The organism is Pseudomonas putida (genome assembly GCF_028682175.1).
Lineage (GTDB): Bacteria > Pseudomonadota > Gammaproteobacteria > Pseudomonadales > Pseudomonadaceae > Aquipseudomonas > Aquipseudomonas putida_AD.
The window spans coordinates 1-42,178 of sequence record NZ_JANHKS010000046.1; the positions used below are offsets into that span (position 1 = coordinate 1).

A 42,178-nucleotide genomic window follows, 5' to 3' on the forward strand; every position below is an offset into this window, starting at 1 on the left:
GGGCGATCTTGAGGACGCCCCCGCCGGCAAGCCGTGCTGCTACGGGGATGAGGTATGCATCAGATACCCACGTTGAGCTGCGGGCGATTGGAGAAATGATTGCGCGGGGTCAACTGCTTGAGGTCGCCGTCGGTCATGGCCGTGAGGATCTTCACGGCGCTGTGGCCCTGCTCGATGGCGATGCCGAACTGCACGCTCTCGATCAGGCGGCGCAGGCGTTTGGGTGAGTTGCGCTGCTCGGTGCTGATCAGGCGCTTGGCGACCACGCCCGACTCGTTGGACAGCGTCAGCATGATGGTGCCGTCCAGATCCTGGATGCTCAGGTTGACCCGATAGTCTGGGTGAAATGCATCGGTGATCTGTTGAAAAGGGTTATCCATGAGCGGTTACCTGATGATCGGTCTGCGTTAGTTGACTTGGGGTCGGTGCGTTTAGTTCTCGACGCTGGATCAACGGTTGGAGAAAACGCACCCGGGTCCCAAGACATTCAACTGCCGTCGAGCCAGAGAAAATGGGGCTTGCAGAGGGTGGAGGCTCGATAATCAGGAACTTGCAGGGTTCGGGCCATTCAGGACGAACGGCATTATCAGCCGCTCGATTAAACCTTTCAGCGATAACGATGTGAACGGGTTCACCGTTATTCATTAATACTTAAGTACTGGCCAATTGCTTCGTAAGTTGCAGGCAAGCACCACTTGTGCGCGGGCTGCCTGCTTTGAGTGCATATAAAAAGGGCGGGCCTGTTTTCACAGCCCCGCCCCCTCCATTGATCGATTTATGAAGCCGCTGGCTAGCCGTGCAGGGCTTCGTCTTTTTCCAGAAATTCTTCCTGCAACAGGGCGTCAGGGTTCTCCAGATCGTCTTTGTTGCGCGCGCTGTCGATGGACGTTACACCGCCACGTTTGCTGCGCAGTTTGCCAAACAGGTGCCCCAGTGCGTGTTCGAGTTTGACGGCGGCGCCGTCCACGGCCTGATCGAGGGAATCGGCCTTATGGGTGACGGATACGGGTTGGTGGCCTTTGGGCCGGGCTTCCATCTGGCAGCGGATGTCATGCGGGCCAGGTTTGTCGCCGTTCTCGTCGCGGATGTGGACTTCGATGCGGGTGAGGTCTTCTTCGTAGCGGTCGAGCGTGCTTTCAACGGTGGTTCGTACCCACTCCTCCAGTCGGATGCTGCTTTCGATGTGGTTATCGCTATTGACCTGGATTTGCATAGTTCTTCCCTTACTTTGGCTTGCTCGGGAGAGTCTCGACGAGGATGAATTTCGTCTGCCCTCACTCACAGTGTTGGCGCCGAACGAAGAACAATTCAACCCCCAAAACGAAAGAAATATTTCATTGCAGAAATAACTTTGCAGGAATTCGAAGCGTGCCGTATCGCGCGAATTACGCTCTGGCAGCTGTATCACCGCAGACCTGTAGGAGTGAGCTTGCTCGCGATGACGTGCGTTCAGACGCTTGGGTGGCGGCTTGAAAAAAAGCATCGCGAGCAAGCTCACTCCTACAGGTTATACGTCTGTTTCTGAGGTCAAAACGCTACGGACGTCTGCACGTACAACGTCCGTGGTTCGCCTACGTATTTGCCCTTGTTGTTGTCGTCGAACGAGCGGGTGAAGTATTCGTGGTTGAAGATATTTTTCACCCCGACCGCGACGCTCAGGTCAGACATCTGCGGGCCGAAATCGTAGGCTGCGCGGCTGCTGAACAGCATGTAGCCGGGGATGCGGCCGGTGCTGCCGTCCGCGCTTTCGGTGGAGGTGTTGGCGTTGTCGGCGAACTGGCTGCTCTGGTACGAACTGTCCATGTTCAGCTTCCACGGGCCGTCGGTGTAACTTACGCCCAGAGTGCCTTTGTGTTTCGACGAGAACGGCACGCGATTGCCCTTGTTCGGCCCATCTTCGCGGATGGTCGCGTCCACATAGGCATAGGTGGCGTAAACGTCGAAACCGGACAGCATCGGGCTCAAGCCATCGAGGGCGTAGTTGAGGCTGGTCTCGATGCCTTGGTGGCGAGTTTCACCGCGCGCAATGACGGTGTCATTGGTCTGGTTGCTCTCGTACTGGTTATCGAAGTTGATGAGAAATGCGCCGATCTCCGCCCGCAGGTTGCCATTGTCGTAGCGGGTGCCCAGCTCCCAGGTCCGCGCCTTTTCCGGTTTGACTTCGCCTCCAGCCACCCGGTTAGGCATCTGGCTGTACTGTACCGAGCCAAACGAACCCTCGGTGTTGGCGTACAGATTCCAGCTCTCGGTCATGTGATACAGCACGTTCAGCGCGGGCAGGGCGGTGTTGTAATCGCCCTGATATTTGACGTGGGTCAGGTTGTTGGATTGGGCCGAATCGATCATCTCGTAACGAATGCCGGGGGTGAACGTCCACTTGCCGATATCGATGCGATCGTCGATGAAAAACGCATGAGCTTCTGTGGATCCTCGGGTATCGCGATCATTGCGGCTGTCGGTGCTAGGCAGCAGGTTGAGCGCGGTGTTTTCGCGATAACGCAGCTCATGACCGGCTTCGTTGATGTAGCGATAACCCACACCGATTTCGTGCTGCGTGCTACCCAATCCGAAGCCCTGGGCGAATCGGGTTTCAAGGCCGCGCACCCAGTATTCCCGTGGCGACAGCGAAATGAACGAGCCCTGGTCCAGATAGCCGCTGCGCAGGGTCTTGGTGAAGAAGCTGTTGACGGTGAATTCCCGCGCATCTTCCTGATAGCGATAGCCGATGTTGAACATGGTGCGGCGCCCCCAGAATTTGTCCTTGAGGCGCGTGGACTGATACGGATCGGCGTCGTAGTCGGCCACGCTCAGGCCGCCCGGCATGTCGGCTTCGCCTTCGTAATACTGGGCTTCGGCGTTCAGGCTGTTGGCTTCATCGATCTGGTATTTACCCTTCAGGATCAGGTCGTCGATCTGGGTGTCGCTGTGCTCGCGCCAGTCGCCGCCGCGTACGCCGGAGTACAGAATCGCGCCGCCCAGGCCATTGTCGGCGGTGCCGCCCGCCAAGAGGTTGCCGGTGGTCTTGAAGCCATCGTGGCTGGAAGACGGGCTGGTTTCGGTCTGGATGCCGCCTTTGACGGTCGGGGCGTCGGGGATGGCGCGGGTCACGAAGTTGACGATGCCGCCCACGTTCTGCGGGCCGTAGCGCACCGCGCCGCCGCCGCGCACCACGTCTACGGCGTCCATGTTGCCCATGCTGATCGGCGCGAAGGACAGTTGCGGCTGGCCGTAGGGTGCGAACGGCACGGGAATCCCGTCCATCAATACGGTCGAGCGTGCTGCCAGGCGAGGGTTCAGGCCACGTATGCCGAAGTTGAGCGCCATGTCGTGGCTGCCGGTGCCGTTGTTTTCCGGAGCGTTGACGCCGGGGATGCGGTTGAGCACTTCCCGGGCCGACGTCGCGCCAGCACGTTCGAACTCTTCGCGGCGAATCACATCCCGCGCGCCCGGGTGTTCGAAGACATTGATCTGCTGCGCTTCACCCAGCCAGTCGCCGACGACGCTCGAGGCGCCCAGTTCAATCTGGCCACTGGGCTGTTCGGTGTTGGCCGCCTGCAAGGTAAAGCCTCCCTGGCCGTCACCCTTGGCTTGCAGGCCGGTGCCTTCGAGCAGGGCGGCCAATGCCTGTTCGGTGGTGTAGTTGCCTTCCAGGCCGCGAGTCTTCAGGCCGCTGGTGACGTTCGAGCCGTAGGAAATCAGCACCCCGGCTTCCCGGCCAAACTGGTTCAGCGCGGTTTCCAGGGCCGTGGGTGCGATGTGGTACGCCTTGGCGGGAGTCTCTTCGGCGAAGGCCATGGAGCCTGCCGTGATCGAAAGGCTGGCGCCGAACAGCACATGGCGCAGGGTGCGCGTCAGGGGCGAGAGAGTGGTCGGTCGGGATGACATGCAGGAGTCCTTTGGCGAGACGAATAAAGGGGGCTTTTCCTGTCTGTCACGCGAGGGTTGGAAATCAGCTCACCGGGTTTGAAATATTTTTCCACGCTGATCGCCACCGTCCTGTAGGAGTGAGCTTGCTCGCGATGGCGGTGGATCAGTCACAATGCAGGTGAATGCTATGACGCAATCGCGAGCAAGCTCACTCCTACATGGTATGGGTTACGCCCGGCTTTGGACGTTCACCCAATACCGCGTAAATCGCTGCACCTTCACCGGCAGCGCCACTTCGAGCATGTCGAGAATCCGTTCGCTGTCGTTGAGCGGGTAGCTGCCCGAGATCAGCAGGTCGGCCACTTTCTCGTCGCATTTCAGGTGCCCGCGACGGTAGCGGGAGAGCTCGCCCAGAAAGTCCGCCAGGCGCATGTGCGAGGCCACCAGCATGCCGTCGGCCCAGGCGCCGCTGCTGCTGTCCACCGGGCGCACCGGGTCCCAGTGCCGGCGGTTGAACACCACCTGTTGCGAAGCCTTGACCAGCAGCATCGATTCGGTCCGTTCAAACGGGCTCAGTTCGACGCTGCCTGCGAACACGGCCAGTTGCGTGCGTCCGGCCAGCTGCCGCAGATTCAACCGCGTACCGCTGGCTGCAGCGCGCAGGCTGCCTTCGGCGGTGAGCAGGTGCAGCGGTCTTGGGTCGTTGGCGACGGTCAGCATGATTTCGCCTTCGAGCAATTTGATGAGTCGCTGACCGTTGTCGAAACGCACGTCCAGCGCGGTGCCGGTGTTCAACTGCAACTGGCTGCCATCGGCCAGTGCCAGTTTGCGGCGCTCACCGATGCTGCTGCGGTAGTCGGCCAGCATTGGCGGCAGATCGATCCTGTCGCGCATGCTCCAGGCAGCCACCGAACCTGCGCCCAGCAACAGCAGCAACTTGAGCGCCTGGCGTCGGCTGCTGGAGGCTGGCGCGTTGATCGCTGCGTGAGCCAAAGGCGAGGAGAGGCCGTGCAGGCGCTGATTGACCCGCTGGATATGCGCCCACGCGCGCTGGTGATCGCTGTGTCCGTTCAGCCACGCCTGCCAGGCCTGCTGGCGGCCGGCGTCCAGATGGCCGCTCTGCATCTCGATCAGCCAGTTGACCGCCTGCTCGGCGACTTGCGGGGAGATTTCCGGGCGGTTCATCGAGTCGCCGCCCAGCCCCTGGGCACGCGCGTTCACAGGGCGAAGTAGCAGCGCATGGCTGCCTTGGTCAGATGGCGTTTCACAGTGGCCACCGAGATGCCCAGCCGTGCGGCGATTTCGCCGTGGGTCAGGCCATCGACCTGAGCCAGCAGGAAGGCGCGCTTGACCAGCACCGGCAGGCCGTCGAGCAACTGATCAAGCTCTACCAGCGTTTCCAGAATGATCGCCCGTTCTTCCTCGGACGGCGCCAGCGCTTCGGGCAATTCGGCCAGCGCCTGATAGTAGGCGCGCTCCAGTTCCTGGCGGCGATAGTGATTGCACAGCACGCGCTTGGCGATGGTGGTCAGAAAGGCGCGAGGCTCGACCAATTGCAGCGTTTCCCGGGCCAGCAATACCTTGACGAACGTGTCCTGGGCCAGGTCCGCCGCGTTGTGCGGGCAGCCCAATCGCCGCCGCAACCAGCCCGTAAGCCAGGTGTGATGGGCGTTATAAAGACCTTCAACGGTTGGGTTCAGGGCAGAAGGGGCGGTGGACATGGACAGCGGCGATCCGGGATTGGGCCAGTAAAGGCGGCGATTCTGTCAGACTCTTTTGCATATGAGAATATTTATCATTAATATTGCGTTCTTTTGTACGCCGCCCTGGAGCGGTGTATTTTCGTGCGGTCGATTTCAGGAAGATCACGTCGATGACCCTTCACATTCAATGCCCTTCAGGCATCTGCGCTTTCATCGGAGTTGACGGCTGATGGACGCTGCGATGGCCCCTGCGCCCGTGCCTGAAAAGCGCCCACGCGCGCCGAAGAAAAGCGCCGCAGGCGAAGTCTCCATGCGCTGGCGGCTGGCAGTGGCCTCCCGAGTGCTGGCGGCGGTCATCGGAGGCTACGTGTTGGCGTCGCTTGCCAGTGTGTGCCTGGCGTATTTCCTGCCGCTGCTGTTCCAGTCTTCCCGGGCCGAGGCGGCGGTGCTGTCCATGACCCTTTCCTTCCTGTTCTATCTGCCGGCTGTGCTCTGGTGTTTCGCCTGTCGGACCGCCTTGCGCGCCTGGCTTGGGCTGCTGGTGCCGAGCGCGGTTTTGGGGGCTGTCTACGCCTGCGCACGGTGGCTTGTGTGAAAGAGGGTTTTCGTCAGGCGATGGCCTGGTTGCACACCTGGGCGGGGCTGGTGTTTGGCTGGTTGCTGTTCGCCATTTTCCTGACCGGCACGCTTTCGTACTTCAAGGAAGAGATCACCCAGTGGGCCCAGCCGGAAATCGTCCCCCACGAAGTCTCCGATGCAGTTGCTGCCGAGCGTGCCCAGCAATGGCTGCAAGCCAACGCCCCGGATGCCAAACGCTGGTTCATCCGCCTGCCTGACGAGCGCAATCCGGACATCGCCCTGACGTTCAACCCGGCCAAAGGCGGCTTCGAACAGAAATCCCTGGACTCTGTCAGCGGCCAGCCGGTGCAGGCCCGCGAAAGCATGGGTGGCGAGTTCTTCTATCGCTTCCATTTCCAGTTGCAGATGCCCCATCCATGGGGGCGCTGGCTGGCGTCGGTGGCGGCGATGGTGATGTTCGTTGCGCTGATCAGCGGGATCATCACCCACAAGAAAATCTTCAAGGAGTTCTTCACTTTCCGCCCGCGCAAGGGCCAGCGCACCTGGCTGGACGGGCATAACGCGGTGGCCGTGCTGATCCTGCCGTTCCACCTGATGATTACCTACAGCAGCCTGGTCATCTTCATGACCATGGTCATGCCGGCCAGTATCCTGACCACCTACGGCAGCAACACCAGCGCATTCTTCGACGACCTGTTTCCGGCGTTCAAGTCAGCCCCGCCGGTCTCTGAAGCCGCGCCGCTGGCGTCCATCGTGCCCATGCTCGAAGTGGCCACGCAGAAATGGGACGGCAGCCGGGTAGGGCTGATTACCGTGAACAATCCCGGCAAGGCCAACGCAACCGTGGCTCTGGGCCGCAATGGCGCCGATCACATTCCTCACGAGCCGGGCACGGCGCTGATGCTCAACGGCGTCACCGGCGAGCTGACCCAAGAGAGCAGCATGACCGCTGCGTCTCTGCTGCTGGCCGGCGGCATGTACGGGTTGCACATGGGCCACTTCGCCGGGCCGTTGCTGCGCTGGCTGTATTTCCTCGCCGGGATCGGAGGCACGGCGATGATTGCGACCGGGCTGGTGATCTGGCTCGGTAAACGTCGGCTCAAGCACGCCAAGTCTGGCGTTTTGCCGTTCGAGTTGAAGCTGGTGGAGATGCTCAACGTGGCGAGCATGTCCGGCCTGATGCTGGCGGTGGTGAGCTTCTTCTGGGCCAACCGTCTGTTGCCGGTGAGCTTCGCCGCACGCAGTGACTGGGAAGTGAAGACGTTTTTCTGCGTCTGGGGTCTGGCGTTGCTGCACGCCTTTGGCCGGGTGTTTTTCCGGGACGGACGCACGGCCTGGCGTGAGCAACTGACCCTGGCGGCGGCCTTGTACTGCCTGTTGCCGGTGCTGGATATGGTTACGGCGGGCAGTTATCTTTGGGCGTCGCTCAAGCAGGGGCAGTGGACGCTGGCAGCGCTGGACCTGACTGCGTTGGCCACCGGAGTGTTCCTGGCGTGGGGAGCCTTGGGGTTTCGCGGTGAGGGGCAGGGCTTGATCGCGAGCAAGCTCACTCCTACAGGTTCGAGTCGTAAGCAGGATTCTCGCCAGACACTGACCGGTGGGAGCGAGCTTGCTCGCGAAGGCGTCAGCGAAGGCACCGCCGTGCAGGAGGCCCGCTGATGCTTCTGGCCACCTTGCTCTGCTACGTCGGTTTCACTGCGCTGTGCCTGTCCATGAACCGCCACGCCGAGGATCTGCTTGGCGCTTCGCTTTCAGTTGCACGGAGCCGGGCGGCGAGATGGCTGGGCTGGGGCGTGCTGGCCTTGTCATTGTGGGTCGCTCTGGTTTCGCTAAGCGTGGGGCAGGCGTTGGTGCAATGGTTTGCCGCGCTCATGGGCAGCGCGTTTGTTCTGGTTTTCGTGATGTCTTATTGGCCAAGGCTGGCCGTGTCGTTGGCGGCAATCGGTGCAGTGCTCTGCCCGGTGGCTGCCTGCTTTCAACTTCTGGCCTGAGCCCTTTCAATGATCGACCTCACCCCGCCGCCTGGTGCGGCTCCCACTGATGCCGATCAGGACGCCCCCCAGGCGGCTCGCGCCCATTTTCTGAAAGTCTTCCTGTCCCAGCGCCCGCAGATGGAGGCGCTGGTAAGCCGGCGGGTCGGCTGTCGAGCCACCGCCGCCGATCTGGTGCAAGACCTGTTCGTGCGTTTCTGGCGCCGACCGCTGGTGCAGGTCGAGGAACTCAACACCTATCTGTTGCGTTGCGCGGGCAACATCGCCATCGATCATTTGCGCACCGAAGGCACGCGGGCGCGGATCAACGAAGGGCTGATCCCCGACGAGCAGGAATTGCGCAGCGACGAGCCCCAGGCTGCGCTGGAGGCCAGCAACGACCTGCGCCACATCGAAGCGGCCCTGCGTGGCTTGCCGGACAAGACCCGGCAGATATTCCTGCTCAACCGCATCCATGGACGCAAATACGCCGAGATCGCCAAGGCCATGGGGCTTTCGCAAAGTGCCGTGGAAAAACATATGATGCGCGCCTTGCAAGCCTGCAAGGCGAGCCTGGATCAGGACGCTCGTCGATGAAAGCGCCCCTGGAATCCACCGCCATGATCACCCCCGAACAACAGGATGCGGCTTTGAGCTGGCTGAGCCTGTTGCACAACCAGCCAACGGCTGCGGACCAGGCGCGGTTCAGCCGATGGCTGCAAGCCGATCCCGCGCACGCCCAGGCCTATGCTCAGGCGCAGGTCGTCTGGGAGATGAGCGAGGAACCCGCCGCGACACTGGCCCGGGAAGACGACGCGGCATTGCAGGCGCTGCTGGCGGCCATGGATGCACCCCCGCGCCGTTCTCGGTCGTACTGGGGCGCATCGCTGGCAATGGCGGCGTGCCTGCTGCTAATGGTCAGCATGGGCCTGGGCTGGCAGCCGCAGCGCTGGGCCGACGATTTCGGCGCCGATTATGTGTCTGCGCCGGGGCAGGTGCGCACCGTGACGCTGGCCGATCAGTCGCAGGTGACCCTCGATGCCGACAGCGCCATCGCCGTGCATTTCACAGGCGGCGAGCGCCACGTGCAGTTGCGTCGGGGCGCGGCGTTCTTTCAAGTGACTCACACCGGCGAGCCGTTCGTGGTCGATGGCCGCCAGGGCGAAACCCGTGTGCTGGGCACGCAGTTCGAGGTGCGGCTTCAGCCTGCCGGTGCGCAGGTGACGGTGCTGTCCGGGCGGGTGGGCGTGAAAGCGGCCAGCGACCTGCCCCAGCAGATACTCACGGCAGGGCAGCGGGTTGCCTACGATCAGACGCACACCACCGACCCGCAAGCGGTGGACAGCGAAAACCAACTGGCCTGGCGCCAGGGTTGGCTCAACTACTACCGCACCCCGCTGGCCGACGTGCTCAACGACCTGAGCCGCTATTACCCCGGTCGCATCATCGTGCTCAACGATCAACTGGCGGCGAAGAAAGTCAGTGGCAGCTTCCCCAGCAACGACCCGGTGGCGGTGTTGACGGCGTTGAAGTCGGTCGTCGGGTTCGAGCAGTACGAAGCCCTGGGGCGAGTGATTGTGATCCGGTGATGGAGCTTTTGTAGGAGCGCGCTCGCCCGCGATTGCGGTGTGTCTGTGACATCTTCAGCGCATGACACAGCGCGATCGCGGGCAAGCGCGCTCCTACAGTGAATGCTTCGGGTCTTACGAGAGGCATATCTGATTGAAAATCTGGTTCGGCATTTCTCTGCTTACCGCCTGGAGCACCTGCATCCAGGCGGCGCAGCCTGCCTATGATTTTTCGATCCCGGCCAGGCCCTTGCCCCAGGCGCTGAGCGATTTCAGCCGCGTCACGGGGCAGGGCGTGATCTACACCCAGGACGCGCCCTACGGCGTCGATGCGCCCGCTATCAGCGGTTCCATGAGCGCCGAGCAGGCCCTCCAGCGGTTGCTCGGCGGAACCGGCCTGACCTTTCGCCGCGTTACGGCCGACACCTTCACCCTGGAGCCCATTGCCAGTGATGGCGCGCTTACCCTGGGCCTGACCCGGATCGACTCGCGCCGCAACGCAGCCGAAAGTTATCAGCTCCCGGTCAGCACCTCGGTGATGCGCTCATCCGCGTCACGGCTGGAAACCCCGCAGACTATCAGCGTGGTTCCTGCGCAGGTGTTGCGCGATCAGGCGCCGCGCAATCTTGACGATGCGCTGAGCAACGTCAGCGGCGTGACCCAGGGCAACACGCTGGGCAGCACCCAGGACACCTTGATGAAACGCGGCTTCGGCGACAACCGCGACGGCGCGATCATCCGCGACGGCATGCCGGTGGTGCAGGGTCGCAGCCTCAATGCCACTGCCGAGCGCATCGAAGTGCTCAAGGGCCCGGCGTCGCTGCTGTACGGCATTCAGGATCCTGGCGGCGTCATCAACGTGGTCAGCAAGCGCCCGCAATTGCAGGCCTACAATGCGCTGACCGCACGGGGCTCGACCTACGGCTCGGGCAAGAATGGCAGCGGCGGCACGCTGGACAGCACAGGTCCCTTGGGGCAGAGCGGGCTGGCCTACCGCATGATCGTCGATCATGAAGACGAAGATTACTGGCGCAACTACGGCGTGCATCGCGAGTCGCTGATAGCACCTTCGCTGGCCTGGTACGGCGAAGACACCCAGTTGCTGGCCGCATATGAGCATCGCGAATTCCTCTCGCCCTTCGACCGGGGCACGGCCATCGACCCACGCACCAACCGTCCGCTGGACATCCCCGCGACACGCCGTCTGGATGAGCCGTTCAACGACATGGAAGGGCGCTCGGAGCTCTACCGTTTCGAGGCCGATCATCAGTTCGACGACAACTGGCAAGGCCACCTGGGCTACAGCTACAACCGCGAAACCTACGATGCCAGCCAGGTGCGCATCACGGCGGTGAACCCGGCCAACGGCACCCTAACGCGCTCGATGGATGGCACCGGCGATGCCCTGAGCACTGATCGCTTCACCACCCTGACCCTCAACGGCAATGTCAGCTTCGCGGGCATGCAACATGATCTGCTGTTCGGGTTCGACGACGAGTACCGCAAAATCTATCGCGGGGAACTGATCCGGCAAAGGAGCCTCAACGCCTTCAGCTATCTGAACCCTGTCTACGGCCAGGAAGTGGAAGGCACTCAGGTCAGCGTGGCGGACAGCAACCAGGTGGACCTCCTGCGCAGCGACTCGCTGTTTTTTCAGGATTCCGTTCACCTCACCGATCACTGGATCCTGGTGGCTGGCGCCCGCTATCAGGTGTTCGATCAGCAGGCGGGAAAGGGCACGCCCTTTACCCGCAATACCGATCTGAATGGCCAGAAGTGGATTCCCCGCGCGGGGCTGGTGTACCGCTACACCGATGAGCTGTCGTTCTATGGCAGCTACACCGAGTCGTTCAAGCCCAACTCCAGCATCGCCGCGCTGGCCGGCGGCACGGTACTGGACTCCGCCACATTGCCCGAGCAATCCCGCGCCTGGGAGCTGGGCGCCAAGTGGGATTCGGACGACGGCATCAGCGCAAGCCTGGCGCTGTTCGACATCAAGAAGCGCAATGTGCTGGTGGCCAATTTCGATTCGCTGACCGCCAATACGGTGTACACAACCGCAGGCGAGGTCCGCTCCCGAGGCGTCGAACTGGACCTGAGCGGGCAGCTTTCGGAGCGCTGGAGCCTGATCGGCGGCTATGCCTTCACCGACGCGTGGGTGGTGAAGGATCCGACGCTGACTGGCAATCGCCTGCAGAACGTGCCCCGGCACAGCGGCTCGCTGTCGGCGGTGTATGACTTCGGTTCGATGCTGGGCGGCGACCGGTTGCGGGCAGGCGCCGGGGCGCATTACGTGGGCGAGCGCGCCGGTAACCCGGACAACGATTTCGACTTGCCTGGCTACACGGTCGCTGATGCCTTCGCCACCTATGAAACCCGGCTGGACGGGCAGAAGGTCAAGTTTCAGCTCAACGTGAAGAACCTGTTCGACCGCACCTATTACAGCTCGGCGGTGAGCCGGTTCTTCGTGTCGATGGGGGATTCGCGGCAGGTAATCCTGGCCACAACGCTCGAATTCTGAAACACGTTCCGTAGCAGCACGGCTTGCCGGCGGGGGCGTCTTCGAAATCGCTCCCGCCGGCAAGCCGTGCTGCTACGAGGGGATCGACTCAAAACACGCTTTTACTGAAACGCCGACCGATATTCCCCGGCTGTTGCGCCCATTGCCTGTTTGAACTTGTTGCTGAAGTGGCTGGCGCTGGCAAAGCCGCATTCCAGCGCAATCTCGCCAAAGGCCATTCGCGTCGTGCGCAGCAGTTCCCGGGCGCGGTTCATGCGGCGGGCCAGCAGGTACCGGTGTGGCGGCAGGCCGAAGCTTTCCCGGAACATGCGGGCGAAGTGGTATTCAGACAGCGCGCACATCGAGGCCAGTTGCCCGAGGCTCAAGGGCTCGGCCAGGTTCTGCTCGATGAACTCCACCAGTTGCCGACGCAGGTGCGGTGCCAGCCCGCCTTTCAGGCGCAGGCCATCGCGTAGCCCGACCTGGCCCAGAATCATGTGGTCGAGCAGTTCGTGGGCCAGGCTGCTGGTCTGCAGGCGCTCTCCCGGCTCGCTCCAGTTCATGCCGATCAGGCGATGAAAGCGCGCAGCCTGCTGCGGATCGTCGATGAAGGTGTTTTCCCGCAGCATCATCTCCCGTGGTTCGCGGTCCAGCAGGGTGACGCAGTTGAGGGCGAACTGTTCGGGGCTGATGTAGAGGTGGGCCAGGCGGATGTCGCCGTTGATCACCCATGAGGACTGATGCCCGGCCGGCAGCACGCAGAGTTTGTCCGGCGCGCCCTTGAGGCGCGGCTGGTCGCGACGGTAGGTGCCGGTGCCGCCCGCGATGTAGCAGGACAGGGTGTGGTGACTCGGCGCGTGATAATCCTGGGAATCGTGCCGGTTGTTCCACAGCGCCGCCACCACGCCATCGCCCAGGGCAGCACTCTGCTCCAACTGCGCGTGGGGCGAGCTGTTGAGCGACTGAAACACCTGGATCTGATCGAGTGACGACATGCCGGTTCTCGTAGCATCTGGCGATAAACATCCCGTAGCAGCACGGCTTGCCGGCGGGAGCGATCTCAAGGCCGCCCCCGCCGGCATCGGAACGCCGCCCGGCCGTGCTGCTACGAGGGGATAGCGTACCGCTTGGCCTTGCATCGTACCCCCTGGACGCGATCAAAAGCGCAAGATTTTGCAAATGCCCGCCTGCGACGCCCCTCAGACTCAAGCTTCATTGAGGAGCCCGTCATGAACATCTCGTTGTACCTGCTGACCGTCCTGATCTGGGGCACCACCTGGATCGCCCTGAAACTGCAACTGGGTGAGGTGGCGATTGCGGTATCCATCGTTTACCGCTTCGGTCTGGCGGCGTTGATTCTGTTCGCCATGCTGCTGGTCAGCGGCAAGCTGCAGAAGGTCAATCGTCGCGGACAATTGATCTGCCTGGCCCAGGGCTTGTGCCTGTTCTGCGTCAATTTCATGTGCTTTCTGCACGCCAGCCAATGGATTCCCAGCGGCCTGGTGGCCGTGGTGTTCTCGACCTCGACCTTGTGGAATGCGCTCAATGCACGGGTGTTCTTCAAGCAGAAGATCGCCCGCAACGTGCTGACCGGCGGCGCGCTTGGCTTGTTGGGACTGGGCTGTCTGTTCTGGCCTGAACTGTCGGGGCACAGCGCCAGCCGCGAAACCCTGATCGGACTGGGCCTGGCGCTGCTCGGCACCCTGTGTTTCTCGGCGGGCAATATGCTGTCCAGCCTGCAACAGAAAGCCGGCCTGCGCCCGCTGACCACCAACGCCTACGGAATGCTGTATGGCGCGGCGATGCTGAGCGTGTATTGCCTGGTCAGCGGCACGCCGTTCGCGTTCGAGTGGAATGCGCGCTACATCGGCTCGCTGTTGTATCTGGTGATTCCGGGCTCGGTGATTGGCTTCACGGCCTACCTGACGCTGGTCGGCCGCATGGGCCCAGAGCGCGCGGCCTATTGCACGGTATTGTTTCCGGTGGTGGCGCTCAACGTTTCGGCGTATGCCGAAGGCTACCAATGGACCCTGCCCGCGCTGATGGGGCTGGTGCTGGTGATGGTGGGCAACGTGCTGGTGTTCAGGAAGCCCAAGGCGGTGGTGCCGGTGGGAGCGAAGCTGGCTTAAAAAATGTGGGTGTTTGTGATACCGCTATCGCGAGCAAGCTCACTCCTACAGGGGAGTGCGATCCCTGTAGGAGTGAGCTTGCTCGCGATTCGATGTATCAGACGCTGAAGGACTTCAACCCTTCCACACCTGCTGATTCACCAGATCCTGTGGCTTCTCGCCCAGCAACGCCGCACGCAGGTTGGCGTAGGCGCGGTCGGCCATGGCCTGGCGGGTTTCGTGGGTGGCCGAGCCGATGTGCGGCAGGGTCACGGCGTTGCTCAACTGGAACAGCGGCGATTCGGCCAGAGGCTCCTTCTCGTACACATCCAGCCCTGCACCGCGAATGGTGCCGTTCTGCAAGGCTTCGATCAGCGCAGGCTCGTCGACGATCGGGCCGCGGGCGATGTTCACCAGGATCGCGCTCTTCTTCATCAGGCCCAGTTCGCGGGTGCTGATCAGGTGCTTGGTCTTCTCGCTCAGTGGCACCACCAGGCAGACGAAATCCGCTTCGGCCAGCAGTTGATCCAGAGTGCGGAATTGCGCGCCCAGCTCCTGCTCGACCGCCGTCTTGCGGCTGTTGCCGCTGTAGATGATCGGCATGTTGAAGCCCAGGCGACCGCGTCGGGCCACGGCCGCGCCGATGTTGCCCATGCCCACGATACCCAGGGTCTTGCCGTAGACATCGGTGCCGAAATGCGGCGCTTCGATGCTGCGTTTCCAGTTGCCGGCCTTGGTGTAGGCATCCAGCTCGGCGACGCGACGGGCGCTGCTCATGATCAGCGAGAAGCCAAGGTCCGCGGTGCTTTCGGTCAGCACGTCAGGGGTGTTGGTCAGCATGATGCCGCGTTCGGTGAGGTAGCTGACGTCGTAGTTGTCGTAACCCACCGAGATGCTTGAAACCACTTCCAGCTGCTTTGCGCTTTCCAGTTGCTCGCGACCCAGCTTGCGGCCCGCACCGATCATGCCGTGGCTGTGGGGCAGCGCTTCGTTGAACTGTTCGTTCAAATCACCCTTTTTCGGGTCCGGGATGATCACGTTGAAGTCTTGCTGCAGGCGCTCGGCCATTTCCGGGGACACGCGGCTGAAGGCAAGGACGGTCTTTTTCATCGGATAGCTTCTCTCGGGCGGTTCAGATGGGAAGTGCGTAGCACGCTAACATTCTTGCGACGGGATTGGCAGGGCTGCGGCGGTTGACTGTAGGAGCGCGCTTGCCCGCGACCGCATGGTGTCAGACATCGACGGTGCGTCTGATACGCCGCCGTCGCGGGCAAGCGCGCTCCTACAAAAGCGGGCGTTATCCGTTACACCATCTCCGGCAATACATGGGTCTGCAAATCCGCCTCGTGGGCTGCCATGATTTCTGGCAGCGAGCCGCGCAGGTACTCGACCCAGGTCTTGATCTTGGCATCCAGGTACTGGCGCGACGGATAGATCGCGTACAGGTTCAGCTCGTGGGAGCGGTAGTGCGGCAGCACGCGAACCAGCGAGCCATTGCGCAAGCCTTCGATGGCCGAGTAGATCGGCAGGATCCCGATGCCCATGCCGCTGCTGATGGCCGCTTTCATCGCATCGGCCGAGTTCACCAGGAACGGCGAGCTGGCGATGGTCACGGTTTCCTGGCCTTCGGGGCCGTCGAACGCCCATTTCTCCAGCGGGAACACGGGGCTCACCAGGCGCAGGCACGCGTGGTTGAGCAGGTCCGCCGGCTTGTGGGCCATGCCGAATGCCTTGATGTAGGCGGGGGAGGCGCACACGATGCTGTAGGTGATGCCCAGGCGCTGCGACACGAACCCTGAGTCCGGCAGCTCGCTGGCCAGCACGATGGACACGTCGTAGCCTTCTTCGAGCAGGTCCGGCACGCGGTTGGTCATGGTCAGGTCGAACGACACGTCCGGGTGGTTGCGCCGGTAGCGGGCGATGGCGTCGATCACGTAATGCTGGCCGACGCCAGTCATCGAATGCACCTTCAGTTGCCCGGCGGGGCGCGCATGAGCGTCGCTGGCTTCGGCTTCCGCTTCCTCGACATAGCCGAGAATCTGCTCGCAGCGCAGCAGGTAGCGCTTGCCGGCTTCAGTCAGGGCGATGCGTCGGGTGGTGCGGTTCAGGAGTCGGGTTTGCAGGTGCGCTTCGAGATTGGAAACGGCACGGGAAACGTTGGCGGTGGTGGTGTCCAGTTGAGCCGCGGCAGCCGTGAAGCTGCCCGCCTGTGCCACGCAACTGAAAGCGCGCATGTTTTGCAGAGTGTCCATGGGCCGTTCTCTGGTGAGATGGCAAATTGTGACATGAAGTTACTGATCCATGTCAGCTATACCAATGGATTATCTTCCGTTCGGTAACAAAGATTCACAGAAGTCCCGGCTTATCGCCGTATCAGGCGCATCCTAGAATCGCGGCTCGAATCATTCCTCCTCCATTCGGGTAATTGCAGCTGTGCCGCGTCGCATCCTCAGAGGGCTCAAGCCCCTCAGTGTCTGGGCTTTAACGTTACTCATCAGCGGCTGCATTGGAACCGGCGGAATCGCCCCCCAAGACACCTCGATGTCGCCCGATTCGCTGGCGACGGACGAGGCGATCAAGGAGGCCGCCAAGGACGCCCACTGGCCAGATGGCCAATGGTGGCGCGCCTATGGCGACGATCAGCTCAACCACTGGATCGACCTCGCAGCCCTGGGCAGCCCCAGCCTGGCGATGGCCGCTGCCCGCGTGCGGCAGGCCAAGGCCATGGCCGGGATCGCCGAGTCGGCAGAATCCCTGCAGATCAACGGCGACAGCACGCTCAAGCGGCATAACTGGCCTACCGACCAGTTCTACGGCCCGGGCGAGCTGTCCAACACCAGCACCTGGGACAACAACGCCTCCATCGGCCTGAGCTATTCCCTGGACCTGTGGGGCCGGGAAAGCAACAACACCGAGCAGGCGCTGGACCTGGCGCACATGAGCGCGGCCCAGGAGCGCCAGGCGCAACTGGAATTGCAGGACAACATCGTACGTGCCTACATCCAGCTGTCGTTGAACTACGCCCAGCGCGACATCGTCGAGGCGACCCTGGCCCAGCAGCAACAGATTCTGGAACTGGCGCAGCGTCGCCTCAAAGGCGGCATCGGCACCCATTTCGAAGTCAGCCAGGCGGAAACGCCGCTGCCGGAAACCCATCGCCAGATCGACTCCCTGGATGAAGCCATCGCCCTGAGCCGCAACCAGATCGCTGCGCTCGCAGGGAAAGGGCCGGGTGAAGGCGCCTCGATCCAGCGTCCGGGCCTGTCGTTGAAGACAGCACTCAAGCTGCCATCGGCGTTGCCGGCGCAACTGCTCGGCCAGCGTCCGGACGTGGTCGCCAGCCGCTGGCGCGTGGCCGCTCAGGCCCGGGGCATTGATGTTGCGCACGCCGGTTTCTACCCCAACGTCGATTTGATGGGCAGCCTGGGCTACATGGCCACTGGCGGCGGGATGCTGGAATTTCTGACCGGCAAGAAATTCAACTACAGCGTCGGCCCGGCCATCAGCCTGCCGATCTTCGACGGCGGCCGTCTGCGCTCTGAACTGGGTGTGGCCTCGGCCGGTTACGACGCGGCGGTAGCGCAGTACAACGAAACCCTGGTGAACGCGCTCAAGAGCATTTCCGATCAGTTGATTCGTCGTGAGTCGATGAACAAGCAGCAGGTGTTCGCCGACCAGTCGGTGGCCGCAGCGCAGAAAACCTATGACATCGCCATGGTTGCGTACCAGCGCGGGCTGACGGATTACCTCAATGTGCTGAACGCGCAGACCCTGCTGTTTCATCAGGAGCAGGTGCAGCAGCAGGTCCAGGCCGCACGCCTGACCGTGCACGCCGAGCTGGTGGTGGCGTTGGGTGGTGGGTTGATGGCGGGCAATGATTCGCCGGCCGCAGACAAGATCGCCGCGCCGAAAACCCCGGCGTTGTTGAAGGTTTTCGACAAAAAATGAACAGCGCACTCAGCTGGTTCAGATCCCTGGAGTGGCGCCGTGAACTCAACGGTTGGGCGCGCAGTGACGGGGTGACGTGGGTCTACATCGCCAAGGTGTTGCTCGCGGCATTCCTGACCTACTGGGTCGCGATGCGCCTGGAGCTGCCGCAACCGCGCACGGCGATGATTACCGTGTTCATCGTCATGCAGCCGCAGAGCGGGCATGTGTTCGCCAAGAGTTTCTATCGCCTGTTGGGCACCCTGGCGGGCTCCGTGGTGATGGTCACCCTGATGGCGTTGTTCGCCCAGAACAGCGAACTGTTCCTGGGCAGCCTGGCGATCTGGGTCGGCTTCTGCTGCGCGGGGGCTGCGCGCTATCGCAACTTTCGCGCCTACGGTTTCGTGCTCGCCGGTTACACCGCGGCGATGACTGGCCTGCCAGCCCTGGCCCATCCGGAAACCGCGTTCATGGCGGCCATGTGGCGGGTGCTGGAGATTTCCCTGGGGATCGTCTGCTCGACCCTGGTCACTGCCGCGATCCTGCCGCAAAGCTCGGGCGCCGCCATGCGTAATGCGCTGTATCAGCGCTTCGGCGTTTTTGCGCGATTCGTGGTCAGCGGGCTGCGCGGCGAGACTGACCCGGCAGCGACCGAGGCCAGCAACGTGCGTTTCATTGCCGATGCCGTGGGGCTGGAAGGCCTGCGCGCGGTCACGGTTTTCGAAGACCCGCACATGCGTCGGCGCAACGGCCGCCTGAACCGCCTGAACAGCGAATTCATGAGCATCACCACGCGCTTCAACGCATTGCATCAGTTGCTTGAGCGTCTGCGACGTCGCGGCGAGACACCAGCGATACAGGCCATCGAACCCGGCCTGCGAACCCTTGCCGAATTGCTCGAACACTTCGCCGGACGCGCCCTGACCGACGCCGATGCCGCGTCGCTCGCCGCGCGCCTGAGCGTCTACAAGAGCGAGCTGCCGAGCCAGGTTCGCAGCCTGCGCGCGGAGTTCGTCAAGACCGACCCGACTGACGACGAGTTGCTGGATTTCCACACCGCCTTCGAGCTGCTCTACCGCTTCGTCGACGACATGCACGATTACGCGCAAACCCACGCCTCGCTGGCCGATCACAGCCACGAGCGTGAGAAGTGGGTCGAGCCGTTCGTCAACACCACCAACTGGATGCTGTCGCTCGCCTCGGGCCTGCGCGCCACGGTGATTCTGGGCGTGATGTCGGCGTATTGGGTCGCCACTGCCTGGCCCAGTGGCGCGACCATGACCTTGGTGTCGGCGGCGACCATCGCCCTGTCGGCCACCACGCCGAACCCGCGCCGGATGGCGTTTCAGATGGGTTGCGGCACGGCCCTGGGCGCACTGATCGGCTTCTTCGAAACCTTTTTCGTGTTCCCGCAGATCGACGGTTTTCCGCTGTTATGCATGGTGCTGGCGCCGGTGTTCGCCTTCGGCGCGTTCCTGACCACGAGGCCGCAGTGGGTGGGTGTCGGGCTGGGGCTGCTGATCTTTTTCAGCATCGGTTCGGCGCCGGACAACCTGACGGTCTACAACCCCTACGCATTCATCAACGACTACATCGCCATGGTCATCGGCATGCTGCTGTGTGCGGCGGCGGGGGCGATCATCATGCCGCCCAACAGCCGCTGGTTCTGGCGCAGGCTGGAGGGTGATCTGCGCCAGCAGGTGAGCTTCGCCATCAGCGCGCCGCTCAAGGGCATCCGTTCGAACTTCGAGAGCCGCACCCGCGACCTCATGCATCAGGCCTACGGGCTGGCCGCTGGTAAACCCGAGGTGCAGCGCAACCTGCTGCGCTGGATGTTCGTGGTGCAGGAGATCGGCCACGCGATCATCGAACTGCGCCGCGAGCAGGACGCCTTGCCGGTGCACCCAAGCTACGCCGAATCCCAGGCCTGGCGCCAGGCGATCCGCGCCATGGGCCGTTCGCTGGTGCGGCTGTTCATAGCTCCCGATCGCCACAACCTGGCGCGCAGCCTGTACGCGGTGGACCACGCGATCATCTGCGTGCAGAACACCGACGAGCCGTTCGCCCCGCACTTCGATACCTCGGCACTGCGGCGGGTCAAGAGCTACCTGCACTTCATCCGCACCTGCCTGCTCGACCCGCAATCGCCACTGGCCGCCTACGCGCCGGCCCAAGCCGCGCAAGGACTTTTCCATGCCTCGTGAAATCGCCTTCCACGGCGTTTACATGCCCACCGTGACCGTCATGTTCCTGGTGGCCATGGTGCTCGCCTGGGCCCTGGACCGCTTCATGTCCGGGCTCGATCTGTACCGTTTCTTCTGGCATCCGGCGCTGCTGCGTCTGAGCCTGTTCAGCTGCATTTTCGGCGCGATGGCGCTCACTGTTTACCATTGAGGTGCATGGTTCAAAGATGAAAAAGCTTTTCAGCCTGATCGCCACATTGTTGATCCTGGCCCTGGCCATCTGGATCGGCCGGTTGCTGTGGATTCACTACATGGACACCCCCTGGACCCGTGACGGGCGTGTGCGCGCGGACGTGATCAACGTGGCGGCCGATGTCAGCGGCGTGGTGGTCGAAGTGCCGGTCAAGGACAACCAGCCGGTGAAAAAGGGCGACCTGCTGATGCAGATCGACCCCGAGCATTACCAGTTGGCGGTCAAGCAGGCCGAAGCGATGGTGGCTTCACGCAAGGCCACCTGGGAGATGCGCAAGGTCAACGCGGCGCGCCGCAAGGACATGGACGCGCTGGTGATTTCCGCGGAAAACCGCGAAGACGCCTCCAACGTCGCCAACTCCGCCCAGGCAGACTACCAACTGGCGGTGGCGCAACTGGAAGCGGCGCAGTTGAACCTGCAACGCACCAAGGTGCTGGCGGCGGTGGATGGCTACGTCACCAACCTCAATGTGCATCGCGGTGACTACGCGCGCATCGGTGAGGCGAAGATGGCGGTGGTGGACCGCAACTCGTTCTGGGTCTACGGCTTCTTCGAGGAAACCAAGCTGCCCCACGTCAAGATCGGCGACCCGGCTGACATGCAGTTGATGAGCGGCGAAGTGATGAAAGGCCACGTCGAGAGCATCGCCCGGGCGATCTACGACCGCGACAACCCGGAAAGCCGCGAACTGATCGCCGACGTCAACCCGACCTTCAACTGGGTGCGCCTGGCCCAGCGCGTGCCGGTACGCATCCATCTGGATAACGTACCGGACAGCGTGGTGCTGGCGGCGGGGATTACCTGCACGGTGATCGTCAATCCGCAGTAATCATGTGTTGATGCTGCCGGTTGAACGCTAGCCTCCGGTTCTATTGAGCGCCTTCAAGGGGTGGAAGGGGTAAGGGCGCAGGTGCTTGAGCTGTGCGAGTACCTTGCTGGCCACCTGATGTTGTGACACCAGGGAATAACTCTTGCCCAGAAGCTTGCGGGCCAGCGGCCCGACTATTTCAACAAGGGCCGCCAGCAGGGCCGTATCGTAATGTTCTGCGGCTTCCTGGGGCGTGTCGGCTTGAGCGCCTCGTACCACTTGCAGCGCCGCTGAGGTCTGGCCCAGCAGAAAGGACACCAACATACGTGCCGCCACGTGTGTTCCGCCGGTCAAGGGGAGCGTGGCGGCGAGGGAGAGTGCCTGAAGCATGAACACGCCGACCGTCAGCAATTGGTCGGTCAACCGTTCGCTGTCGGTGGACACCAGCGTGTCGATATCCGAGAGCATCCGCTGGATCCGCAGCGCGTGGAGCGCCTCGAAGGGCTCGTTTGCCTTGTAGAACCACAGGGGCGGCAACTCCGCAAAGCTGCGGTTGCCCGGCACACTGACGAATCTGAGTTGGTCGTGGCCTGGCTTGATCTGCTGGTAAAGAGGCATGCGCTGCAGAACCAGACGACGCAGTTTCGGCGATGTGGTGACGAAGTGGTAATGACTGATGAACTCGGTGGGCAATGGCACGACTGCGTCGGCTTCGTCGGCACCGAGGAATATCATCAGGCTGTCGGCTGAGCGGTCATTCTGCCAGCGCAGTTGCAGGCATTGCGTCACGTCCACGCGGGTGTGGCGGGACTGGTAACGCACCAGCTCCAGAACCGTTGCGCTGCCGCCATATGCATTGGCCAGTTTCTTATGAGCTGCGCTGATGCCAGCCCGCCTGGCGAACCGTTCCAGTCGCTGGCGGACCTCTGCCCTGGCCTGCAGTGTGAGCAGGAACTTCGCGTTGGGCGTGCCGAGCCGGGTGCGCACGCTGGCCTGATAGCTCGTCTGCAGGTTTGCCGACTCAAGGGCCTTCGTCAGGTCCGGCGGGTAGTTTTTGGGCCAGTTGATCTCTACATCGGTGAATGCAGCAAGATCCTTTTGGTAAGCATCGGTGACGATCTCGTCGAGCGGGAAACTCTTGCGCTCCCGTCGCGATGTGACCGTGCCGCTTCCCGTCAGGCCCAGATTGGAATGACGCTGACGAAAGCTGACCGAGATTGGGGTGGTGGAGTTGATCTGTTCCTTGAGGCCCGGGGGGGCCGTGGAGCGATCAATCAGCTTGCGTATCGCATCGTGGATGTATTGCACAGGGTTCAGAAGCGCCGGGTCGTAGACGTCATCGATGAGGGCGATCATCTCATCGGTGAGTTGGTTCAGTTCCGCGTCGCTGAGTTCAGGCTCGAGTTGCCGGGTCGATGCCTCGGGTTCGGCGGCACGAGCGCTTTTATCGGCAGGTGGAGGAGGAGATTTCATGGTGTCTTCCTTGACAGTTGCCAGCCTCACGGAGAGGCCTTTTGGATAAGCCCGTTTTCAGGGCGACTGAAGGAAGTATCGGATCATGGCGGGCTATTTTCTGTAGCCCGTTTCTTCAAGTTCATGGGTATTCGGCGTCAGCCTAGATACCCTGATTCGCCGGGTGGGATTGCTTCTCAAAGAGGGCCTTGAAGCTTGAAACGCTTGCTCAGAATCCGTTCCAGCACGGCCTTGGGCAGCAGGCGTGCCATCAGCGGCAGTGCCCGGCTACCGTTGCCGGAGCGCAGCAGGCGCGGCGGGTTGGGCTTGCTCACTGCGGTGAGCACGTCCCGGGCGAAGTCGCTGGCGGGAGTGGGGTTGGTTTGCGAGGCGTTGGCGCGGGCGCGGATGCCTTCGCGCAGCGGCCACCAGGGTGAGCCTTCCTGAATGACCTGTTCGGCTTCATGGCTGGCGTTTTTCGCGAACTGGGTGTCGATGGCGCCGGGCTGCACTTCCATGACCTTGATGCCGAATGGCGCAAGCTCCATGCGCAGGGCGTCGCTCATGGCCCCCACGGCGGCTTTCGATGCGCAGTAGGCGCCGCCGAACGGCGTGACCAGCACCCCGGACACGCTGCCGATGTTGACCACCAGCCCCTTGTTTTTACGAAGCAGACCGAACAGCGCGCGGGTGACGCCGACGATGGAAAATACGTTGGTCTCGAACTGCCTGCGCATGGCCTCGACACCGCCGTCGAGCAGCGGGCCGATGCCGCCGTAGCCGGCGTTGTTGATCAGTACGTCCAGCCCTTTGTCATGGGCTTCCAGTTGCTCGGACAGGCGGGCGAGGGCAGCGCTGTCGTTGACGTCCACTTGCACGGCGGTGAAGCCGGCAGCGGCCAGCACCTGGACATCCGCCGGCTTGCGCGCTGTCGCCCAGACCTCATGGCCGGCAGCCTTGAAGGCGTCGGCCATGGCGCGGCCGATGCCGCTGGAGCAACCGGTAATCAATACGACGGGCATGGGATTCGTTCCTTGAACAATGAGAGGGCTCAGCCGGAGAAAGTGCCTTGCAGGCGCTCGGCACGAAACTCCAGGGTCTGCGCGCGATAGCCGTTGCGCAGCGGCGGCAGCGGGAGGCAATCCTGCCACTGGCTGCCGGGCAGCAGTTCACCCGGGCCACGGTAGCGTGGGGCGGTGTAGGTGTCGTCGGCCAGGTTCACGGTGTCGCCGGCTGCGTAGGCGGCGACTTTCCAGCGCAGTTCCTGCAGGGGGACGTCGTTGCCGTTATCGATCAGCACCAGCAAGGGGCGGCCGACCGGGCATTGTTGCGGCGCGTAGCTGATGCGCAACTGCAGTCGCTCCAGACGCTGGGCGTCGCGTTTGTCCTGCCAGACCACGATACCGGCCACGATGGCCAGGCCGACCGCTGCCGCCAGGGATACCGGCAACGCCTTGGCCGGGTAGCGCAGCAGCAGGACCAGCCAGGTGAGGATCAGTACGGCGCCGATGATCATGTGTTCGGTCTCGCGAATGCAGATAGAAGCATCCTACCGAAAGGTGGGCCGGGTATCGAGGGGCCGTGCTGCTACGGGAGGGTGGGGCAAAAAAAAGCCCCGGCCCACCTTCTGCGGATGGGGGATACGCAGGAGGCGGGCTGGGGCGTTGCAAAGGGTGTTACAAGAACATCAACGCGCGATGGTCTGGGTTCTCACACCTGCTTCGATGCCAGGGGTGGAACGGCCGTAAACGTCTTCGAAACGCTCGATGTCGTCTTCGCCCAGGTAGCTGCCGGACTGCACTTCGATGATTTCCAGCGGGATCTTGCCCGGGTTGCGCAGGCGGTGAACCGAGGCGATCGGGATGTAGGTCGACTGGTTTTCAGTCAGCAGGAACACGTTCTCGTCGCAGGTGACCTGCGCGGTGCCCGATACGACGATCCAGTGTTCGGCGCGGTGGTGGTGCATCTGCAGGGACAGGCTGGCGCCCGGCTTGACCGAGATGCGCTTGACCTGGAAGCGGCCGCCCATGTCCACCGAGTCGTACGAGCCCCACGGGCGGTAGACTTCCAGGTGGTTCTGGGTTTCGCTGCGGCCCTGCTCGTTGAGGGTGTTGACCATCTGCTTGACGCCCTGAACCTTGTCCTTGTGGGCGATCATCATGGCGTCCTTGGTCTCGACCACCACGATGTTGTCCAGGCCGATCACGGTGACCAGTTTGCCGTTGCCCTGAATCATGCAGTTGCGGCTGTCCTGGATGACCACGTCGCCTTTGGTGACGTTGCCGTTGTCGTCTTTGTCATGCACTTCCCACAGCGACGACCAGCAGCCGACATCGCTCCAGCCCGCATCGAGCGGCACCACGCAGGCGCGCTGGGTTTTTTCCATGACTGCGTAGTCGATGGAGTTGTCCGGGCAGCAGGCGAAACTGGCCTGGTCCAGCTCGATGTTGTCACCGTCGTGCTTGCTGCGCTCAAGGGTCAGCAGGCAGTTGTCGTAGATGTCCGGATCGTGCTTTTTCAGCTCTTCGAGGTAGCGGCTGGCGCGGAACAGGAACATGCCGCTGTTCCAGTAGTAACCGCCGGCCTCGACGAATTCCTGGGCGCGTTTTTCGTCGGGCTTCTCGACGAATTGTGCGACGCGGCTAACGCCTTCTGGCAGCAGGGCGTCGGCGGTGGACTTGATGTAGCCGTAGCCGGTTTCAGGCTTGGTGGCCGGGATGCCGAACAGCACCATTTCGCCACGCTCGGCGGCAACGGTGGCCAGGGCCAGTGCGCGTTGCAGGGATTTCTGGTCGTCGATGACGTGGTCGGCCGGCAGCACCAGCATCAACTCGTCACGGCCTTCGTTGGCCAGCATCATGGCGGTGATCGCCACGGCAGGTGCGGTGTTGCGACCGAACGGCTCCATGATGATCGCCTGGGTGTCCAGGCCCAGGCCGTCCAGTTGCTCGCCGACGATGAAGCGGTGGTCCTTGTTGCACACCACGACCGGGTGCTGCATGCCTTCGAATTGCAGACGCTCGAGGGTCTGCTGGAAGAGCGTGTGTTCACCGGTCAGTGCCAGGAACTGTTTCGGAAACTGTTTACGCGAAAGAGGCCAGAGTCGGGAACCGCTGCCACCTGACAAGATCACTGGAATCATTTTGTTTCTCCAAAATTTCGATAGCGTTTGTTTGGGCTATACGTCGGTTATGTCTGTCGTTTCGGGTTTTTCTAGTTGTGCTGATTCCTGTAGGAGTGAGCTTGCTCGCGATGGGGTAGTGTCAGTCGACATCTCAGCGTCAGAAGGGACGCCATCGCGAGCAAGCTCACTCCTACAGGGGGTTAACCGTTTCGGCTTACTGCGTCGAAGTCGGGCGCTTGACCCAGACTGGCGACAGGTTGCTGCCGTTGCCGGTGACGTACAGCACTGCTGCTTCACCGCGCTCCAGCGCCACTGGCTTCAGGTCGCTGACTTTCTTGTCGCCGTCGAACAGCGCGAAGCTGACCTTGACCGGGTTGATTTCACGCTCACCGGTGCCCTTGGCTTTGACCGAATCGACCACGGCGGTCTTGCCGTCGGCGGTTTTCAGGGTCAGGGGCTTGTCGCTCAGGTTCTGCACGCGCACCAGGGACTTCTGCTTGTTCTTGAACGGCGGCTCTTCAACCAGTTGCGGTGCGCCGGAGGTGTTGTTGACGATGGTGTAGTAGTGATCGCTTGCCAGTTTCACCGGCAGGGTGTTGCTGCCGATCTTGGCGCTGTAGTCGCCTTGCGGCATGAAGCTGAAATCACTGCTGGCCAGCGGGCCGATTTCGTTGAGGCTGGTGTTGCCCACGCTCGCGCTGATTTCGGCATTGCTGGCGTTGTAGACACGCACGAAGGTCGAGCCTTTCGGTGCGGTCGGGCCGTACAGGGCAGCGTCGCCACCGGCGAAGGCGGAGAGGGAGACGAAGCCCAGGCTTGCGGCCAGGACGCAGGTTTTCAGAAGACCCGATTTAGTCGAACGGGTAGGCATGGTCTGCATAGTCATGTGAGGATTCCTCTCAGTTTTGCGCCCGGTTGGGCGATTCGGAGTTGTTGGCGTTCTGCGCCAGATTTTGTTGTGGGTCACGAGCCTTCTTGAGTTCGGCGATCCACTGCGGATCGAACTCGGTCAGGTCGTTGTGAGCGGGCAGGTAGCGCTCCGGGAATTCCCAGATGAGCACCTGCGGCGGGCTGCTCTTGAAGGCGTCGGTCTGCAGATACTTGAGCATCGGCAGGATCGGGCCATGGCCGTCTTCGGCGTAATTCACCACGTCGCTGTGCAGGGCCTGTTTCAGGGCGCCGGCAAAGTTCCAGTTGGGGTTGGCGCTGTAGCTGGTGCCGACCAGGCCGACTGCCACCGAGTTGTCGGCGAACAACGCATCGCCACCGTCACCCTCGGATTGCGCCGGGTTGGTGCTGCGCTGTTGCAGATCGTCCGGCTTGGGCAGCAGGTTGCTGAACAGCGGATCGAGCGGCAGGAAGTTGGTCAGGTCGCCCTTGTACGGCGCGCTGGATTTGGCTTCGGTAACGAAAGTCTGTGGGTCGCCGCTGAGCGGGGTCTGTTTGGAGATCGCCTCGCCCAGTTGTTGTGCCACGACTTCTGCGCCCATCGGCGTCCAGTGGGTATCAGTGCGCAGGAACACCTGGCCCTTGTCCTTGGCGCTTTGCAGCGGCGCCAGCAGGTCAGGGGCGAAGATGCCGGCCTGATTCACCTGGGCGTGGAATTGCTGGTACAGGTCGGTGTGCAGCGCGGACGGCTTGGTGTCGCCGACGTGTTCCGGGTACAGACGGGTCTTGGCCGGAACGATGGCCAGCACCAGTTGCGTGCCGTGGGCCTTGAGGGTGTCGCGCACGCCCTGGATCAGCGCCAGGTTGTCCGCTTCGTTCTGCTCGCCGTTGGCTACCGCGTCGAACTCCTCGTCGGTGTACAGCCACTGGTCCTTGCCCAGAACCACGCCCGGGCGGCCTTCGTTGAAGACCTTGTAGTCCAGCGCTGCCCAGAGGTTGGTGCCCAGGCGCTTGATCGGGAACTCGTCGTCGTAGTGGGTTTCCACGGCCTTGGTCCAGTGACCGTTGAGCACCGTGGTTTCCTTGGACGTCGAGAAGCCGACGAAGCTGCGCAGCGACCACAGGCCCAGCGCCAACAGGATGGCCAGGAACAGGAAGATGTAGAGGAAGCGTAATGAACGGGTCATGTCAGGTTCCTCAGAACTGGAAGTACAGGAACGGCGAGAAGCTGGCCGCCGAGAGTTTGAGAATCGAGGCCACGAACATCAGCAGGATCAGGGCGCGCATGGCGTAGCGCGACCAGTCGGCGGTCCAGTAGGCAGGCTGGACCTGCGCATCGGTACCGACGATGTAGCCCGGTTGATGAATGCTGCCCGGCTGGTCACCCGGTACGGCCTTGATCAAGCCAGGCACTGCCGAAGCAGGGCCGTCGGTTTGAGCCGGCGTGTCACCTTTAGGTTTCTCTGGTGCGCGGTTGCGGTAGAAGTCACGCAGGCCGAAGAACGCCAGGGTGATGTACGCCACGATCAGGGTCGCAACCTGCAGGCCGGTGAGGCTTGCGCGGTTGAGGTCCGACAGCTGCCATTCGCTGAAGCTGAACATCGCGCCGTACATACGGGCGGCAACGTGCAGGTTCTCGGCGCGGAAGATCACCCAGCCCATCACCACCAGCAGGAAGGTGAAGGCCCAGCGCACCACGTTGAAGGTCTTGGGCGCGGTGTTGATGCCCAGCGCCTTTTCAATCGCCAGCCACACACCGTGCCAGGCACCCCAGACGATGTAGGTGATGTTGGCGCCGTGCCAAAGGCCGCCCAGCAGCATGGTCAGGAACAGGTTGCGATAGGTCGCGACCTTGCCGCCGCGGTTGCCGCCCAGGGTGATGTACAGGTAGTCACGCAGCCAGGTGGAGAGGCTGATGTGCCAGCGACGCCAGAACTCGGTGATCGACTGGCTGACGTAAGGCTGCTTGAAGTTTTCCATGAAGCGGAAACCCATCATCAGGCCCAGGCCGATGGCCATGTCGCTGTAACCGGAGAAGTCGAAATACAGCTGCGCGGTGTAGGCCAGTGCGCCAAGCCAGGCATCGCCCGTGGTCGGGTTCTGCAGGGCGAAGCAGTGGTCGGCCACCACCGCCAGGGTGTCGGCGATGAAGACTTTCTTGATGAAACCCTGCATGAACCGCGTGCAGCCTTCGCTGAACTTGTCGAGCGTGTGGGTGCGGTTGTTGAACTGGTCCACCAGGTCGCGGAAGCGCAGTACCGGACCTGCAATGAGGTGCGGGAAGATCGCCACGAACGCCGCGAAGTCGATCAGGTTGCGGGTCGCCGGCGTATCGCCACGGTAGACGTCGATGATGTAGCTGATGGACTCGAAGATGTAGAACGAGATACCGATCGGCAACAGCACGTGGGTCAGGATGAACGGCTCAAGACCGAACGAGGTCATGATCGCGTTGAGGCTGTCCACGCCGAAGTTGGCGTACTTGAAGTAGCCCAGGATGCACAGGTCGACCGCCACACCCAGCAGCAGCCAACGCTGTGCGGGTTTGGTCCGGACCCCGGCGGCGCCTACGCGCAGGCCGATCCAGTAGTTCCACAGTGTCACGGCTGCGAACAGTGCCAGGAAGTCCACTCGCCACCACGCGTAGAACACGTAGCTGGCCACCAGCAGCAACAGGTTGCGGTAGCGGTTTCCGCTCACGTAGTACAAGCCGAGGAACACCGGCAAGAACAGGAACAGGAACACGTTGGATGAGAAAACCATCCTTATCTCTCCAGTTGTCCAACATCAAGGGCCAAAGCCCCCCCAAACCCCCCATGAAAAATCGGAGGGGTGAAACATTTCCAACCTCACCGCGACCCTGTAGGAGTGAGCTTGCTCGCGATAGCGGTGTGTCAGTCACCGTTGTGTCGAGCAGGCCGACGAATCGCGAGCAAGCTCACTCCTACAGGGGAGGTGTCGTTTCTACGAACCGCCTTTCTCGCCTTTCTCGTGAGAAGGGTCATAGGTGCGGGTCATGTCGCCGCCCAGCCGGAAGTTCTTGAACGGCTGCATCTTGTGCTTGCGCTCGAGCACGTCCGGGCCGCAGTCGTAGAGCGAGCAGTAGGGTTCGAGCCAAGCGAATTTCATGTCGGTTTTCAGATCCGTCATGTCTTGCTGCTGGCCGTCACGCGCCTGGAATTCGCTGCCCGAGTTCTGCACGCCTGCCAGCACCCGGTCACCCAGTCGCTTGAGTGCGCCGTTGTTTTCAGGACGCAGATCGACACCGTTGGCCTGGGCGAAACTGGCGATCATCGCCAGCGGCGGCAGGGCGTAGTTGTGGTACGCCAGCGCGCGTTGCTTGCGCTTGAGCTCGTTAGGCAAGAAGCCCTGCGGGTCGACCTGGTTGGCCGCGACCTTGAACTCCTTCACCGACCAGTCGAACAGGTCGCGGCGGTTGGTCGCCACGGCGGTGGACATCACCGACCAGGCAGCCCAGTAGGAGTGGTTGTTGATCTTGTCCAGCGGCAGGTTGCTCCAGTCGCTGACCACCTGATCGGCCAGTTTGCTGAACCAGGCCTCGATCACCTGCGCGTCCTGGCCACGGGTGGCCAGCGGGTGCGAATCGGAGAACTTCAGGCGCAGGTAGGACGACGACATGCTGCCCAGCGCCCATTTGCGCATGGACTTGCCGGTGTGGTTGAAGTCCTTGGATTCCAATGCATCGGCTTTTGCCCAGGTGGTGAGCATGCCCAGCGCGCAATCCAGTTGCTCGGGACGACCGTCGCGCATGTACTGCATCACCACCTTGCTGGTGTTGCGCTCCATGGTGGTGATGTCTTTGGTGGTGTCACGGAAGGCTTTTTCCGAGGCCACGTTCAGCGTCGCGCGGGCCTTGTCCGAACCCTCGTACTTGCTGCGAAACTGCAGCGAGCCGGTGTAGGGCTGGGGCGTGGCGTCACAGGAGAACTTGTTCTCGCCGGTCTTGAATTTCTCGACACCCTCGTAATAGCCCTGGGGCGGTACGAGGGTCGAGGCGGCACTGGCGCTGGTGGCGAACGTCGATGCAGACAGCACCGCCAGCGACAGAAGGGTTGGGAGCATCAGTTTTGGAGTGTGCATATGAGCCTCATAACCCGGCTTGCGCGGTTTGATGCGCGACATTCGGGAACACGTTGCGTTTGCATACTTTCGCTTCGACTTCCTGCGGCGCAGTGCCTGCTTCAGGGCCCTGCACTTCCAGTGCGAGCAATTGCTGGTCAGCCCAGTCCTTGTCGTCGCGCAGTTCGAAGGAGAAGCGCCCGTCGGTTTCGGATGTTTCAGGTTTTTCGATCTTCAGGTCTTCGTGGCGGCCGTTCATGTACCAGAGGCGCGCCTGAAGGGTTTTCACCGAGGTGTCGGCGAACTTGATGTCGATCTGGTTGCTGCCGTTGCGCACATCCTTGATGCCGTTTTTGCCGTTGACCAACAGTTCGTTGGTGCCTGGCTTGAGGGTGGTCTTGGTGCTCATCAGCGCCGGTTTGCCTTCGCAGCCGTTGTCCAGCAGCGACATCATCTGGCGGTAGATGGTCTCCTGGTCCAGGCGGTAGAGCGGCGAGAATTCCCAGATGAGAATCTTCGGCGGATGCTGCTGGAAGTCGTCGCTGCCCAGGTACTGCAGCATCGAACCTTCAAGGCCGCCGCCGGGGAAGGCGACGTTCAGCACGTCGGCGCCGATGTACTCCTGCAGGAAGCCTGCGAAGTTGTAGTTCTTGCCACTGTGACTGGTACCGACCAGGGTGATTTCCGGGTTGCCGGAATCGCCGAACAGGTCGCCGTCGCCCGCTTCGCCTTTAGGTTCGGTCTCGAACTGATCCATGTACTGGATGGCGTAGCTGGTGCCGCACAATTGACCGGCCATGTTGTGCAGAGTGCCCTTCTTGCCCATGCGACCTGACAGGTGGGTCTCGAATTCGCGCTTGGGAATGTCCTTGAAGGCCGCCATCTTGTGCACCGAGTCGGCCACGATCTTCGCGGTGCGCTGGGCGCCGTACGGGGTCCAGTGCTGGTCGCCGCGGAAGTAGAAATCGTGGGCCTGCTGCTCGTTGGTCAGAGGCGAAAGGTCAGGCACGGTGTAGCCCATCTTCGCGAAGCGGCCGAGCATGGCCTGGTAGTTGCGCAGGGCCGTGTTGTAGTCGAACTTGTCGCGCTCGGCCGGGAACAGCTTGTTGCGATCGACCAGGCCGCGGGTCGGCTGATAGACCACCACCAGTTCCACACCCTTGCTCTTGAACGCATCGTGCAGCTCTTGCATGCGACGGTAGCCTTCGGGGGTGGTGTCGAACTCGGTGCGCAAGTCCTCGCGAGTACGGAACAGCCAGTCGCCCTGGGCCTGTACCAGCGTGGTGAAGTTCTGCTGGTAGCGGCTGACGTAGTTCTTCTCGTCATGAGCTTCGGGGCAGAGGCTGCAGCAAGGCTCGGCGGTGAAGTTCGGCGTCGCGGCATCGGCGGCGTAGGCTGCGTTGCTTGCAGCCAGCATCACCAATGTAGCCGCTGCGGTGAGGCCGGAAAGGCTGAGCAGTTTGATCAAATGTGCGTGCATAGAAATATCTTCCTCAGTCCCGGAGTTGTTTCTGGCTTTCAACCGGGTCGATCAACACGGCTTTCTGTTGGCGCACCAGCAGGTCGAGGATCTCGTCCTGGCGCTCGCCCAGTACACCGTTGAAGCTGATCCCGCTGCTCTTGGTCGGTGCCAGCATCGACACCTTGTACAGCTCGACACTCAGTGGCGAGTCGATGGACAGCGGGCCTGAACCGTTGGAGGTCAGCTCGCCGCCGACCATGATCAGCGACACTTCGGCGTCGAACGGGTCGAGCTTGATGTCGCGGTCGGTGTCGGAGAGGTCCTTGATGTGGCCGTAGACGCCCATCAGGCCATTGCCCACCGCCAGGTTCTCGTACAGCTTGATGTTGGTGCTGTTGCGAACGCGGATGCCGTGGCGCTTGTTGGCGAACACACGGTTGCCCCACAGCAGGTTGTCGGCACTTTCGTACAAGGTGATGCCGTCGGTGTGGTTGCGGTAGATCTCGTTGTAGGCCACCAGGTTGTTGACGCTGTTACGGTCCAGGACGACGCCGGAGAGGTGGTTCTCGAAGCTCTTGTTGTTGATGATGAAGCTGTCGTTCACCTCACGGGAGATGATGATCCCGTGCTTCTTCCTGGTCCCGTAGACGGTGTTCTCGGCGATGATCAGGCCGTGGGAACGGTCGTGCGGGTCGATGCCGTAGACGATGTTGTCGCGGTAGGTGTTGCCCTTGACCACGAAGTCCCGGGTTTCATAGCAGTAGTAGCCGTACCACATGTCCGAGAACTCGGAGTTGACGATCCAGCCGGTCGGATCCGGGCGGTTCATCTGCGCCTTCATGTTCGGCGTGTACTGGGAAATACTCAGCCCGTACGACTTGCTGTTGTTGTACCCCAGGCTCGCCACCTTGGTGTTGAACATGTAGGTCTGGCTGCCGCCCCAGGACAGCAGGAACGGACGGAATTCCTTCGGCGTCTTGTACAGCGACGGGCCGTTGGTTTTCTCGCTCCAGCCGGTCAGCCGGGTGTCGGCCATGAACAGCTGGTTGTCATTGACCAGAAACGCACCGGCTTCCTGGGACAGGCGCAGTTCGCGGGTGGTCTTGTCGACTTCCAGGATGCCTTTTTTGCCGACCACGATCGGCAGACGCGCCAGATACACGCCCGGCGAGGTTTCGCTCAGGTACTGTTTGGGCACCTTTTTGGCGAGTTCCTGCAGGTTCATGTAGCCGTCATCGACGAAGATCGCCTGCGGGATGCCGTGCTGACGCGCAACCCATTCGGCCATCTTGTTGTCGCCGCCGATGAATTCCTTCAGCGCGTCTTCCTGCATCATGCGGCGGATCGAAACCTTGCCCGCCTTGCTGCGCACGATCTTCTTCTGCATCGCCTGCTGGGTGTAGCCCGACAGGTCCGGCAGCTTGGGCTTGTCCATCATCAGCGGCTCAACGGGTGGGCTGGTGATGGTGTAGGTCTTGGCCTGATGCAGGCCCTTGACGACGTCCTCGCCAGCCGCCGGTTGCGCGGCCGCAGCGGGCGCCGCCGGAGCGGTGTTGGCCATGGCCCAGGGGCTGGCCAGCAGCAGGGCGCTGCTGAGCAACGCGCTTTCCAGCAGCGCGTGGGGCCAGGCCCTGTGGCGCACATTGTTTATATGGCTGTTCATGTCATTGCACTCTCATCAACCTGAATACCGACCTCTAAGCGCACGCACCCGTAGCAGCACGGCTTGCCGGCGGTAGCGATCTTGCGGACGTCCCCGCCGGCAAGCCGTGCTGCTACGGGGGTGGTGTGAGCCTTGGTCGTCATCAGAAGCGCCAGATGACGTCGACGATGGCGCGGTGCATGTAGGTGTCCACACCGCTGCCGTACGCATCGCCGGGTTTGAACACGCCTGCGCGCAGGCGAATCAGCGCCGAAGGCTCGTCGAAGGACTGGCTCACCGAAGCGGGCAGCAGGCCCTGCTTGAAGTACTTGGTGACCACCAGGTCCATCTCCTGACCCAGGTCCTTGTTGCCGTCTTCCATCGGCAGCGAGGTGAAGGTGGAGACGCCATCGGCATCCACGCTTTCGCTGGCCGGGTTGACGCCCGCGCCACCGATGCCGGCGTGGCCGTCAACGCGGCGGAACTTGTGGTAGATCAGCGAGGCGTCGTAGTCCTCCTGCATCTGCCAGGAGGCGAACAGCGAGCCGGATTCCACATTGGCCATTTCGCCCTGGAAGGCTTCACCGAAGCGATGCACGCGCGAGCGGGTGCCGGTCCAGTTCGAGCGGTTGCTCTCAAGGCCGTTCTGCTCGTAGTTCTTGCTGGCACGCGAATAGGCGCCGCCGACTTGCCATTGCGGATCGAGACGGAACCGCAGGCCAAGGTCAGTAGCCCAGCCGCTGACGTGGCTGCTGTCTTTCTGGCCGGCCAGGAACTGGTCGGTGGTCGCGTCGTAGGCCGAGCCGATCTGATCGCGGTTACCGGTCAGCCAGGTGAGGCTTCCCCAGTAGTTCACGGTGTTCAGGTTGCGGTAGTTGTAGGCATCGCTGTTGGCCTGAAGACCGAGCCAGGTCAGGTCGCCACGAGTGGTCTTGTCCAGGTCGTCGATGGCCTCGCCCTGATGTTTCAGGCTGCCGCCGTCATGGCTGTGGTGGGCACGGATGCCGGCCCACTGGCCTGGCGTCCACTGGTATTCCACATCGCCAAAGACGTGCTGGCGATCCTTGTCCTGGGCCGACAGTTCGGTGAGGTCGGTGCGGTATTCGCTGAAGCGCTGGGCGGCGCCGACTTCGGCCTTGAGCAAGGTGGTGTCGAAGGTCCAGTTCAGCGCTTCGATGTTGGTGTCGTGCCACTGGCCGTCGTCGTTGCGCAGGCGCTGGCGACCGAGTTTCAGAATCTCGCCGGGGTAGGGCGTGAAGCCGCTGTAGCCGATCCAGAATTCACGCAGGGCCGCGTAGCTGTCATCCACTTCACGGCTGCTGGAGGTCTTGCGTACGCGCTGGGTGGTCTGGCCGTTGGCGTCGGTGGCCTGCTGGTCCAGCGGGTCGGTCTGGATGGTGTCAGTGGCGGTCACCACCTGGCCCATCGCGTAGCCGCTCCAGTTGCCCCATTCGCCATACATCCACGGGCGCAGGTCCAGGCCGACACCGTTGACGTCGCCACCGCCACGGGTGCCCAGGTCACGGTCGTCTTCCATCTGGCCGGTGGCTTTGACTTCGATGCCGAAGTTCTGGCTGTCAGTCAGGGCAGCGAGGGTAGGCGTGGCCCAGATCAGGGTGAAACCCAGACCCAGTCCGGCCGCCATCAGAGGGTTCAACTTAAGCTTCATAGGGGTGCGTCCTCGCCGTCTTTTTCTTCTTGCAGGGCCTGCATGGCCAGGGCGTTCTGCGCCGTGGTGCCACGCACCTGCTGTTCGCGTTGCAGCAGGCTCTGGGCCTGGGCGCGTTTCTCGGGCGGCAGTTGGTCATTGAGTTGCTGGGCAAGGTCCGCTGCCTGCGGAGTGCCCTGGGCCTGTGCGAGCTGGCCGAAGACCCAGGCGTTGACCGGATCGGGCTTGATGCCCTTGCCCTGGGAGAACAACTGCGCCAGGGCGTAGTCGGCGCTGTTCTGGCCACCGCGTGCGGAGGTCAGCAGTTCGTTCACCGCTTTCTGCGGATCGGGGTTGCCCAGGTAGCCACGGCGGTACAACTGGCCCAGGTAGTAGTGCGCGGAAATCTGCGTCGGGGCGGCCTTGAGCAAGTGCTCCTCGGCTTTCTTCGCGTCCGGCAGCACCAGCTTGCCTTCGTAGTAGACCTTGCCGAGCAACAGTTCGGCGCGGGGCTGGTCAGCGGCACGGCCGTTGTCCAGGTACTCCATCATCTTGTTGACGTCACCCAGTTCGGGATAGTCGTAGAGCAACTGCGCCAGGCTCACCCAGGACGCCGGGTAGCCAGGCGCGACTTTCTCCAGCAACTGCTGGGCGGTCTTCTCGTCGGGCTTGCCGAGGGTCGAATCGGCCAGCACACGGGCGACGGTGTCGACACGCATGGCCGGCACGCTGCCGGTGGCATAGCCGCTTTCCATCTGCTTGAGCAGCTCGGCCTGTTTGTCGGCTTCGCCGCGCTTCTGATAGACGGTGGCCAGCTCCATGTAGCAGACGTCGTTGGTGCGCAGCGCCTGTTTGCAGATGCTTTCGACTTCACCCAGATGCTGGTCGTAGGTGCCTTGGGTGCGATACAGCAGCACCTGGGCCAGGCCCGCTTCCGGGTAACCCTGGGCGCGCCAGTCGTTGATCTTCTGCTGTGCATTCACGTTGGGGAACGTGTGCGGGTATTGCAGGTAAAGCATCGCCAGTGGAATCAGCGTGCCGGCTTCGCCATTGGCGAACGCCTTCTGCAACAGGCCCTCGGCTTCGCGCTGCTCGGCCTCGGTGGAGTTGGGCTTGACCGCCAGCAGCTTGCCCAGGCGCGATTGCGCCCGTGGCGAGGTCTGGGCGGCGGCGCGGTAAGTCGCCTCGGCCTGCTTGATGAGTTCCGGGTCGCGGGTGCCGACCTGGATATCGGCCAGGCCAACCTGTGCGTCGCTGTAACCCATATCAGCCAGCTGGCGATAGTTCTGTTCTGCCAGCGTGGTGTCGCCGCGCTTGAGGGCTTCGTTGGCCAGGCGCTGGTCGGGCAGATTGATACCGCACCCGCCCAGTCCCAAGGCGATGGCCAAGCCCAGCAACGCCGGGGCGGATACGCTTCGTAGAGGGCCAGTCATGTTCAGAGACCTGCAGCAGTGGCTTTGTCGATCAGCCAGTTCAGGGAAGGGCCGCGATCGCTGACCACTTCCACCGGACGACCGGCCAGGTTGCTGTTGATCGACTCGTCAGGCTTGATCTGCACGCGGATATCGGACGACAGGTCAGCCGGGCTCAGGGCGGTGGAGCTGACGATGTGGCCGCTGTGGGTAGCGTCTTCGCCGGCGATCTGGAAGTTCACGCGGGCACCGGGTTGCACTTCGGCGAACTGGCGATAGGTGAAGCGTGCATCGACGTTGGCGGCGACGTTGCGCGGCACCAGTTGGAAGATCACCTGGCCTTTGCTGGCGTACTGACCGTCAGCCACCAGTTGCTTGGCGACGATGCAATCACACGGGCTGGTCATGGTGCCGGCCAGTTGGCGGCCGAACAGCTCTTCGATCTTGGCCGGCTGCATTTCGTCCGGGTCCAGGTTGCCCTTGAGCATGTCCAGCATGCTGGTGTTGAAGGTCGCCAGTGGCGCGCCTTTGGCAACTTCACCGTTCGGGCCGATCAGGCTGGTCACGGTGCCTTCGCGAGGCATGGTCACGTCCATGCTCGGCACGCTGACAAGGCCCGAAGTGGAGTGGCTGACGAAGTACATGCCGTACACCGACTTGGCGACGAAACCGAAGGCCACCAGGCCAACCACGAAGATACCGGCGCTGAAGGTGACCGCACGCAGGCGACCGAAGGCGCTCATGCCACCGCCGTTGTCCTTGACCTTGCGCGCCTTGGTGAAGTTGTCGCGCTGCAGGGTAGCGAGCACTTCGCCCATGCTGACGATCTCACCGGACAGGTGCGAGGTGATGAGGTGGCGCAGGGTGGCGATGTCCTGGGCTTCCAGATGCTGGAACTGGCAACCGACGCGGCCGCTGGCAGGATCGAACGCACGTACTTGCAGTTCGACGTCCATCGCCAGGCCCAGGTTGTCGATCAGGAACTGCATGCGGCCCTTGATGACTTCGCCCACGACGGGCTTCACGCCGGCCGGGGTGATGTAGCTCAGGCCACCTGCGGACAGGTCTTCGATACGCACCAGCGGCGCGTTCGGCTGGCCATTGAGCAGGCGCAGCTTGGCGGGAATCTTGATCCGGGCATGCTGGCGCTGGGCTTCGGATTCATGGACGACGTTTGCATTGACGGCGGTATTCATGGCTTTTGTTCCTGATTAATCGAGTTGATCCATTGGCGCGGTCTAGAGACCCGGTCAAACCATTGTCAGCAGCACGGCAACGAAGATGCTGCCAGCCGAGAAAGTCATGGTTCGAGACGACCAGGTGTTGAACCAACCCTGGAAGCTGGCCATGTCGCGGCTCAGTTTGGTGTCCTGGCGAGTCCAGGACTGACGATCGAGGCGGAAGAAGACGTAGATCTTCATCAGTGCGCCGACGATCTGGTTGTAATAGAGAATCGCTGGGTACGCGGGGCCGATGGAGTGGCCGGAGCAGGACAGCAGCAGCGTCAGAATCAGACGCGTGATGCCGATCCACAGCAGGTACACCAGCAGGAAGGCGACGCCGTATTTGAAGGCAGCGAGCATGGCCACGGTCAGGCCCAGGATCGAGGTCCACATCGACACGCGCTGGTCGAACAGCACGATGCTGGTGAACACACCCAGGCGACGCACGCCCAGGCCCAGGGCGCGGGAGTTCTGGCGCAGGTTGTTGCCGTACCAGCGGTACATCAGCTTGCGGCTGGCCTTGACGAAGCTCTTCTCCGGCGGGTGCTCGACGGTGTTGATCGCCGCATCCGGCACGTAGAAAGTGTCGTAGCCCAGGCGCATCAGGCTGAACCAGCTGGACTTATCGTCGCCGGTCAGGAACTTGAAGCGGCCAAGACGCCAGTGTTCGAGCTGGTCGTTCTCGACGTCGGCGATGAAGTCCGGGTCGGTGACCACGGTGGCGCGGAACACCGACATGCGGCCGGTCATGGTCAGCACGCGCTTGGACAGGGCCATCGAGCACATGTTGATGTGGCGCTGGGCGAAGCGCAGCTTGTGCCACTCGCTCATGATGTAGCCGCCGCGCACTTCGCAGAATTCGTTGGTGGTCAGGCCGCCCACATTGGGGAACAGCTGGAACCACGGCACGGTCTTGCGCACCACGCCTTCGGCCAGCACGGTGTCACCGTCGATCACGGCCGCCACGGCACGGTCATCGGGCATGTGGCGGGAGATCGCACGGAAGCCAAAGGCCAGGCCGTCGCGCTTGCCGGTACCGGCGATGCGCACGAAGTCCAGGGTCACGTGCTCGGGCGGGTTGGCCTTGGCCCACAGCGCCTTGATGAGCAGTTCGTCGGACATCTCCACCAGCGAGCAGACGATCGTGGTGGGGTAGCCGCAGGCAATCGCCTCGCGAATCACCGAGCTGTAGACCTGAGCGGTGGTCAGCGCGTCGATACGAAAGCTGGTGACCATCAGGAACACGTGGGATGGATCGGACGCCTTGCCCAGCTTGCGCACCTTGCGGCGCAGGTGCGGGTAGACGATGTAGAGAAAGATCATGCCGCGCACAAAGTGCGTTGCGCCCATCGAGTAACGCCAGATACCGACGATACCGACCAGGAAAATAAAGTCCTTCGACTGCGAGTCGAACAGGGAGACCGGCAACGCCATGGCAATGGCGGCCAGCAAACTTAAATAAAACAGCCATCCGGCGGCCTGGAGAAAGCCGTGTTTGAGCCTTTGCATAGTTCGTATCCCGTGAAATCAGTTGCAAGCCGCGAGCTTCAAGCTGCGGGCCCATGGGTAAACCCATGGACCTGCAACCTGGAGCTGGCTTTGAACTTGTCGCTTGAAGCTTGCCGCTTGCGGCTGGTTTACCAGCAGATACCTTCGGTGCGGCCGTTCTCGTCGGTGGTGCCTTTCATGAAGCCGACCAGATCGATGACGCGCTTGCCCGCAGGCGCGTTGTTGGCCAGTGCACGGAAGCGCTCGTCACGGTTGCCCAGGATGATCACGTCGGAGTTGTCGACCACTGCGTCAAAGTCCGAGTTGAGCAGGGACGAGACGTGAGGGATCTTGGACTCGATGTAGTCCTTGTTGGCGCCGTGAACACGGGCGTATTCGACGTTGGCGTCGTAGATGCTCAGGTCGAAACCCTTGCCGATCAGCATCTCGGCAAGTTCGACCAGCGGGCTTTCGCGCAGGTCGTCGGTGCCGGCCTTGAAGCTCAGGCCCAGCAGGGCAACCTTGCGGGTGTCGCTGGCGGCGACGATGTCGAACGCGTTCTGCACCTGGGACACGTTGCTGCGCATCAGCGAGTTGAGCAGCGGCGCTTCGATGTCCAGGGAGCTTGCGCGGTAGGTCAGGGCGCGAACGTCCTTGGGCAGGCACGAACCACCGAAGGCGAAGCCTGGGCGCATGTAGTACTGCGACAGGTTCAGGGCCTTGTCCTGGCAGACCACTTCCATCACTTCGCGACCGTCGACGCCGACCGCCTTGGCGATGTTGCCGATTTCGTTGGCGAAGGTGACCTTGGTCGCGTGCCAGACGTTGCAGGTGTACTTGATCATCTCGGCGACGGCGATGTCCTTGCGGATGATCGGTGCGTCGAGTTCTTCGTACAGCGACTGCAGCACGTCACCGGAGGCCTTGTCGAACTCGCCGATCACGGTCATCGGTGGGTGGTCGTAGTCCTTGATCGCGGTGCTTTCACGCAGGAACTCAGGGTTGACCGCAACGCCGAAGTCGACGCCGGCCTTCTTGCCCGAGCAGTCTTCCAGGATCGGGATGACGACGTTGGCGACGGTACCCGGCAGCACGGTGCTGCGCACGACGATGGTGTGACGGGAGGTTTTTTCACGCAGGACGAAGCCGATTTCACGGCACACGGACTCGATGAAATCCAGCTCCAGGTCGCCGTTCTTCTTGCTTGGCGTGCCCACGCAGATCATCGACAGGTCGGTGGCGCGAATCGCTTCGGAAAAATCGGTAGTGCCGCGCAGTTTGCCGGTCTTGATACCGTTCTGCAGAAGCTCGCCCAGGCCCGGTTCCACGATTGGAGACTTGCCCTGGTTGATCAGGTCGATCTTGGCGCTGGAGATATCCACACCGACAACATCATGACCGCGCGCAGAGAGGCAACCAGCACATACTGCACCGACATAGCCCAAACCAAAGATGCTGATATGCATCGTAATCTCCTCGATTTTTACGCCATTAGTTGGCTGGATATAAATACTGTCTAACTAATTTCGCGCACTCGTCCGCACGGCAAGTTAATGTCGTGGCACAAGCACAGGCAGAATTTAAACAGGGGCGACCTGATATTCAGGAGGGCCCGAATTTTACCGGTTACAAGCGTCGGGTAGCCCATACATAGGTATGCAGGTTCCCGATCTGGGATATGGCATAACACTCCAGCGGGTGGTGGCGATTCGCTGCCGCGCCTCTGGCTCAGGGCTTTTGGCCATGATTCAGTAACATCCTGCTCGTCAGTGACTGCTGGCACCCTTTCGGTGCTTGCTCATTAGTTCAACTAGCTTGGCGGGTCACTCCTTGCCCGTACCAATTGACCGGATGGTCTAACTACGTTGAAACCTAACTCCGTATTCCGTCCTGTCGTTATGTAAGAGATGTCTCACACGGTGGACGAGAATTGTTACGGGATGTAGGAGCGTGGGCCTTCCCCATAAGTTCCTGACCTTTCGTCCTCATTTTGAGATTTCTTGAAAACATTTTCATTTTCAGCGTAGTTGCACTCTGATGGCATTTTCCGTTTCGCCCTTAGTTATAAAGGGTTTACAGGTGGCTCATGCAAGTGTGCCATTAGTGAGAAAAACCAAAATGCCACCATCAAAAAATCGTGTTAATTTTTTGAGAAAAAAGTGGGGAACCCGAAGGGTGACTGATTGTTGGCGTCAGAGGTCTGACGAAGTATGCCGTTCGTCTGCGCGAACGGGTGGCAAGGAACTTAGTTGAGGGCTTAGTTGATGGCTTTTTTATTCTGAAGCAACACTGA

General features: G+C 62.0%; 34 protein-coding genes. 11 read left to right on the plus strand and 23 right to left on the minus strand.

Translation table 11 applies throughout. The features are described 5' to 3' along the window. Positions 1 to 59 precede the first annotated feature (59 nt). The 5 genes from NPS29_RS23365 to NPS29_RS23385 all read right to left on the minus strand — a co-directional run bounded on the left by NPS29_RS23365 (position 60) and on the right by NPS29_RS23385 (position 5,588). On the minus strand, positions 60 to 380 hold the full coding sequence (locus tag NPS29_RS23365) for a DUF3509 domain-containing protein (protein WP_274135451.1): 321 nt from the start codon (positions 378 to 380) through the stop codon (positions 60 to 62). Between the two features lie 410 nt (positions 381 to 790). Further along, positions 791 to 1,213, minus strand: coding sequence for an HPF/RaiA family ribosome-associated protein (locus tag NPS29_RS23370; protein ID WP_274135452.1), 423 nt, complete (start codon positions 1,211 to 1,213; stop codon positions 791 to 793). A gap of 314 nt (positions 1,214 to 1,527) precedes the next feature. Continuing rightward, entirely contained in the window at positions 1,528 to 3,885 is a 2,358-nt protein-coding gene (fecA, locus tag NPS29_RS23375) for a TonB-dependent Fe(3+) dicitrate receptor FecA (protein WP_274135453.1), read from the minus strand. Positions 3,886 to 4,095: 210 nt separating this feature from the next. Further along, entirely contained in the window at positions 4,096 to 5,052 is a 957-nt protein-coding gene (locus NPS29_RS23380; RefSeq protein WP_274135484.1) for a FecR domain-containing protein, read from the minus strand. 32 nt (positions 5,053 to 5,084) lie between these two features. Then, entirely contained in the window at positions 5,085 to 5,588 is a 504-nt protein-coding gene (locus tag NPS29_RS23385; RefSeq protein WP_274135454.1) for a sigma-70 family RNA polymerase sigma factor, read from the minus strand. A 211-nt stretch (positions 5,589 to 5,799) separates the two neighbouring features. Here NPS29_RS23385 and NPS29_RS23390 point away from each other — a divergent pair, with 211 nt between their 5' ends. The 6 genes from NPS29_RS23390 to NPS29_RS23415 all read left to right on the plus strand — a co-directional run bounded on the left by NPS29_RS23390 (position 5,800) and on the right by NPS29_RS23415 (position 12,208). After that, a complete protein-coding gene (locus NPS29_RS23390; RefSeq protein WP_425312550.1) occupies positions 5,800 to 6,165 on the plus strand; it encodes a DUF3649 domain-containing protein in 366 nt (121 codons plus the stop codon). Beyond that, positions 6,162 to 7,808: a PepSY-associated TM helix domain-containing protein gene (locus NPS29_RS23395; protein ID WP_274135456.1), complete on the plus strand. Its 1,647-nt coding sequence runs from the start codon at positions 6,162 to 6,164 to the stop codon at positions 7,806 to 7,808. The genes NPS29_RS23390 and NPS29_RS23395 overlap by 4 nt, the downstream gene beginning before the upstream one ends. Then, positions 7,808 to 8,140 carry a DUF3325 domain-containing protein gene (locus NPS29_RS23400; RefSeq protein ID WP_274135457.1) on the plus strand — a complete coding sequence of 111 codons (333 nt, stop codon included), beginning with the start codon at positions 7,808 to 7,810 and terminating at the stop codon, positions 8,138 to 8,140. The genes NPS29_RS23395 and NPS29_RS23400 overlap by 1 nt, the downstream gene beginning before the upstream one ends. A gap of 9 nt (positions 8,141 to 8,149) precedes the next feature. Then, positions 8,150 to 8,716: an RNA polymerase sigma factor gene (locus NPS29_RS23405; RefSeq protein WP_274135458.1), complete on the plus strand. Its 567-nt coding sequence runs from the start codon at positions 8,150 to 8,152 to the stop codon at positions 8,714 to 8,716. Continuing rightward, on the plus strand, positions 8,713 to 9,708 hold the full coding sequence (locus NPS29_RS23410; protein ID WP_274135459.1) for a FecR family protein: 996 nt from the start codon (positions 8,713 to 8,715) through the stop codon (positions 9,706 to 9,708). Before NPS29_RS23405 ends, NPS29_RS23410 begins: the two co-directional genes overlap by 4 nt. 133 nt (positions 9,709 to 9,841) lie before the next feature. Next, entirely contained in the window at positions 9,842 to 12,208 is a 2,367-nt protein-coding gene (locus NPS29_RS23415; protein WP_425312551.1) for a TonB-dependent siderophore receptor, read from the plus strand. Between the two features lie 101 nt (positions 12,209 to 12,309). Here the strand turns inward: NPS29_RS23415 and NPS29_RS23420 are convergent, their stop codons facing one another. Further along, positions 12,310 to 13,182, minus strand: coding sequence for a helix-turn-helix domain-containing protein (locus tag NPS29_RS23420; RefSeq protein WP_274135460.1), 873 nt, complete (start codon positions 13,180 to 13,182; stop codon positions 12,310 to 12,312). A 234-nt stretch (positions 13,183 to 13,416) separates the two neighbouring features. Here NPS29_RS23420 and NPS29_RS23425 point away from each other — a divergent pair, with 234 nt between their 5' ends. Further along, on the plus strand, positions 13,417 to 14,316 hold the full coding sequence (locus NPS29_RS23425; RefSeq protein ID WP_274135461.1) for a DMT family transporter: 900 nt from the start codon (positions 13,417 to 13,419) through the stop codon (positions 14,314 to 14,316). Positions 14,317 to 14,430: 114 nt separating this feature from the next. On the opposite strand, the gene NPS29_RS23430 is transcribed toward NPS29_RS23425, so the two are convergent. Together NPS29_RS23430 and NPS29_RS23435 are read right to left on the minus strand one after the other, a co-directional pair. Further along, positions 14,431 to 15,405 carry a 2-hydroxyacid dehydrogenase gene (locus NPS29_RS23430; RefSeq protein WP_274135462.1) on the minus strand — a complete coding sequence of 325 codons (975 nt, stop codon included), beginning with the start codon at positions 15,403 to 15,405 and terminating at the stop codon, positions 14,431 to 14,433. Positions 15,406 to 15,599: 194 nt separating this feature from the next. Beyond that, positions 15,600 to 16,547, minus strand: coding sequence for a LysR family transcriptional regulator (locus tag NPS29_RS23435; protein ID WP_274135463.1), 948 nt, complete (start codon positions 16,545 to 16,547; stop codon positions 15,600 to 15,602). 181 nt (positions 16,548 to 16,728) lie between these two features. Between NPS29_RS23435 and NPS29_RS23440 the strand changes: the two genes are divergently transcribed. The 4 genes from NPS29_RS23440 to NPS29_RS23455 are packed head-to-tail and all read left to right on the plus strand — an operon-like array spanning position 16,729 to position 21,487. Then, entirely contained in the window at positions 16,729 to 18,243 is a 1,515-nt protein-coding gene (locus tag NPS29_RS23440) for an efflux transporter outer membrane subunit (RefSeq protein ID WP_274135464.1), read from the plus strand. Beyond that, positions 18,240 to 20,426: an FUSC family protein gene (locus tag NPS29_RS23445; RefSeq protein WP_274135465.1), complete on the plus strand. Its 2,187-nt coding sequence runs from the start codon at positions 18,240 to 18,242 to the stop codon at positions 20,424 to 20,426. The genes NPS29_RS23440 and NPS29_RS23445 overlap by 4 nt, the downstream gene beginning before the upstream one ends. Then, positions 20,416 to 20,616, plus strand: coding sequence for a DUF1656 domain-containing protein (locus NPS29_RS23450; RefSeq protein ID WP_274135466.1), 201 nt, complete (start codon positions 20,416 to 20,418; stop codon positions 20,614 to 20,616). The genes NPS29_RS23445 and NPS29_RS23450 overlap by 11 nt, the downstream gene beginning before the upstream one ends. 16 nt (positions 20,617 to 20,632) lie before the next feature. Further along, a complete protein-coding gene (locus tag NPS29_RS23455; RefSeq protein ID WP_274135467.1) occupies positions 20,633 to 21,487 on the plus strand; it encodes an efflux RND transporter periplasmic adaptor subunit in 855 nt (284 codons plus the stop codon). Positions 21,488 to 21,514: 27 nt separating this feature from the next. Here NPS29_RS23455 and NPS29_RS23460 read toward each other — a convergent pair whose 3' ends face one another. From NPS29_RS23460 to NPS29_RS23530, 15 genes are all read right to left on the minus strand, one after another. Beyond that, a complete protein-coding gene (locus tag NPS29_RS23460; protein ID WP_274135468.1) occupies positions 21,515 to 22,939 on the minus strand; it encodes a hypothetical protein in 1,425 nt (474 codons plus the stop codon). A gap of 176 nt (positions 22,940 to 23,115) precedes the next feature. Beyond that, a complete protein-coding gene (locus NPS29_RS23465) occupies positions 23,116 to 23,940 on the minus strand; it encodes an SDR family oxidoreductase (RefSeq protein ID WP_274135469.1) in 825 nt (274 codons plus the stop codon). A gap of 29 nt (positions 23,941 to 23,969) precedes the next feature. Further along, complete coding sequence (locus tag NPS29_RS23470) at positions 23,970 to 24,434, minus strand: multidrug transporter (RefSeq protein WP_274135470.1); 465 nt, start codon at positions 24,432 to 24,434, stop codon at positions 23,970 to 23,972. Positions 24,435 to 24,605: 171 nt separating this feature from the next. Next, positions 24,606 to 26,060 (minus strand): mannose-1-phosphate guanylyltransferase/mannose-6-phosphate isomerase, encoded by a 1,455-nt coding sequence (locus tag NPS29_RS23475; RefSeq protein WP_274135471.1) that lies wholly within the window; start codon positions 26,058 to 26,060, stop codon positions 24,606 to 24,608. A 196-nt stretch (positions 26,061 to 26,256) separates the two neighbouring features. Then, complete coding sequence (locus tag NPS29_RS23480) at positions 26,257 to 26,928, minus strand: alginate O-acetyltransferase AlgF (protein ID WP_274135472.1); 672 nt, start codon at positions 26,926 to 26,928, stop codon at positions 26,257 to 26,259. 13 nt (positions 26,929 to 26,941) lie between these two features. After that, positions 26,942 to 28,117 (minus strand): alginate O-acetyltransferase, encoded by a 1,176-nt coding sequence (locus tag NPS29_RS23485; protein ID WP_274135473.1) that lies wholly within the window; start codon positions 28,115 to 28,117, stop codon positions 26,942 to 26,944. Positions 28,118 to 28,127: 10 nt separating this feature from the next. Further along, a complete protein-coding gene (locus NPS29_RS23490; RefSeq protein WP_274135474.1) occupies positions 28,128 to 29,693 on the minus strand; it encodes an MBOAT family O-acyltransferase in 1,566 nt (521 codons plus the stop codon). Positions 29,694 to 29,894: 201 nt separating this feature from the next. Then, a complete protein-coding gene (locus NPS29_RS23495) occupies positions 29,895 to 31,031 on the minus strand; it encodes a mannuronate-specific alginate lyase (protein ID WP_274135475.1) in 1,137 nt (378 codons plus the stop codon). A gap of 7 nt (positions 31,032 to 31,038) precedes the next feature. Beyond that, positions 31,039 to 32,490: an alginate O-acetyltransferase gene (locus NPS29_RS23500; RefSeq protein ID WP_274135476.1), complete on the minus strand. Its 1,452-nt coding sequence runs from the start codon at positions 32,488 to 32,490 to the stop codon at positions 31,039 to 31,041. A gap of 13 nt (positions 32,491 to 32,503) precedes the next feature. Next, on the minus strand, positions 32,504 to 34,135 hold the full coding sequence (algG, locus tag NPS29_RS23505; protein WP_274135477.1) for a mannuronan 5-epimerase AlgG: 1,632 nt from the start codon (positions 34,133 to 34,135) through the stop codon (positions 32,504 to 32,506). 142 nt (positions 34,136 to 34,277) lie between these two features. Then, on the minus strand, positions 34,278 to 35,783 hold the full coding sequence (locus NPS29_RS23510) for an alginate export family protein (RefSeq protein WP_274135478.1): 1,506 nt from the start codon (positions 35,781 to 35,783) through the stop codon (positions 34,278 to 34,280). Continuing rightward, positions 35,780 to 37,195, minus strand: a complete 1,416-nt coding sequence (algK, locus tag NPS29_RS23515) for an alginate biosynthesis TPR repeat lipoprotein AlgK (protein WP_274135479.1) — start codon at positions 37,193 to 37,195, stop codon at positions 35,780 to 35,782. Before algK ends, NPS29_RS23510 begins: the two co-directional genes overlap by 4 nt. 2 nt (positions 37,196 to 37,197) lie before the next feature. After that, a complete protein-coding gene (locus NPS29_RS23520) occupies positions 37,198 to 38,370 on the minus strand; it encodes a PilZ domain-containing protein (protein WP_274135480.1) in 1,173 nt (390 codons plus the stop codon). Between the two features lie 54 nt (positions 38,371 to 38,424). Next, on the minus strand, positions 38,425 to 39,906 hold the full coding sequence (gene alg8, locus NPS29_RS23525; RefSeq protein ID WP_274135482.1) for a mannuronan synthase: 1,482 nt from the start codon (positions 39,904 to 39,906) through the stop codon (positions 38,425 to 38,427). Positions 39,907 to 40,034: 128 nt separating this feature from the next. Then, positions 40,035 to 41,351 (minus strand): nucleotide sugar dehydrogenase, encoded by a 1,317-nt coding sequence (locus tag NPS29_RS23530; RefSeq protein WP_274135483.1) that lies wholly within the window; start codon positions 41,349 to 41,351, stop codon positions 40,035 to 40,037. Between the last annotated feature and the right edge of the window lie 827 nt (positions 41,352 to 42,178).

Bases quoted from the DNA above. Each gene is read 5' to 3' on its own strand.
- fecA (WP_274135453.1), bottom strand. From the start codon at position 3,885: ATGTCATCCCGACCGACCACTCTCTCGCCCCTGACGCGCACCCTGCGC.
- NPS29_RS23370 (WP_274135452.1), bottom strand. From the start codon at position 1,213: ATGCAAATCCAGGTCAATAGCGATAACCACATCGAAAGCAGCATCCGA.
- NPS29_RS23500 (WP_274135476.1), bottom strand. From the start codon at position 32,490: ATGCACGCACATTTGATCAAACTGCTCAGCCTTTCCGGCCTCACCGCA.
- NPS29_RS23400 (WP_274135457.1), top strand. From the start codon at position 7,808: ATGCTTCTGGCCACCTTGCTCTGCTACGTCGGTTTCACTGCGCTGTGC.
- NPS29_RS23435 (WP_274135463.1), bottom strand. From the start codon at position 16,547: ATGGACACTCTGCAAAACATGCGCGCTTTCAGTTGCGTGGCACAGGCG.
- NPS29_RS23490 (WP_274135474.1), bottom strand. From the start codon at position 29,693: ATGGTTTTCTCATCCAACGTGTTCCTGTTCCTGTTCTTGCCGGTGTTC.
- NPS29_RS23520 (WP_274135480.1), bottom strand. From the start codon at position 38,370: ATGAATACCGCCGTCAATGCAAACGTCGTCCATGAATCCGAAGCCCAG.
- NPS29_RS23470 (WP_274135470.1), bottom strand. From the start codon at position 24,434: ATGATCATCGGCGCCGTACTGATCCTCACCTGGCTGGTCCTGCTGCTG.
- NPS29_RS23410 (WP_274135459.1), top strand. From the start codon at position 8,713: ATGAAAGCGCCCCTGGAATCCACCGCCATGATCACCCCCGAACAACAG.
- NPS29_RS23475 (WP_274135471.1), bottom strand. From the start codon at position 26,060: ATGATTCCAGTGATCTTGTCAGGTGGCAGCGGTTCCCGACTCTGGCCT.
- algK (WP_274135479.1), bottom strand. From the start codon at position 37,195: ATGACTGGCCCTCTACGAAGCGTATCCGCCCCGGCGTTGCTGGGCTTG.
- NPS29_RS23445 (WP_274135465.1), top strand. From the start codon at position 18,240: ATGAACAGCGCACTCAGCTGGTTCAGATCCCTGGAGTGGCGCCGTGAA.
- NPS29_RS23530 (WP_274135483.1), bottom strand. From the start codon at position 41,351: ATGCATATCAGCATCTTTGGTTTGGGCTATGTCGGTGCAGTATGTGCT.
- NPS29_RS23455 (WP_274135467.1), top strand. From the start codon at position 20,633: ATGAAAAAGCTTTTCAGCCTGATCGCCACATTGTTGATCCTGGCCCTG.
- NPS29_RS23495 (WP_274135475.1), bottom strand. From the start codon at position 31,031: ATGCACACTCCAAAACTGATGCTCCCAACCCTTCTGTCGCTGGCGGTG.
- alg8 (WP_274135482.1), bottom strand. From the start codon at position 39,906: ATGCAAAGGCTCAAACACGGCTTTCTCCAGGCCGCCGGATGGCTGTTT.
- NPS29_RS23380 (WP_274135484.1), bottom strand. From the start codon at position 5,052: ATGAACCGCCCGGAAATCTCCCCGCAAGTCGCCGAGCAGGCGGTCAAC.
- NPS29_RS23450 (WP_274135466.1), top strand. From the start codon at position 20,416: ATGCCTCGTGAAATCGCCTTCCACGGCGTTTACATGCCCACCGTGACC.
- NPS29_RS23510 (WP_274135478.1), bottom strand. From the start codon at position 35,783: ATGAAGCTTAAGTTGAACCCTCTGATGGCGGCCGGACTGGGTCTGGGT.
- NPS29_RS23405 (WP_274135458.1), top strand. From the start codon at position 8,150: ATGATCGACCTCACCCCGCCGCCTGGTGCGGCTCCCACTGATGCCGAT.
- NPS29_RS23420 (WP_274135460.1), bottom strand. From the start codon at position 13,182: ATGTCGTCACTCGATCAGATCCAGGTGTTTCAGTCGCTCAACAGCTCG.
- NPS29_RS23365 (WP_274135451.1), bottom strand. From the start codon at position 380: ATGGATAACCCTTTTCAACAGATCACCGATGCATTTCACCCAGACTAT.
- NPS29_RS23485 (WP_274135473.1), bottom strand. From the start codon at position 28,117: ATGACCCGTTCATTACGCTTCCTCTACATCTTCCTGTTCCTGGCCATC.
- NPS29_RS23460 (WP_274135468.1), bottom strand. From the start codon at position 22,939: ATGAAATCTCCTCCTCCACCTGCCGATAAAAGCGCTCGTGCCGCCGAA.
- NPS29_RS23465 (WP_274135469.1), bottom strand. From the start codon at position 23,940: ATGCCCGTCGTATTGATTACCGGTTGCTCCAGCGGCATCGGCCGCGCC.
- NPS29_RS23430 (WP_274135462.1), bottom strand. From the start codon at position 15,405: ATGAAAAAGACCGTCCTTGCCTTCAGCCGCGTGTCCCCGGAAATGGCC.
- NPS29_RS23385 (WP_274135454.1), bottom strand. From the start codon at position 5,588: ATGTCCACCGCCCCTTCTGCCCTGAACCCAACCGTTGAAGGTCTTTAT.
- NPS29_RS23425 (WP_274135461.1), top strand. From the start codon at position 13,417: ATGAACATCTCGTTGTACCTGCTGACCGTCCTGATCTGGGGCACCACC.
- NPS29_RS23390 (WP_425312550.1), top strand. From the start codon at position 5,800: ATGGACGCTGCGATGGCCCCTGCGCCCGTGCCTGAAAAGCGCCCACGC.
- NPS29_RS23480 (WP_274135472.1), bottom strand. From the start codon at position 26,928: ATGACTATGCAGACCATGCCTACCCGTTCGACTAAATCGGGTCTTCTG.
- algG (WP_274135477.1), bottom strand. From the start codon at position 34,135: ATGAACAGCCATATAAACAATGTGCGCCACAGGGCCTGGCCCCACGCG.